Consider the following 57671-nt stretch of genomic DNA (forward strand, 5'->3'; position numbering starts at 1 on the left):
TCCGACCCTCGCTAGTAGTAACGATGACTTGGGTTTCTATCGAAGCACGTCTGTGATGCGGGGATTGCGTGCCCTGGATCTGCATGTGCGTGCCACATACATAGAGTTTCCCATATTCTGCGGAATCGCTTTTTCCACGCTGCAGGCACGTTTACTTAATGGGGGATTTGCTGGCGCCACCATTGCCGTTCGTCTAAATAGGTGCAGCGCGCTTGAGTCGATCCGTAGGGCGCGGCCCCTGTGTCTTGCTGACCTGAGGCTGATGGATCTGGAGCGCAAAGCACTACGCGACTGTGACCTTGCGGTTTGCCTTAACTCTTCGATCTCGAGTGATTTTTGTGGTGCGCTCGGCTTGGAAGCGGATGACCTGCAGGAGCGCTTGGCGTGCGCGGTGGTGCAGGCTCCCTGTGCCATAGACATGGCTGGGAGCGTGGCTGTCAATGATTTCGTTTGCGTTTCCGACGAGCCTCAGTCATTGCGCACCGTGATTAGAGGCTTTGTCGGGCTGTGTAGACAAAATCCCCGATGGCGCGGCGGTATTCGTCTGGATATGGCGGCCGCTGGAGCGGACCTTGCATTGGTGCCCGCGGATCTTCGTGGTCGCGTTAGACAGTTACCCTCGGATTGGAGTAAATCCGCAAATTCGACGACAGTTGCAATTTTTGCTAATCGCTGGGCGCCTGCCGCGATGCAAGTCATCGAGACTGCGTCAAACGGAGTGCGTTGCGTTGTCAATGCTGCCAATCCAGCCTTGCGCGAGGAGTCGGGTTGGAAGGTTGGACATAATGTCCTTGCGTACAATGGCGAAGTGACGCAACTGCTTGATGCGTTGGCTCAGTCTTTAACTTGGCGCCCGTCTCTGGGGCCGCCGGCGCTTCCGGTATGGCCGTTGCGTGACGGTAGTGATTCGCGTGAGGAGGCAACTTTTGAAGCTCCGCGTGTCACTGTTGTGGTTACCCACTTCAATTTGGGCGAATACATAGGTAGTACGTTGGCGAGCGTGTGGTCTTCAAGCTACCCAAATCTCGATGTTCTGGTCGTGGATGACGCATCCACGGACGAGGCGTCCCGGAGCACGCTTCGACGTCTCGAGCAGGAACAGAGCGGCCGCCTGAGAGTGGTATGGTTGCCTTACAACATAGGACTTTCTGCTGCCCGCAACGTGGGAGTGCTGGCGGCTAGTGGGGATTATGTGCTTGCACTTGACGCCGACGACATCATTAGCCCTGCGTTTATTGAGCTCGCGGTTGCGGCACTGCAACGAAATCGCGAGTTCGATTTCGTCGTCCCCAAGGCCGCTTATTTCACCTCAATGTCTCGCGAGCAGGATTTTAATTCATTAGAAATGAAATATGTTATTCCCTTGTTGGGGGAGGGGTTTTGGTCCGGTCGATATATGAACTCGTTTTCCACCGCTACATGCCTTGCCAGGCGTGCGGTAGTGGCAGGACTTCGCTATCGCGAAGATCTAAGAGCGTACGAGGATTGGGAGTTCTATCGCCGAGCTCTCTCGGACGGTCACCGGTTCATCGTGACGCCAGACGTACATTTTCTATATCGACAGCGGCCAGGATCAATGATCCATTCTGCTGACATGCGGCGACGCCATGCTTGTCTCGTCATGGAAATGGTGCCTATCAATGGGGCTGAAGGCGGCCTCGCCAGCCTCCAACCCATCATTGCGCCAGAACAGATCCCGGGTAGTGCCTTTTCTGGATTGTTGCTCTCGGAGCTGGAGCAGTCGTTGAGCCAACTCAATGTGCTTCGTCGTCTTCCTGGCTTCAGCCTTCTGATCAGGGTGCTCTATCGCCTTGCTAGGCGGGTACCGGGCCACTCGGGCAGAAGTTGAGCCTCGTTCGGGCGCAGTGCTAAGTGCCAGCGACCGGCTTTTGCAATGTCTGCTGCCAGCGCCAAGCGTCCTTGCACATCGCCATGAGATCACGCTTGGCTTTCCAGCCCATTCTTTCCTCTGCTAAAGACGGGTCAGCCCAGCTTTCCGGTATGTCGCCGGGGCGCCTGTCCACAAGATCGAAGGGGATCGATTGGCCTGATGCCGTTTCAAATGCTCGAATGATTTCCAGGACCGAGTACCCGCGGCCAGTGCCAAGGTTAATAGCGTCGAGGTCCGTGATGGCGTCAATATGCTCGAGCGCCTGCACATGGGCTTCGGCTAGGTCACAGACATGTATGAAGTCTCTTACGCCAGTGCCGTCGGGCGTAGGGTAGTCGTGGCCGAAGACCTTCACGGAAGAATGCCACCCGTGTGCCACCTGTGCCACGAAGGGGACGAGGTTACTGGGTTTGCCAACGGGTCGCTCCCCAATGAGCGCTGACGGGTGGGCGCCCGCAGGATTGAAGTAGCGCAAGTTGATTGCCTTGAGGTTCGGATCCGCGGCACGTGCGTCCAGAATGATGTGTTCGCCGAAGAGTTTGGTGCGTCCGTAAGGCGTGGAAGTGGAGAGGGCAGCATCTTCCTTGACTGGGCACCTTTCGGGTACGCCGTAAACATTCGCCGACGAGCTGAAGACAAGCTTCTTGCAGCCCAGTTGCGCCATGCACTGCAGGAGATTTACCGTGCCGCCGATGTTGCTGGCGTAATAGCTGAGAGGATGCTCCAGACTCTCGCCCACGGACTTCAATGCAGCAAAATGGATGACTGCCTCCGGGACGAACTGACGCATACATTCCAGTAGGGCGCCGCTATCGCGAACATCGCCTACCACGAGCGGCGCGGGCTTATGGGTGATGGCCGTTATCGCTTCCGTGACATCGCTACGCGAATTGCAAAGATTGTCGTAGATCAATAGCTCATGCCCGCGCTGCAACAGTTCCACGCAAACGTGGCTGCCGATGTAGCCAGCTCCACCTGTTACCAGAATGCGCATTTAGACCCCATTGCATCGAATGACCGCTGATTTTCGCAGAAAGAGCGTTGGAATTCCAGGCCGTGATGGCTAAAAGATCTTTGCTTGCAATCCACTGGTTGCCGCGCTCGCCCCGACAAACCATCGACGCTACGCGCGATGCCGTCGCTAGCCGCCGAGGGTGGCCGGACGCAGAAATTATGGTACGCAGCCTCCGCCCCGCGTGTCCCCCGCCGGCTTGGTTGCTGTGATCATTGGGCACCAAAATGCGCACGAAGGTGCATGGTATGATGTACGGTCGTGATGAAGCTCGCTCAAGTCGCGTGTGGCATGGCCGGCGGAAAGGTCCAGCTCTTAGGCGATTTCCTCAAACGTAACCGATGGGTGTAAGTGTGCGCATGCTTGGACGTGATATGGGTTGGAAAGGTTTAACAAAAGATCTCACCATCGAGAGGTGCTTGAATATACTGATCGCTTCTTTGGCGATCTTGATAGCGTTAGCGCCCTCTGCTCAATTGGTTTATGCATTGCGTCACGTCGGGATGCAAGAGGATGCGATGATTGGTCTGAGGCACCTTCGCAATATGCTGGAGGGGCATGGTCTTGTCTACAATGTGGGCTACTCAGCGCTCGGGGTCACAGATCCATTGTTTTGGCTCGCTTCCAGCGTCATAGTCAAGCCGCTGATGGTGTTGACTGGAAGTCGGGATGTTCTGGCACTTCACTACTTGGCATGTGTAATCTTCAATGTAGCCGCAATGGTGATCCTGGTGTATCGGGCGCCAAGGGGTACGCGCACATTGACGGCTGTCGTTCTCGCCGTGTGTTCGGTCTTTTTCTTTTGGCCATTACGCTTTCTGTACCTCGGGCTAGAAGGTTCTTTCTTGCTGCTTTCTGTTGCGGTTCTAGCCTGGATGGCTGGCACCTTGGGTCAGGCAAGGTCCTACTTGATGGCGGGTATCGCCGCAGTTCTTGCCTGGAACCGACCTGAGATCGCCATTGTCGCGTTCTTGAGCGTTGTACCCTATCTCCTGTTACAGCGCGGCCGGCGGCAGGTGCTGCGCGACACCTCCGCGTATGCGGTTGGCGTGGTGACGGTGCCGATTGTGTTTTGGATGATTTCAGGACGATGGGTGCCTGGAACAGTTGCTGCCAAGGCCTACTTCGGGGCTCCTTCTAACCCCCTCACCTTTGATGCAATCCTGAATCGGTTCGACTATCTGGATGCCTTTATCGGGATGGGTGCAGGGGTCAGCTTGGCGCTGCTCAGTCTTGTTGGCATAATCGCGCTTGCCGATGCGTTCATCTTTTTCAAGCAAGGGCGGAACAGCGTGCCTTGGCGCAAGGGCGTCTATTCGCTGTTCGTGGCCGGTTATAGCTGCTTTATTCTCTTGATCCCATCTTTGTGGGAATGGTACGTTAGTTTCTGGCTGGCATTCGTACTTGTGTTGCTTTCTCGTCTTGTGGTGACGGCGATACTTTGGATGCGCGCAGAGGACGTCGGCGCGGCTCGCCGAACTACGGTATTTGGATTCTGCGTACTGGCGCTGTGCTGGCTAGCTGTTCCGCGGACCGAGGCAAAACGTGTCGAGATTATTTCCTGGATCCAGCAGGACGCGGGTTTCCGTGGGCGACTGTCGCATGAGCTGAATGATCGCTGGCATGCAAAGTCCGTCTGGATGGAAGCCGCTGGCTGGCAGGGTTACTTCAATGATGCACACGTCTTTGATGAGGTGGGGCTGGTGGATGAAAGCGCTCTGGCCCGAGCGCGCGATTATGGCTGCCGATATTTCGTGCGTTCTTTGCAGGATCTAAAGCCGCAGTTTGTAATCAAGAGACGCTTCGAGGTGGAGAGAAATACGATGGTGACTCCCCCCAAGAGTTGCCTTGGCGCGCCGTTGTTCTCAACGCAGGAGGATAGGGCGTGGTTCTTCGATAACTACGACCGCGTAGAGACGTACGAGACTCCATCGCCGGGTTACTTTGGAGAATACTCTGTGCTTGACCTTTATCGTCTCAAGCGCTGATCGCGCACTGTTTTTATGACCCCGCTTGCGGCGAAGACAATCTCTTCGCCGTCGGCGTGGGTCAGTTAAGAGTGGGATCTTTTGTTGAATACGAACTTCTTGTCCAGCCAGTATTTCAGTGTGTAGCCCAAGCAAAGGCCGATCACGCCGCCGACGTATCGCATTGCGTCAGACCTGAATATGACTTGGAAGAGCGCTTCTGTGCCCCAGAATATAAGGGTGGTGATCAGGCCCATAGCGACATAGAGCCCGAACGTGGCCGCTTCTTTGCCAAGATCTTCGCTTTTGTGGGAGAAAATGAAGTGCTTGTCCAGTAGGTACTTACTGATGAGCCCGGCGGCAGTGCCTGCACACATGGAAAGAGGCAGATAGTAGGGCCCTTGATACAGGTAGACACAGAGCGCTTGCGTGCCAATGTTTGCGAGTATCGATATGGCGGCAAATCCGGCATACATGCCGACTAACTTGAAGTGCCTCACAGTTTGATTCTGCGAAAAACGGATTCCGGGATGTGGGTGATGACGGCCATGATGAGACGCCAGAAACCCGGGAGGTAAGCGACGGAGCGTTTCCTGTCTATGCTGCGTAGGATGCCGCGGGCTACGCTATCCGGTGTCGCCCAGAGCGCGCCCTTTTTGAACTGAGCTGTCATTGGCGTGTCGACAAAGCCGGGTTTTATTGTCAGCACATTAATGCCCTTGCTGCGAAGTTGTTGACCTAGGCCACTCAGGAAGGTGGTAACGGCTGCCTTTGCGCTGCCGTATAGATAGTTGCTGGAACGGCCTCGATCACCGGCCACTGAAGAAATGACTGCTAGCGTCGATCCCGATTCCAGCTTTTGTGCCAATCGGATGGATAACGCAATAGCGGATGTTCCGTTCGTTGCGAATTCGTGAAGCGCGTAATCCACTGAAGCGGTGCAATCTGCCTGATCCGGCAGCGTTCCATGCGCTATGAGGGCCATATCGATGGCGCCCCCCAGTGCCTGGCTTGCTGCATCCAGGCAAGTGGCGTGGTCTTCTAAGCGATTGACATCGAGGACATGCACGGTCACGGCTGCCGCTCCTCGCGTCCTTAGATCCCGCGAAGTTGCTTCCAGTCGTTGAACGTTGCGTCCAACTAGAGCAAGCATGGCGCCACGCTGCGCATAGCGCCTGGCGACAGCCTCGGCGATCGCGGATGTGGCGCCGATGATTAGAATCCGTTGCATGAAACCTCCGTTACGCGACGCCAGAAGCCAGAAGAAAGTTGCGGATCGACATATCGCTGAAACTGCTGCCACGCCGGGAAGCCGCTTTTGAACATCTCTGCCGACATGCGCGCGTCCTTCGCTGGATAGATTGCTCCTCCGGCATGTGCCACGATTCTGTCCAGTCGATCGAGCAAGCGGAATACGTCTTGTCCAGTATTAGGGAAATCGAGCGCAAGTGTCGTTCCTGGGCGCGGAAAAGACAGCAGCCCTAGAGACGGTATGTTTCCAAACTCCTTGAGAACAGCGAGGAAGGAACCGCTACCGCTATGTGAGATTTCGGTCAGTAGCGCAGAAACAGCATCGCGTGCGGTTTCCGCGGGTAGCACGCACTGGTGCTGTAGAAATCCCTTGGGGCCATACATGCGATTCCAATTCGCGATGCCGTCCAGTGGATAGAAATAGCTGCGATAGTGCGCAGAGTATCGCTTTCTAATGGAGGGTTGGCGCCAATAGTAGGCCGTATTAAAGGCGCCCAAGGTCAAGCTATTGACCATGGAAAAGGGGGGCGTGAGCGGCATGTTGCGTTGGCCTTGCCTTGGCTCTGAACGCCCGTCGCCAGGTGCGTGATCGCTGCGCAGAAAGTGCCCTCGACCCGTCTGCTTGCCCTTGGCGAGACAGTCGATCCAGGCAACGGTGTATTCGTATCCGCTGGAAGAAGCCTGCGACAATTCGAAGAACTCATCCAGGTTCCGGAAGCGAATGCACTCGGTTTCCAGCCATGGACCCTGCACTCGGCGCAGTTGCAGTTCAGCCCATAGAATGATGCCTGTCAGACCGAGCCCTCCCACGGATGCCTCAAACAGCCCGCTGGGGTGACCGGCTTGCAATAGATGGCGACTTCCGTCGGTTCGCAAAAGCTCCATTTCAAGGATGTGATGGCCAAAGCTACCTGCGCGATGATGATTCTTCCCGTGTACATCGTTAGCGATAGCGCCCCCAACCGTCGCATATCGCGTCCCTGGAGTGACCGGCAGAAACCATCCTTGAGGTAACACAAGACGAATGACCTCATCCAGCGTCACCCCGGCCTCGCAACGAAGAACGCCCGTCGCAGGGTCGAATGCGATGAAGCGATCTAGGCCGCGAGTCAGATACAGCGCCCCCCCCGGATTGAGGCAGCTATCTCCATAGCTGCGGCCATTGCCATGTGGAAGCGCGGCCTCGCGCAGCGCCGGCAGCGGCGTGCTTCTGTCATAAAGGCGGTGCAGACGCTGCTCTACCCGCGGGTAACGCCCCCAGGATTGACCCGTGGTATCCGTCATATCGCTAGGAGCGCTACGAGTCCGGCCACAGCGATCACCACTTGGCTAACGCGATCGGTCGCGGCGAATACCACTGGGTCGTCATGCATCTCGCCGCGATGCGCCACAATCCATGTCCTGCTCGTCCAGTAAAGGAGGACCGGGCACAACAACCAGAGCACCTGCGGATGCCGGTAGAGGGCTAAGCTTTGTGGGCTATTGATGTAGAGGGCAAGCACCAAGACTGCGCAGTAACCCGACGCAGCGCCCAGCGACTGGACCAATGAGAGATCGGTGACTGAATAGCCGCGCCCCGCGGCTTGCAACTTGCCGTTGGAGAGGGCTGTGGCCAATTCCGTATAGCGTTTGAGCAGGGCCAGGCTGAGGAAAATGAACATTGAAAAGGCTAGGAGCCAGAACGACATGACGGCATCGATCGCTGCCGTACCTCCGATGATGCGAACCGTGTAAAGGGCTGCCAGGAGTACAACATCAATCATCACTATCCGCTTGAGCTTGAACGAGTAGGCCAGCGTCATGACGTAATAGCACACGAGAACCACAAGAAAGTCAGGGCTACACCACAGCGCCAACCCAAGACCGGCCATTGTCAATGCTGGGGCGGCCAGCAATCCATGCAGTAGAGGAAGTGAGCCTGCCGCAAAAGGGCGCTTGCGCTTGCGCTCGTGCAAGCGATCAGGAGTCAGGTCCAACAAGTCATTCAGCAGATAGACGCCGGATGCGCACAAGCTGAATGCCAGAAATGCGAGGCCAGCATCGACTAGCGCCTTCCCGTTAAGGAATTGATGCGCTGTCAGTAACGGCACAAAGACCAGCAGGTTCTTCAACCATTGATGCAAACGGAAGGCTTTGATCCAGGCGCTGAGCCCGCCATTTTGAGCCGGCAGATGTGCTTCGACATGGGTGACGCGCGCAGCCTTGTCTGCCAGCGAAGAACCGGCATTGACAACGATCGCTCGAGCGGAATGCTTCCAGACATCCAGATCAACGTGTCCGTTTGCAACATAGTCGAACCCTTTCTCGCCGTAGCGAGCGACCAGGGCTTCCGCTTTACGCTGTCCGGCTAGGTTGATGTCGCCGTCACTTGCAATGACGTCTTCAAACAGTCCTAGATGATCGGCAATAGGTGCCACCAACAACCGGTCGGATGCGGAGCACAGCACACGCGGCCGCTGCTGCGTGGTTCGCAGCATTTCTATCACGCGCTCGTCGTAGGGAAGAGTTTCAGGCACTAGGCTGACCCGCGACGCGAGTTCGCGCTTCAATGTTGCCTTGCCGCGGAGGAGCCAGAATGGAACTAGCAGCGCGTATAAGGGGTTGCGCACCAGCAGCGCCAAAAGGGATTCGTAAAGAACATCAGAACGAAGCAGCGTGCCATCGAGGTCTACGCAGAGGGCCCGCTTTTCTTGTGTCACGAGTTGGCTATCCTGATTGTTTGCCGTCAGTGCTGACGGTGGGCGCAAGGCAGGACGCATTATAGAACGCTAGCGGCAGAGCCGCCGCCCAATGCTGGGCAGCGGTTGCAGTCGAGCGTGATCAGAGTGCCTTTTCCAGTTCCGGCAGTACCGTGAACAGGTCGCCAACCAGGCCGATGTCGGCGATCTCGAAGATCGGCGATTCCGGGTCCTTGTTGATCGCGACGATGGTGCCGGCGTCCTTGATGCCGGTCAGGTGCTGGATGGCGCCGGAAATGCCGATCGCCACGTACAGCTCCGGCGCGATGATCTTGCCGGTCTGGCCCACCTGCAGTTCGTTGGGCACGTAGCCGGCGTCGACCGCCGCGCGCGAGGCGCCGACCGCCGCACCGAGCTTGTCGGCGAGTTGGTAGACGATCTGGAAGTTCTCCGCCGAGCCGACACCGCGGCCGCCGGAGACCACGCGCTTGGCGCTCTGCAGGTCGGGACGGTCGGACTTGCCGGCGGCCAGGCCGACGAAGCGGGTGTGGCTCGGCAGTGTCGCGTCCACGCTGGCCGCCTCGACCGCCCCGTTGCCGCCCTGCGCCGCTTCCGGCCACGAGGCGCTACGTACGGTGGCCACCACGATCTGGTCGGCCGGGGCCTGCACGCTGATGATGGCGTTGCCGGCGTAGATCGGGCGCTTGAACGCGTACTCGCCGTCCACCGCCATCAGGTCGGAGATCTGGTTGACGCCGAGCAGGGCGGCCACCACCGGCATCAGGTCCTTGCCGAAGGTGGTGGAGGGGCCGAACACGTGGGTGTAGCCGGTCGCCAGGGCGGCGATCTGCGGGCCCAGCACCTGCGCGATGGCGTGTTCGTTGGCGGGATTGGCGACGGTGAGGACGCGGGCGACGCCGGCGATCTGCGCGGCCTGGGCGGCCACCGCGGCCGGATCGGCGGCCAGCACGACGATGTCGATGGCGTCCGGCGACAGTGCCTGCGCGGCGCTGACGCACTTGGCGGTGGCAGCGTTGAGCTGCCCGTTGAGATGTTCGGCGACGATGAGGATCTTGGCCATTACAGCAACCCCTTCTGCTTGAGTGCGGCCACCAGTTCGGCGGCATCCTTGACCATCACGCCGCGGCTGCGCTTGGCCGGCGGGGCGTAGTGGGTGGTGGTGAGGCTGTCGTTGGCGTCCACGCCCAGGTCGGCGAAGGCCAGGGTCTGTAGCGGCTTGCTCTTGGCCTTCATGATGTCCGGCAGCTTGATGAAGCGCGGCTCGTTCAGGCGCAGGTCGGTGGTGACCACCGCCGGCAGGTCCACTTCCAGGGTCTCCAGGCCGGCGTCGACTTCGCGGGTCACCGTCGCCTTGCCGTCGGCCACCACCAGCTTGCCGGCGAAGGTCGCCTGCGGCCGGCCCCACAGCGTGGCCAGCATCTGCCCGGTCTGGTTGGCGTCGTCGTCGATCGCCTGCTTGCCCAGGATCACCAGGTCCGGCTGCTCCTGCTCGACCAGCTTGAGCAGGGTGCGCGCGGCGGTCAGCGGCTGGATCGCCGCGTCGGCGACCACGTGGATGGCGCGGTTGGCACCCATCGCCAGGCCGTTGCGCAGGTGCGCGGCGGCGTCGGCCGGGGCGATGGTGGCGACCACCACCTCGCTGGCGATGCCGGCGTCGCGCAGGCGCAGCGCCTCTTCCAGGGCGATTTCGTCGAACGGGTTGGCGGAGAGCTTGACGCCCTCGGTGATCACGCCGGAGCCGTCCGGCTTGACCTGGATGCGGACGTTGTAGTCCACCACGCGCTTGTAGGCGACGAGGATTTTCATCGTGTACGAGATCCTTCAGCAGTGCGGGAAGGCCCGGCCGCGGCGGCTGGCACGGGGCAGTCGGAGGATTCTAACCGGGCGCGGGGGACCATGCGAGGGCGTATGGTCGGGCGCAAACGGTGGACTGAACAGGCCTGGTCGCGTGAGCGCGTCGGGCCACCTCCAGAGCGCTATGCTTGCCGGTTACGCTCCAGCGATTCTGTCTGGTGCCCAGGCCAAGACACAGGAGAAAGGCATTGGCGACTTGGCTCGTAACCGGCGGTGCCGGTTTCATCGGCGGTAATTTCGTGCTCGAGGCGGTGGCGCGCGGCATCCGTGTGATCAACCTGGACGCACTGACCTACGCCGGAAACCTGAACACACTGGCGTCGCTGGAAGGCAATCCCGACCACGTGTTCGTGCACGGGGACATCGGCGACCGCGATCTGGTGAGCCGTCTGCTTGCCGAGCACCAGCCCGACGCGGTGGTCAATTTCGCCGCCGAGAGCCACGTGGACCGCTCGATCGACGGCCCCGGCGCCTTCATCCAGACCAACGTGGTCGGCACTCTGGGCCTGCTGGAGTCGGTGCGCGATCACTGGAAGGCGCTGCCGGACGGCCGCCGCGACGCGTTCCGTTTCCTGCACGTGTCCACCGACGAGGTCTACGGCACGCTGGGCGAGACCGGCAAGTTCAGCGAAACCACCTCGTATGCGCCGAATTCCCCGTACTCGGCGTCCAAGGCCGCCTCCGACCATCTGGTGCGCGCGTTCCACCACACCTACGGCCTGCCGGTGCTGACCACCAACTGCTCCAACAACTACGGCCCCTACCACTTTCCGGAGAAGCTCATTCCGCTGGTGATCGCCAAGGCGCTGGCCGGCGAGCCGCTGCCGGTGTACGGCGACGGCAAGCAGGTGCGCGACTGGCTGTTCGTCGGCGACCACTGCGAAGCGATCCGCACCGTGCTGGTCAAGGGCAAGGTGGGCGAGACCTACAACGTCGGCGGCAATTCCGAGAAGCAGAACATCGAAGTGGTGCAGGCGATCTGCGCGCTGCTGGACGCACGGCGTCCGCGCGAAGACGGCAAGCCGCGCGCCAGCCAGATCACCTACGTCGCCGACCGGCCCGGCCACGACCGCCGCTACGCCATCGACGCCTCCAAGCTGAAGAACGAACTGGGCTGGGAGCCGAAGTACACCTTCGAACAGGGCATTGCGCTCACCGTGGACTGGTACCTGAGCCATCAGGACTGGGTGCAGGGCGTGCTCGATGGCAGCTATCGGCTGGAACGCATGGGCGCGCTGCAATGATGCGGTGGCCGTTCGATCCTCATGTCCGCTGCACGAAGCAGCGTTTCGACAGAATCTGATCATGACGCAGCGTAAAGGCATCATCCTCGCCGGAGGATCCGGCACCAGGCTGTATCCGATCACCCAGGCGGTCAGCAAGCAATTGCTGCCTGTCTACGATAAGCCGATGATCTACTACCCGCTCAGCGTGCTGATGCTCGCGGGCATTCGCCAAGTGCTGGTGATCAACACGCCCCACGAGCAGGCGCTGTTCCGCAGGCTGCTGGGAGACGGGGCGCAGTGGGGCATGGAGATCCAATACGCGGTGCAGCCCAGCCCCGATGGATTGGCGCAGGCTTATCTGATCGGGCGCGATTTCGTCGACGAAAAGCCGAGCTGTCTGGTGTTGGGCGACAACATCTTCCACGGCCATGGTTTGACCGAGACCTTGCGTCGCGCCGATGCCCGCACGCACGGCGCGACCGTGTTCGGCTACTGGGTGAACGATCCGCAGCGCTATGGCGTGGCCGAGTTCGACGCGTCCGGCAAGGTGATCGACATCGAGGAAAAGCCGGCGTCGCCGCGTTCCAACTATGCGGTGACGGGCCTGTATTTTTACGACGGCGATGCCAGTCGCCATGCCGCAGCGCTGAAGCCTTCCGCGCGTGGCGAGTTGGAAATCACCGATCTCAATCGGCGCTATCTCCAGGAAGGGCGACTGCACTTGGAAGCCTTGGGGCGCGGCTACGCGTGGCTGGATACGGGTACGCATCAATCGTTGCACGAAGCCTCCAATTTCATCGAAACCATCCAGGCGCGCCAAGGCCTGCAAGTCTGCTGCCCGGAGGAGATCGCGTTCCTGCAGGGGTGGATCGATGCCGAACAATTGCAACGTTTGGCGCTTCCAATGGTCAAGAACAGCTATGGCCTGTATCTGCAGGCGCTGGCGAAACGAGGAAAGCTTCTTTGAATCTGATCGAGACCGCGATACCCGGCTGTGCCGTCATCGAACCCAAGGTGTTCGGCGACGCGCGCGGCCATTTCTTCGAAAGCTGGAACGCCGAGCGGTTCGCGCAAGCCGGTTTGCCGGCAGCGTTCTTGCAGAGCAACGTGTCAGTCTCTTCCAAGGGCGTACTGCGCGGCTTGCACTATCAGTGGCCGCGGCCGCAAGGCAAGCTGGTCAGCGTTCTGGAGGGCGAGGTCTATGACGTTGCCGTGGACATACGCCGCGGTTCGCCCTACTTCGGGCGATGGGTTGCCGCTATCTTGAGCGCGGAGAACCACAAGCAGTTCTGGATCCCGGAAGGCTTCGCCCATGGGTTCGCGGTGCTGTCGGAGCGCGCGGTATTCAGCTATCTCTGCACCGATGTCTACGTCCAGGAAGCGGATGCTTCGGTGCGCTGGGATGACGCCGATATTGCGGTGGACTGGCCGCTCAATGCGCCGTTGCTGTCGGCCAAGGACGAAAAGGCGCCATTTTTGAAGGACATCGCAGAGGATCGCCTGCCGGTCTACCAGCCATGAGCATTCTGGTCTTCGGCGGCAATGGCCAGGTCGGGCAGGAACTGCTGCGCGCGCTGGCGGCGCAGGGGCCGGTGTTCGCGACCACGCGCAGCGGCCAGTTGCCCGACGGCAGCGCCTGCGAGCGCGCCGATTTCGACCAGCCGCAGACGCTGGGCGAACTGCTGGACCGGCTGCGGCCGACGGCGGTGGTCAACGCCGCGGCCTACACCGCGGTCGATCGCGCCGAACAGGACGCAGAGGCCGCCCACCGTGCCAATGCCGAATCGCCGGCGGCGATCGCCACCTGGTGTGCGGCGCATGGCGTGCCGCTGGTGCATTACTCCACCGACTACGTGTTCGACGGCCAGGGCACGCAGCCTTATCCCGAGGATGCACCGACCGCGCCGCTGGGCGTGTACGGTGCCACCAAGCTGGCCGGTGAGGAGGCGATCCGCGCTTCCGGTGCGCAGCACCTGATCTTCCGCACCGCCTGGGTGTATGCCGTGCACGGGAACAATTTCCTGCGCACCATGCTGCGCGTCGGCGCCGACCGCGACGAACTGCGGGTGGTCGCCGACCAGGTCGGCACGCCGACCCCGGCGGCGCTGATCGCCGATGTCACCGCGCGCGTGCTGGCGCAGCGCGCGACGCTGCCGTCCGGGACCTGGCATATGACCGCGGTCGGCGAGACCACCTGGCACGGCTTCGCCGAGGCGATCTTCGCCGAGGCGGTGGCGGCCGGCCTGCTGCCGCGCGCGCCGCGGGTGCTGCCGATCACCACCGCGGAGTATCCGACCCCGGCCAAGCGCCCGGCCTACTCGCGCCTGGACGTGTCGCGCCTGCAGCGCGATTTCGCGCTGGAACTGCCGCAGTGGCGCGATGGCCTGCGCCAGGTGATCGGCGAACTCGCCACGGCAGCACCGGCCGCCTGACCTGCCGTACGCGGCAGAAAAAGCGCAGCCGAAAAACAAAGAGCCGGGCAGTGCCCGGCTCTTTGGGTTGTGGCGTGCCGGACTCAGGTGCGCCCGTAGGTGTCCTCGAAGCGCACGATGTCGTCCTCGCCCAGGTAGCTACCCGACTGCACCTCGATCAACTCCAGCGGCAGCTTGCCGGGGTTCTTCAGGCGGTGGGTCACGCCGAGCGGGATGTAGGTGCTCTGGTTTTCGGTGAGCAGCAGTACTTCCTCGCCACGGGTGACTTCGGCGGTACCGCTCACCACGATCCAGTGCTCGGCGCGGTGGTGATGCATCTGCAGGCTCAGCGTGGCGCCGGGCTTGACCGTGATGCGCTTGACCTGGAAACGCTGGCCGTTGTCGATCGAGTCGTAGGCGCCCCACGGGCGGTACACCTTGCGGTGCCAGGTAGCTTCCGAGCGGCCGTTGGCCTTGATCCTGGCGACGATGTCCTTCACTTCCTGGATGCGCTCGCGGTGGCCGACCAGCACCGCGTCGTCGGTCTCCACCACCACCACGTCCTGCAGGCCGACCATCGCGATCAGGCGCGAGCCGTAGGCGTAGGTGTTGCGGCAATCGATCTCGATCACGTCGCCGTGGTGGGCATTGCCGTTGGCATCCTGCGGCGATACGTCCAGCAGCGCTGACCAGGAGCCGACGTCGCTCCACTTGGCGTCCAGCGGCACCACCACCGCGTCGGCGGTCTTTTCCATCACCGCGTAGTCGATGGAGTCGGAGGGGCTGGCGGCGAAGGCGTCCTTGTCCAGACGGGTGAAGTCGGCGTCGCGCTTTGCCGACTGCCACGCCTTGGTGCAGGCATCGGCGATGGCGGGCTGGAACTTGCGCAGTTCTTCCAGGTAGCGCGAGGCGCGGAACAGGAACATGCCGCTGTTCCAGTAATACTCGCCCGACGCCAGATAACTTTTCGCGGTGGCCAAGTCGGGTTTTTCGACGAAGCGCTCGACCGCGCGCGCGCCATCGCCGGCGGCCGCCTTGATGTAGCCGTAGCCGGTTTCCGGTGCGGTCGGCTTGATCCCGAACGTCACCAGCTTGCCTTGCTCGGCCGCGATGGCGGCCACGCGCACCGCTGCCTGGAAGGCCGCCTCGTCGCCGATCACATGATCGGAAGGCAGGACCAGCAACAGCGGATCGGCGCCGTCGCGTGAGGCCTCCAGCGCCGCCACGGCGATCGCCGGCGCGGTGTTGCGGCCCTTGGGTTCGAGCAGGATCGCATGCGGCTTCACGCCGATCTGTTGCAACTGCTCGGCCGCGACGAAGCGGTGTTCTTCGTTGGCGACCACGATGGGCGCATGCGCGGCGACCGGCGCCGCGCGCTGCCAGGTGGCCTGCAGCATGCTCTGCTCGCCGACCAGTGGCAGGAATTGCTTGGGATACGACTCGCGCGACAACGGCCACAGGCGCGTGCCGGAACCGCCGGACAGGATGATGGGAAGGACGTCGCTCATGGGCGGGGGAACTCCATAGTGCGTCTGTGGGTGGGGGAGGGTGTCGGGATCAGCCGCGCAGCAGCTCGGAGATCTCCTGGGTACGCTGTTCCAGCAACGCCGCATCGCCGCGGGTTTCCACGTTCAGGCGCAGCAGCGGCTCGGTGTTGGAACTGCGCAGGTTGAAGCGCCAGTCGGCGAATTCGGCGCTGACGCCGTCGGTGTAGTCCAGCGTCGGCGCATGCGAGGCGAAGTGTTCCATCACCCGCGCCACCGCCGCCTTGGCGTCGGCGACCTTGAAGTTGATCTCGCCGCTGCACGGGAACTTCTGCATGCGCGCCTCGACCAGATCGGCCAGCGAGCGGCCGGACTGCGACACCAGTTCGGCGATCAGCAGCCACGGGATCATCCCCGAGTCGGCGTAGGCGAATTCGCGGAAGTAGTGGTGCGCGCTCATCTCGCCGCCGTACACGGCGTTTTCGCTGCGCATCTTCTCCTTGATGAAGGCATGCCCGCTCTTGCACAGCACCGGAATGCCGCCGGCCTCCTCGACCTGTTCGATCGTGTTCCAGGTCAGGCGCGGGTCGTGCACGACCTTGCCGCCCGGCTGCTTGGCCAGGATCGCCTGCGCCAGCAGGCCCACCAGGTAGTAGCCCTCGATGAAGCGGCCGTCGGCGTCGAAGAAGAAGCAGCGGTCGAAGTCGCCGTCCCAGGCGATGCCGAAGTCGGCGCCGTGCTGCTTGACCGCATTGGCCGTGGCAGCGCGATTCTCCGGCAGCAGCGGGTTGGGAATGCCGTTGGGGAAGTGGCCGTCCGGCTCGTGGAAGACGCGCACGAACTCGAACGGCAGGTGCGGCGCCAGCAGGTCGATGATGGCACCGGCGCCGCCGTTGCCGGCGTTGACCACCAGCTTCAGCGGCTTGAGCGTGGCGCGGTCCACGTAGCTGAGCAGGTGCTCGATGTAGGCGCTCTTGTCCGGGCGGTGATGCTCGGCGGCGGTCGGCGTGGCGGCCGGCGCGGTGTCGGCGGCGACGGTGTCGCGGATCGCGAACAGGCCGGTATCGGAGCTGATCGGGCGCGCGTTCTCGCGCACCAGCTTCATGCCGTTGTAGTCCATCGGGTTGTGGCTGGCGGTGACCATCACGCCGCCGGCGGCCTGCAGGTGGTCGGTCTGGAAATACACTTCCTCGGTGCCGCACAGGCCGATGTCGATGACCTCGCGGCCGCTGGCGCGCAGGCCCGCCGACAGTGCCGCCTGCAGCGCCGGGCTGGCCAGGCGCACGTCATGGCCGACCACCACCGGGCCGCTCTGCAACTGCCCCGCCAGCGCCACGCCGATGCGGCGCGCCAAGTCCTCGTTCAGTTCGTCGGGAACGCGACCGCGGATGTCGTAGGCCTTGAATGCGGGAAGCGACATAGGAAGAGGGTCCTAGTTGGGGGAAACCGGAGTGTAACGTTCCGCCGCTTAATCGGTCGTTGCGGCGGTGCGGCGGGGGTCCGGCGCGGCGAGCGGCTAGACTACGCGCCTATTTCCAACGCGGAGCTGGCGAATGGGCGACACCACTACCCCTGCGGGCGGGCGGCGCGGCAAGCTTTACCCTGATGCGGCCACGGCGCTGGCCGACGTGGTGGCGGACGGGCAGACCCTGGCGGTCGGCGGCTTCGGCCTGTGCGGCATCCCGGAGGCCTTGATCGCAGCCTTGCGCGACAGCGGCGTCGGCGGCCTCACGGTGATCTCCAACAATGCCGGCGTCGATGGCTTCGGCCTGGGCCAACTGCTGGCGACGCGGCAGATCCGCAAGATGATTTCGTCCTACGTCGGCGAGAACAAGGAGTTCGAACGCCAGTACCTGGCCGGCGAACTGGAACTGGAATTCAATCCGCAGGGCACCCTGGCCGAACGCCTGCGCGCCGGCGGCGCGGGCATCCCCGCGTTCTTCACCGCCACCGGCTACGGCACGGTGGTGGCCGAGGGCAAGGAGACCCGCGAATTCGACGGCAAGCATTACGTGCTGGAGACCGCCCTGCGCGCCGACGTGGCCCTGGTCAAGGCGTGGAAGGCCGATGCCGCCGGCAACCTGGTGTTCCGCAAGACCGCGCGCAATTTCAACCCGGCCTGCGCGATGGCCGGCAAGGTCTGCATCGCCGAGGTCGAAGAAGTGGTGGAGACCGGCAGCCTGGATCCGGACCAGGTGCACCTGCCCGGCATCTACGTCGACCGCATCGTGCACAACCCGCACCCCGAAAAACGCATCGAACAGCGCACCCTGCGCCAGAAGGACGCCTGACATGGCCTGGACCCGCGACGACATGGCGCAGCGCGCCGCCCGCGAACTCACCGACGGCGCCTACGTGAATCTGGGTATCGGCCTGCCGACCCTGGTCGCCAACCACATTCCCGAGGGCGTGGACGTGTGGCTGCAATCGGAGAACGGCCTGCTCGGCATCGGCCCGTTCCCCAGCGAGGACGAGGTCGACGCCGACCTGATCAACGCCGGCAAGCAGACCGTCACCGCCCGCGCCGGCGCCAGCTACTTCGGTAGCCACGATTCCTTCGCGATGATCCGCGGCGGCCATATCGACCTGGCCATCCTCGGCGCGATGCAGGTCAGCGAGAAGGGCGACCTGGCCAACTGGATGGTGCCGGGCAAGATGGTCAAGGGCATGGGCGGCGCGATGGACCTGGTGGCCGGGGTCAAGCGCGTGGTCGTGCTGATGGAACACGTGGCCAAGGACGGCAGCCACAAGATCCTGCCGGCCTGCGATCTGCCGCTGACCGGTGTCGGCGTGGTCGATCGCATCATCACCGACCTGGCCGTGTTCGACGTCACCGACAGCGGCCTGGTGCTGGTGGAAACCGCCGAGGGCGTGGACGAGGCCGAACTGGTCGCCAAGACCGGCGTGCCGTTCCGGCGCGGGTAAGGGTGCGCTGCGCCGCTCAGGCGCTGCGCTGCGCGTAGGCGTAGTCGGTGGTGGATACCGGCGGTGGCTGGCCGAGCAGGTCGGCCACGGTGGCCACCCGGTAGCCGGCGCGCTCGGCCAGCGGCGCCGCCAGCCGTTCCACCGCATGCGCCAGGGTGGCGTCGAGCTGCCCGTGCTCGGCCTCGAATTCGGACGGGCACAGGCCGCTGTCCAGCAGCGGCCGCAGCGCGTCCAGGCGTGCCCAGAACATGCTGCCCGAGATGAACTGCGCCTGCTCCAGGCGCGCGTCGCTGTGGCCGGTCCGGCGCAGCAGGTAGTCGGCGGCCGCGCGGTTGCCGCCCCAGAATTCGGCCAACGGCAGCAGATGGCCTTCGGGCGCGACCAGGCCGAGCGCAGGCTCCTGCGCGAAGGCCTGCAGCACGCGCGCGGCACGGTCGGCGCTGGCCAGGCGTTGCAGCAGTTCGGTGCGCCAGGCATCGCCGTTGTGCAGATGGGTGCTGCGCTTGGTATGCAGTTTCAGCACCACGTCCACGCCATCGCGCAGCAGCCGCTCGGCGGCGTGCAGGAACGGCAGGATGTCGCGGCCGCGGTTCTCCAGCACCATCACCTCGGACGGCAGCGCGCACGCACGCAGGTGCGCGCGCACCGCATCGGCCTGGTCGGGCGAGGTGGTGACCAGCAGACGCCACGGCACGGCGCTCGCGGCCAGTTGCGCCAGCAGTTCCGGCAGCACGTCCGGATACCACGCGTGGATGATCGCGTGCGGCGTCGCGTCGCGCGCCGGCAGTGGCGCCAGCGCGCGGCGGGTTGCATCGAGATAGGCATGGCCCAGCCGCGCATCCGGTTCCAGCACGGCGCCTTCGGCCCACTCGTTCCAGGCGTTGACGAACACCAGGCGCTGCTCGGCGCGGCGACCCTGCAGCCGGGTATGGATGGTGGTGCGCAGCCAGTCCTCGTAGCCGCGCGGCGAGGCGTGCAGATAGACGCGGCCGGCGCCGGGACGGCGCGCTTCGTTGTCCCAGCCCGGGTTGACGCCCGGATACAGCAGATAGTCGGGCAGCGGGCGCGCGGCGATCTCCGCGGCCAGGGCGCGCCAATCCAGCACGGCGCCGCTGTAGTCGGGATTGAGCAGGTGCTGCTCGGCGGCCAGCGAGCGGGGATTGCTCATGTTCGGCGGGAACTCGACCGCCGCGTCGAAACCGATGTCGCGCGGGTCCGGCCGCTCGAAGCCCTGCACGTAGGCCAGGTGCAATTCGCCGATGCCGTGTTCTCGGCACCAGTCGCGCCAGCGCGTGGCGGTGGCCTGTGGATCCGGCAGCAGATGCGGGCGGTACACCAGCAGCATCGGTCGGCCATCCACGCGCAGGCAGCGCGGGTCGCGCAGGTAGTCGGCGACGTGCGCGATGAAGTCCAGATCGTCCTGCGCGCTGTGCGCCTGCGCCATCAGCACATCGTCGCCGCGGCCGTCCCAGCGCCGCGACCATTGCTCGTTGGCCCAGCACAGGCAGAACGGCAGCTCCAGCGTGGGATCGTCCAGCCACTGTCGCAGCGGCGTCTCCAGCAGGGTCTTGCCGCCGAACCAGTAGAAGTAGAAGCAGAACGCGCCGATGCCGTACTGCTTCGCCAGCGCCACCTGCTGCCGCATGCTCTGCGGGTTGCGCAGGTCGTAGAACCCCAGGTCCGCCGGCAGCCGCGGCTGCACATGTCCCTCGAACTGCGGCAGCGCGCGGGTGACGTTGCGCCATTCGGTGAAGCCGGTGCCCCACCAGGCGTCGTTCTCCGGGATCGGATGGAACTGCGGCAGGTAGAACGCCACCACGGTCGCCGGCAGTGGCGTGGGCAATGGCGCTTCCTGCGAGGACACGTGGCCGATCGCGCGTTCGTCGGCGCGCGCGCGCGGCCGGCGTTCGCCATGCCCGTCGGTGGCGCGCCCGCGCGGCGGCGGCGGCACCAGATCCGCATGGCGCTCCAGGAAGCGCGCGCGCAGGCGATCGCGCTGCGCCGGCGCCAGCGGCAGGACGCGGAAGCCCGCGCGCAGCGTGAGGTACAGCGCCGCCTTCAGGCGCGCGGGCAGGCCTGCGCTCACAGGTTCTGGTAGTTCGGCCCGGAGCCGCCTTCCGGCGTCACCCAGTCGATGATCGCGTACGGATCCTTGATGTCGCAGGTCTTGCAATGCACGCAATTGGCAGCGTTGATCTGCAGGCGCTTGCCGGCCGCGTCGTCGACGATCTCGTACACCGCCGCCGGGCAGAAGCGCGTGCACGGGTTGCCGTACTCCTCGGTGCAGCGGGTCACGCAGATCTGCGGATCGAGCACGTGCAGGTGCACCGGCTGGTCCTCGTCGTGCTCGGTGGCGGCGAAGTACACGCCCTGCAGGCGGTCGCGCGGGGCCAGCTCGCGCTGCACGTAGTCGCGCTTGGGCTGCTCGTGCTCGCCCAGCCGGTCCAGGCTCTTCCAGTCGGCGCCGACCTTGAGCGTCCACGGCGAGGCGCCCTTGACCAGGGTTTCCCACGCGCCATTGAGCAGGCCGAACCACAGCCCCTTCTTGAAACCGGGCTTGATGTTGCGTACCTGGCGCAACTCGGCCATCACCTCCGAGCCGCGCAGGCGCGCGTCGAAGCCGGCCGGGTCGAGCGCGGCGCCGGCGGCGAGGTGTTCGGCGGCGAGCATGCCGCTGCGGATCGCCTGATGGGTGCCCTTGATCTTGGGCACGTTGAGCAGGCCGGCGGTGTCGCCGATCAGCAGCGCGCCGGGCATCTCCACCTTCGGCAGCGACTGCCAGCCGCCGCTGGCGATGGCGCGCGCGCCGGCCGAGAGGATGCTGCCGCCTTCCAGCAGCGACTTCATCATCGGGTGGTTCTTCCACTGCTGGAAGGCTTCCCACGGCCGGTATTCGGGGTCGTGGTAGTCCAGGCCGCTGACGTAGCCCAGCGCCACCTGGTTGTTCTCCAGGTGGTACAGGAAGCTGCCGCCGTAGGTCTTGCTGTCGGCCGGCCAACCCAGGGTGTGCACGATCTTGCCGGGGCTGACGCGGCCCTCGGGCAACTGCCACAGCTCCTTGATGCCGATCGAGAACGCCTGCGGATCGTGGCCGGCGTCGAGCGCGAAACGCGCGATCAGGCGCTTGGTCAGGTGTCCGCGCGCGCCTTCGGCCAGCACCGTGACCTTGGCGCGGATGTCGATGCCGGCGGTGTAGCCCGGCTTGTGCGATCCGTCCTTGGCCACGCCCATGTCGCCGATGCGCACGCCCAGCACCGTGCCGTCCTCGGCGTGCAGGGTCTCGGCGGCGGCGAAGCCGGGGTAGATCTCCACGCCCAGCGCCTCGGCCTGGGGTGCGAGCCAGGCGCACATGGCGCCGAGGCTGACGATGAAATTGCCGTGGTTGCGCATGCCCGGCGGCACCATCGGGAACTTGTGCCCGCCGTCCTTGCTCAGGTACCAGAACTCGTCCTCGGCCGCCGGCACGCAGATCGGCGGCGGGTTGTCGCGCCAGCCGGGCAGCAGCGCATCCAGCGGCGCCGGTTCGATCACCGCGCCGGACAGGATGTGCGCCCCGATGGTGCTGGCCTTCTCGATCACGCAGACCGAGATGTCGGGGTTGAGCTGCTTGAGCCGGATTGCGAACGCCAACCCGGCCGGGCCCGCGCCGACGGTGACGACGTCGTACTCCATGACGTCGCGCTCCACTGGCTGCGGCGCGTTGGCGCCGCCCTCGGTTCCCGTCATCTGTTCCGCTCCCGTTGGCTCGTTCTGGCTGCCTGCATTTTCAGGGTTTGCGCGTGAAGGGGCAAATTCCGCACGCCGGCGTATGGTGGGGGCGGGCGTGCTAGCGTGGCGCGATGGAACTGGACCTGCCCGGCGCCGATCTGCGCTGGTATCCCGAGTGGCTGGACCCGACCGCGGCGGCGGCGCTGTGCGCGCAGTTGTTGCGCGAGGTGCCGTGGGAAGTGCACCGGATCCGCCTGTTCGGCAAGCTGGTCGATTCGCCGCGGCTGAGCTGCTGGATCGGCGATGCCGACGCCAGCTACCGCTATTCCGGTACCCGCTTCGCGCCGCATCCGTGGCCGCCGGCGCTGCTGCCGCTGCGTGCGCGGCTGGCGGCCGAGACCGGGGTGGCGTTCAACAGCGTGCTCGCCAACCGCTACCGCGACGGCCGCGACGCCATGGGCTGGCACAGCGACGACGAGCGCGAACTCGGCCCGGCGCCGGTGATCGCCTCGCTGAGCCTGGGGGCGTCGCGTCGCTTCCTGTTGCGCCATCGCCAGCAGCCGGCGCTGCGCCAGGCGTTGGAACTGAGCTCCGGCGGATTGCTGCTGATGGCGGGCGACACCCAGCGCCTGTACCGGCACGCCCTGCCGCGCACCGCCAAGCCGGTCGGCGAGCGGATCAACCTGACGTTCCGCCGCATTGCGCCTTCCTTGCCCTGATCCCTTCTCCCTCCGGGAGAAGGTGCCCCGAAGGGGCGGATGAGGGTCGGGAGCGCTAGGGAGGCATCTGGGGAAGAAGACTCCCTGGCCGCCGCACCCTCACCCCCAGCCCCTCTCCCGGTGGGAGAGGGGAGTACAGCGCTCATGCGGTGGCACGGATGGGCTGTCCCTTCTCCCACCGGGAGAAGGTGCCCCGAAGGGGCGGATGAGGGTTCGGGCGCTAGGGAGGTTTCTGGGGAGATGACTCCGCAGCCGCCGTACCCTCACCCCCGACCCCTCTCCCGGTGGGAGAGGGGAGTTATCAGCGCCGCGGCGGCTTCGGGCTGGCCGGCGGCGGAACGCTCGGCGCCATCGCCGTGGCCGCGTCGGCCTGGCCCTGCTGCAGGGTCCAGCCGACCACATCGTGGCCGAGTTGCGACATGGCCTGGCCGAAGGCGTCGACCACCTGCGATTCGGCGGTGCCGGCGGCCGGCTGGGTCACCAGGAAGGTGCGCGAGGCGACCACGCGCTGGTCGGCGCTGTACAGCAGTTTGGCATTGAGTTCGATGGTGGCCGACGGCACCGCGCGCCCGGCGTAGTCCGCTTCGAAGCGGCGCAGGTCCAGCAGCAGCTTGTAGTCGGCGCGAATGCCGGTGCCGAGCCGGGCCACGCCGGGGATGCGCCCGGAATCCTCGAACCCGCGCAGCAGCATGTCCTCGAGCATGTCGGTGGCCGGCTGCGCCCAGCTGACGCCGCCGTACACCTGCAGTTCGTCGGGCGTCGGCCGCACCGCGATGCGCGAACTGTCGACCACGCGCGCGGCGCTGGGCTTGGTCAGTGCCAGTTGCCAGCTCACCTGCGGCCAGGTTGGGTCGGCGGTCACCCGCACGTCCGGCGCGTAGATCGTCACCGGCTCCTTGTTGCCGCCGGGCAGCGAGCAGCCGGCCAGCAGCAGGGCCGGCACGGCGAGCAGGAGGAAGGCGCGCATCGGCTTCATTTGGGTTTGAACTCCTTCGGGGCGTCGCGGCCGAGCAGGTAGCGCGCGGGGTTGTTGTCCAGGCGGTCGCTGACCCGGCGCAGGTCGCGGATCAGGCCGCGCAGTTCGGTCAGGGTCGGGCCGAGCTGGCCGAGGCCGTCGTTGGCGAAGCTGTTGATCGCCGAGCGGTTCTCGCCAAGGATCTTGTCGGCATTGCCCGCGGCAGAATCCAGCTTGCTCAGCGTGTCCTCCAGCTTGTCCAGGATCGGCGGCAGCTGCTGCACCAGATTCTGGTCCAGGCGCTGGATGGTGCCGTTGGTGGTCTTGAGCGTGGTGTCCAGGTTGCGCGCGGCGTCGCGCGCACTGACGATCAGCGACTGCATGCCCTGGTCGCGGTCGGCCAGGCCGCCGCTGATGGTCTCCAGGTTGTGCAGGGTGGCGGTGATGCTGGCGACGTTGCGGTCGCTGAGCACTTCGTCCAGGCGTTCGACGATGCGGTTGGCGGTGTCGGTGATGTTCTGCAGCGCCGAGGGCGTGGTCTGGATGATCGGCGCATCGCTGTTGTCGATCGAGGTCAGCGACGGCGCTTCCGGGGTGCCGCCGGAGAGCTGGATGATCGACGGGCCGGTCAGGCTGGTGATGCCCAGCTTGGCGCGGGTATCGCTCTTGATCGGCGTGGTCGAGTTGACCCGGATCCGCGCCACCACCTGGCGCGGGTCGTTCGGCGCCAGGGTCAGCTCGGTGATCGAGCCCACCGCGATGCCGTTGTACTGCACCGGGCTGCCGACCGACAGGCCGGTCACCGCCTCGCGGAACACCACGCGGTATTCCTGCCAGGTGCGGTCGGAGGAGTACTTGGCGGCCCAGAGTCCGAACAGCAGCAGCGCGATCCCCACCACGATGGTGAAGGCGCCGATCAGCACGTAATTGGCTTTGGTTTCCATGGGCTCAGGGGGTCTCGGTCCAGGCGGTCTTGGCATCGCGCGCGGCGCGCGCGCGCGGGCCGTGGAAATACTCTTGGATCCACGGGTGGTCCACTTGCTCGATCTCGGCCAACGGCGCGTTGGCGATGACCTTGCGGTCGGCCAGCACCGCCACGCGGTCGCAGATAGCGTACAAGGTGTCCAGGTCGTGGGTGATGAGGAACACGGTCAGCCCCAGGGCTTCCTGCAGGGTACGGATCAGCCGGTCGAAGGCGGCCGCGCCGATCGGGTCCAGGCCGGCGGTGGGCTCGTCCAGGAACAGCAGCGGCGGGTCCAGCGCCAACGCACGCGCCAGCCCGGCGCGCTTGCGCATGCCGCCGGACAGTTGCGAGGGCAGCTTGTTCAGCGCATCCGCGGGCAGGCCGGCCAGCTTCACCTTCAGCAGCGCCAGCTCGTAATGCCAGCTGTCGGGCAGTTCGCCGAAATGCTCCTTCAGCGGTACCTGCACGTTCTCGCCGACGGTCAGCGAGGAAAACAGCGCGCCGTCCTGGAACAGCACGCCGGTATTGCGCTCCACGTGCAGGCGATCGGCGCGGCGACCGGAGTCGGTATCGACGCCGAGCACCTGGATCTTGCCGGCATCGGGGTCGCGCAGGCCGAGGATGGTGCGCATCAGCACCGACTTGCCGGTGCCCGAGCCACCGACCACGCCGAGGATCTCGCCGCGGCGCACGTCCAGGTCCAGGTCCTCGTGCACGGTCTGGGTGCCGAAGCGGTTGACCAGGCCGCGGACGGAGATGGCCAATTCGGGATTCGGGATTTGGGATTCGGGATTGGTCAACGCAACCGCTCCCGCCCAGGCGCGTAGCGCCCGGCTTCAACGAATCCCCAATACCCACTCTCCAATCCCGGCTCCATCACCACCCCATGTTCATGAACCACAGCGCGGCGATCGCGTCGATGATGATCACCAGCGAGATCGTCTGCACCACGCTGGAGGTGGTGCGCTCGCCGACGGATTGTGCGGTGCCTTCCACCCGCAGCCCTTCCAGGCAGCCGATCAGGCCGATCACGATGGCGAAGATCGGGGCCTTGGACAGCCCGACCAGCATGTGCCGGATATCGATGGTGTCGTGCATGCGCGCCAGGTACATCTGCGGCGGGATGCCGAGGTCGAAGGCGCCGACGGTGACGCCGCCGGCCAGGCCGGCGATCATCGCCACGAAGGTCAGCAGCGGCAGCATCAGCATCAGCGCCACCAGCCGTGGGATCACCAGCAGGTCCATCGGGTCCAGGCCCAGGGTCTGGATCGCGTCGACCTCTTCGCGTGCCTTCATCGCGCCGATCTGCGCGGTGAACGCACTGGCGGTGCGCCCGGCGAGCACGATCGCGGTGAGCAGCACCGCGAACTCGCGCAGGAAGGCGATGCTGACCAGCTCCACCACATAGATCTCGGCGCCGAAGTCGCGCAGGATGGTCGAGCCGAGGAAGGCGATCACCGCGCCGACCAGATACGACAGCAGCGCCACCAGCGGCACCGCGTCCAGGCCGACCTGCTCCATGTGGTGCACGGTGGAGGTCAGGCGAAAGCGCCGCGGCTCATGCACCAGGCGCATCATCTTGACCAGGGTCTCGCCGAGGAAGCCGACCAGGGCGACGATTTCCTTGCCGTTGCGGTGCACCGCGTAGCCCAGGCGTTCCAGCGCCGCGGCGAAACCGTAGTCGCGCTTGCGCTTGGGGCGGTCGTCGGCAACATCCTCGATGGTCGAGACCAGCGCGCGATGGTCCTGGCGGAAATCCAGCGCCTCGTGGGCGATGCCGTTGCGGGTGGCGTAGCGCATCAGCTGCAGCACCCCGGCCGAATCCAGCTGGCCGATGCCGCTGGCGTCGATGCCGGTGGTGCCGGCCGGCATGCCGCGCAGCACTTCCGAGGAGGCCAGGGCCGTGGCCAGGGTCCAACTGCCGGTCAGCCGCACCCGCGAGGGGTCTCGGTCGTCCTGGCTGAGTTTGGGCGGTTGCGGTTCGATCATGGGGGCGTCCGGTGCGCGAGCATACCTGTTTCGCCCGTGTTGCAGATGTGGTGATCGCGACGGGGTGGCCGGGCGCGGCGTTCGCGCCATACTAGCCGACATGCCCGCCGCTCCCACCGTCAGTCCCTCCGCCAACGCGACCTACGCGCAGCGCATCGCCTTCGTCTCGGACATCGCCGGGCGACTGCACACCTATGGCACCACCGCGCAGCGGCTGGAGGCGGCGGTGGTGGCGCTGGCGCAGCAACTGGACCTGGATTGCGAACCCTGGTCCAACCCGACCGGGCTGATCCTCAGCTTCAGCGACCCGACCAAGGCGATCGGCTCCAGCGACATCACCCGCGTGGTGCGGCTGGCGCCGGGCGACAACGACCTGCACAAGCTCAGCGTCGCCGACCGCATCGCCGACGACGTGGCCAGTGGGCGCATGAGCGTGGCCCAGGGCCACACCGCGCTGCGCCAGCTGGACCAGCCGCCGGGGCGGCGCTGGGTGGCGATGCAGGTGCTCGGCTTCGGCCTGGCCGCGGCCGGCGTGGCCGGGCTGTGGCGCCTGCCGTGGCTGGACATCGCCACCGCCACGGTGATCGGCCTGCTGATCGGCGTGCTGACCCAGCTCACCGACAAGCGCCCGGCGACCAAGGAAGCCAACGACGCGCTGGCGGCGCTGCTGGCCGGTTTCGTCGCGACCCTGGTGGCCAGTTTCGTGGCGCCGCTCAATCTCAATACGGTGATCATCGCCTCGCTGGTGGTGCTGCTGCCGGGGATGGCGCTGACCAATGCGGTCAACGAACTGACCAGCCAGCACTGGGTCTCGGGCACGGCGCGCTTCGCCGGCGCGGTCACCACCGTCCTCAAGCTGACCGTCGGCGCGGTGATCGCGGTGACCCTGGCGCAACTGCTCGGCCTGGAGCCGATGGTGCGGGCGTCGCGGCCGCAGCACGGCTGGGTGGAATGGGCCTCGCTGCTGGTCGCCGCCTATGCGTTCGCGCTGCTGTTCAAGGCCAGCGGCCGCGATTATCCGTTCGTGATGGCCGCATCGGTAGCCGGTTATGCGATCGCGCGCTTCGCCGGCGACGCCTGGGGCAGCCCGGTCGGCATCTTCCTGTCGGCGATGGTGTTGACCGCGGCCGGCAATCTGTTCGGCCGCATCGTGCACCGGCCAGGGGCCCTGGTCCGGTTGCCGGGCATCATCATGCTGGTGCCCGGCAGCGCCAGTCTGCGCGGACTGTTGACCCTGGTGCAGCAGCAGGACGTGCTCGTCGGGCAATCGGCACTGCTGACGGTGACCAATATCGTGATGGCGCTGGTCGCCGGCCTGCTGTTCGGCAATCTGCTGGTACCGGCGCGCAAGAATCTTTGAATCCGGTAATAAAAAACGCCGGCATGCGCCGGCGTTTTTCACTGCGGTCACCGCGGCGGATCAGGCCTTCGGCGCGGCGCTCTTGCTGGCCTTCTTGGCCACGCGCTTGACCGCCTTCTTGGCGGTTTTCTTGGCCGGCGCGGCGGATTTGGCAGCGCCGCCGGCGATCAGGAAATCGTCGACCTTCTTGCCCTTGGCGACCAGATCGGCCAGCCAGCGCGGCTGCTTGCCGCGGCCGGTCCAGGTTTCGGCGGCATTGGCGGGATTGCGGTATTTCGGCGGAACCTTGCCCAGTTTGCGGCCCGGCTTCGGACCCGGCTTGCCGGCCTTGCGGCCGCGTGCGGCGGGGGCGGCGCCACCGAAGACTTCCTCGATGCTGTAGCCGTGGCTCTTGGCCAGGCGGGTCAGCTGGGTGCGGACCTTGGCGATGGGGGGGCGCTTGGCGACGATGGACTGCTGCTTCTTGGCGGTCTTGATGAGCGCGCCCAATTGCTTGGCCGACAGGCCGCTGAGATCGATGGTCATCTTTACTCCGGAAAATGGGTGGTGGCCGTCCGCCATTCCCTGGCCAGCGAAGAATGATAATGATGTGTTATCGGTTTGACAAATATTCGGCTTATTCCCGGCAGGCATCTGCAAGCGGGATACCGCTGCACCATTTCCCGATCCGCTTATACGGGATGTATTCAATTGCAGCGATATCCGGAGAATTCGCTTGCGAGCGTGATGAGCGTGTAAAGAAAAAGGGCCGGGATAATCTCCCGGCCCCAGACATTACCCCTGCAATCGCGCCAGCAAGGCGGCGCGGTCCAGGTGTTCGGCATCGCCGCCGCTGCGCGCGCGATATTCGAACGTACCGGCGGCCAAACCCCGTTCCGAGACCACCACCCGGTGCGGAACGCCGATCAATTCGATATCCGCGAACATCGCGCCGGGGCGCAGGCCGCGGTCGTCCAGCACCGCATCGAGCCCGGCCTGCTGCAGTTCCGCCAGCAACGCCTCGCCGGCGGCGTCGACCGCCGGGTCGCGCTTGGGATTGATCACGCACACCGCCACCGTCCACGGCGCCATCGGCTGCGGCCAGCGGATGCCGGCGTCGTCGTGGTTCTGCTCGATCGCCGCGGCGACGATGCGGGAAATGCCGATGCCGTAGCAGCCCATCGCCAGCGTCACGGTCTTGCCGTGCTCGTCCACCACGGTGGCATCCAGCGCCTGCGCGTACTGGCGGCCGAGCTGGAATACATGGCCGACCTCGATGCCGCGGGCCAGGCGGATCTCGCCACCGTCGTGGGCGCGTTCGCCCTCGACCACGTTGCGCAGGTCGGCCACGGCGTCCGGTTCCGGCAGGTCGCGGCCCCAGTTGACCCCGGCCAGGTGGAAGCCGCGTTCGTTGGCCCCGACCACGAAGTCGGCCAGCGCCGCGACGTCGCGGTCGGCGACCACGCGGATCGGCTGGCGCGGACCCAGCGGGCCGAGGAAGCCCGGCTCGCTGCCCAGGTGCGCGAGGATCTCGGCCTCGTTGGCCATGCGGTAGCCGGCCAGGCCGGCGACCTTGCCCAGCTTGATCTCGTTGACCGTGTGGTCGCCGCGCACCAGCGCCAGCACGAAGCGCTCGCCGGCCATCACCGCCACCGACTTGACCGTGCGCTGCAGCGGGATGCCGAGCAGCTCGGCCACTGCCTCGCAGGTCTTCTGGGTGGGCGTGGCGACCTTGCGCAGCTCCTCGCTTGCCGCCGCGCGCGGCGCCGGTGCCGCGGCGACCGCGGCTTCGACGTTGGCCGCGTAGTCCGAGCCGGTGGAGAACGCCAGCGAATCCTCGCCGGACTCGGCCAGCACGTGGAATTCCTGCGAGGCGTCGCCGCCGATGTCGCCGGAATCGGCCTGCACCGCGCGGAACTGCAGCCCCAGGCGGGTGAAGATGCGGATGTAGGCCGCCTTCATGTTCTCGTATTCGCGCGCCAGGTCCTCATCGCTCAGGTGGAACGAGTAGGCGTCCTTCATCAGGAACTCGCGCGCGCGCATCACCCCGAAGCGCGGCCGGATCTCGTCGCGGAACTTGGTCTGGATCTGGTAGAAGTTGACCGGCAGCTGCTTGTAGCTGTTGAGTTCCTGGCGCGCGAAATCGGCGGCGGCCTCTTCGGCGGTCGGGCTGTAGCAGTAGTCCTGCTCCTTGCGGTCCTGCATGCGCAGCATCAGCCCGCCGAACTTGCTCCAGCGCCCGGTGGCATCCCACAGCTCGCGCGGCTGGATGGTCGGGAACAGCACTTCCACCGCGCCGGCGCGGTTCATTTCCTCGCGCACCACCGCTTCCACCTTGCGCAGCACGCGCAGGCCCAGCGGCGACCAGGTGTACAGGCCGGAGGCGAGCTTGCGGATCATGCCCGCGCGCAGCATCAGCTGGTGGCTGACCAGTTCGGCGTCGGCCGGGGTTTCCTTGGTGGTGTGCAGGTGGAACTGGGAAAGGCGCATCGAGGGGCTTCGCAGACGGCGGGTCGCCCATTTTGCCAGTCATTGCCGGCGCTGCGGGCATTGCCCGCGGCCGGCGCCGCGCGTTCGGTTACTTGGCGGGTGCGGCCGCCGGCGAGCAGTAGGCCTTGATCGCGGCCTCGGCCAGGGCCTTCTGCGCGCCGCGCTGGGATTCGTCCAGTTCCCCGTCCGGCTTGCCGTCGCCATCGCTGTCGGTGGTGATCTTGCCGGGCTTGTTGAGGATGTCCAGGTTCTTGCGCGCGGTCAGGCACTGGCCGTTCTCGGCCGGGGCCGCCTCGGGCGTCTCGGCCGGGGCGTCGCCGCGGGTGTCGACCTTGCGGACCTGGTACTTGCCGCCGGGCGGCGGGGTCTCGGCATAGTGGGTGACGCCCTGCGCGTCCTTCCATTGGTACAGGGTGGTGGCGCCGAGCATGCCGCTGACGGCGAGCAGGGGCAGGCAGCAAAACCGGGGCAGGGCGCGCATCGCGGTCTCCAGGGGCGCGGCGGGAGCGCCGATTGCAGCACCCGCCGACGGGCCTGGCAAGTCGATTAGACTGACGGGATGGACTCATCCCGACCGCCCCCCCGTTCGCGCACCATCTACCTGCTGCCGAACCTGTTCACCACCGCCGGCCTGTTCTCCGGTTTCTACGCCATCATCGCCGCCGCCAACGGCCAGTTCGTGCACGCCAGCGTGGCGGTGTTCGTGGCTGCGGTGATGGACGGGCTGGACGGGCGTGTGGCGCGGCTGACCGGCACCAGCAGCGAATTCGGCGTGCAGTACGACTCGCTGGCCGACCTGGTCAGCTTCGGCATGGCGCCGGCGCTGGTGATGTACCACTGGTCGCTGTCGGCGCTGAAGTTCGACGGCAGCATGCTGGGCCGGGTCGGCTGGTCGGCGGCGTTCCTGTACGCGGCCTGCGCCGCGCTGCGCCTGGCCCGCTTCAATACCCAGGTCGGCACGGTCGACAAGCGCTGGTTCGTGGGCCTGGCCAGCCCGGCCGCGGCCGGGCTGATGATGGCCTTCGTCTGGTCCTTCGCCGACGGCTCGCTGGGCTGGGACGGCGAACAGCTGCGTTACGTGGCGCTGGGCCTGACCGTGACCGCGGCGCTGCTGATGGTCAGCCGCATCCGCTTCTGGAGCTTCAAGGGCAGCGGCGAGAAGGGCCCGCGCACCGACCGGGTGCCGTTCCTGATGCTGGTGCTGGCGCCGATCGTGCTGGCGGTGCTGGTGATCGACCTGGCGCGGGCGCTGCTGGCGATCGGCGTGCTGTACGCGCTGTCCGGGCCCTGCCTGTGGCTGTGGCGGCGCTGGCGCAAGGTGCCGGACGCCACATGAGCGAGCACGCGTCCATGGATGCGCCGTTGTGGTCGGCCGAGCAGGTCGGCTGGCTGCAGGCGCTCGGCCACACCGTGTACGTGGATGCCGCGGCGGTGATCGAAGCGGCGCCGCCGCCGGAGGTGGAGCCCGTCGCGCCGGTACAGCGGTCGGCGCCCGGATCGGCGCCACCGCGGGGAGGCCGCGCCGCCGAGCTGCCGGCCGCCGAGCTACCGGAACGGCGCCGCGCGTCGGCGCCGCCGCCGCCACCGGCGGAAGCGCCGGACGCGGTGCGCGCGGCACCTGTGGCAGCGGCGCGTCGGGTCGGCCTGCGCCTGCCCGATCGCCTGCAGATCGCCTTGCTGCGCGCTTCCGGCCTCAATCCCAACGATCCGGCCACGCAGGCGCTGATGGCGACCTGGCCGCTGGACGAACTGCGCGGCAATGCCGCGGCCAAGCGCGCGCTGTGGCCGCAGCTGCGCGCGCTGCGCAAGCGGACGCCGCGATGAGCGCGCTCGGGTCGGCGCCTGCGCCAGCGGCCACGCTGCGCGCCTTGCGCGAAACCGATCTGGATGCGGTGATGGAGATCGAGCGCCGCGCCTATCCCTTCCCCTGGACCCGCGGCATCTTCCGCGACTGCCTGCAGGCCGGTTACCCGGGCTGGGTGCTGGTGGAGGAGGGCACGATCGTCGGCTACGGGGTGATCAGCGTCGCTGCCGACGAGGCGCACATCCTCAACGTCTGCGTGGCGCCGGAGCGGCAGTCGCGCGGCTATGGCCGACTGCTGCTGCGCGCGCTGATCAAGTACGGCGTCGACCTCGGTGCGCGCCGGGTATTCCTGGAAGTGCGGCCATCCAATCCCAATGCGATCGCGCTCTATCACAGCGAAGGCTTCAACGAGATCGGCCGGCGCCCGCGCTACTACCCGGCTGCAAACGGCCGCGAGGACGCGCTGGTGATGGCGATCGAGCTGTTCTTCGACGGCATGTCCTGAGGCCTCTGCGCGTCCGCCACGGGCGACGTGCGGTTTCATTCGAGCGGTGCTGCCGCGTGTGTGCGGAAGGCATCGGCGCAAGCGGCCGGTGTGGGTGATTGCTGGCCTGCGTCTGGCCGGTGCGATGTACTGCGCTGCGTGCGCGTCGCAACCTGATCTAGGCGATCGCGCTGCAGGCGCTTGGCGATGTCGGCGTCGTGTTCGCTGCGACCAGTGCACCTGCGTGCTGCGTGCCGCGCGTCGATCGGCGATGACCGACGTGTGCCGTTACCCGCCTGTTGTGGTTTTCCCGGCGTTTTTGCGCCGTCGCAGGCGCCCCCCGCAATGTCGCCTTCTGTCGGTGGGACAGCGTTGTTGTCCCGCAGCGATGGCACTGCGGCGCCCTGTTGCGCGCAGGCAATTCGTGCGACGCGGCTCCCATATCGTGCGGCTGGATCGTGGGTGTCTACATCGTCCCTTTACACACGCCGCGCGGTCCCTACAGTGCGCGCCTCTTCGGCGCCTGCCTCCCACGAAGGCATGACCCGCAGTTGTCCGAGGGGACAGCGACCGCGCAGGCGTCGCCGTGCATTCCGCTGCTGCGGAGCGCGCGCGCCTGCGTCCAAACCACGCATGCTCACGAGGTTTCCAGGATGACCACGCAGTCCCGCATCGCTCCATCGCCGCGCTCGCCGCTGCGCACCTTCGGCCTGGCCCTGTGCCTGGCCGGCATCGCCGGCGCCGCCCATGCCGACGCCAGCCTGGAGGTCGCCAGCACCGGCTGGGCGACGCAGAACGGCGGCACCAAGGGCGGCTCCAAGGCCGCCGCCGCCGATGTCTACAGCGTCAGCACCGCGGCGCAGCTGAAGGCCGCGCTGAAGGCCAGCGCCGGCAGCAACGGCCGCATCATCAAGGTCAACGGCATCATCGACATCAGCGAAGGCACGCCGTACAGCACCACCGCGGACATGAAGAGCCGCGCGCGCCTGGACGTGCCCACCAAGACCACGCTGATCGGCGTCGGCAGCAACGCCGAGATCCGCGAGGGCTATTTCTACATCAAGGCCAACGACGTGATCGTGCGCAACCTGACCATCGAGAATCCGTGGGATCCGCAACCGGTGTGGGATCCGAACGACGGCAGCGCCGGCAACTGGAATTCCGAATACGACGGCATGACCATCGAGGGCGCCAGCAACGTGTGGGTGGACCATGTGACCTTCACCGACGGCCGCCGCACCGACGACCAGAACGGCACCGCCAACGGCCGACCCAAACAGCACCACGACGGCGCGCTGGACATCAAGAAGGGCGCCAACTACGTCACCGTGTCCTACTCGGCGTTCAAGTCGCACGAGAAGAACAACCTGATCGGCTCCAGCGACAGCGCCTCCAGCACCGACAGCGGCAAGCTCAAGGTGACCATCCACAACACCCTGTTCGAGAACATCTCCGCGCGCGCGCCGCGGGTGCGCTTCGGCCAGGTGCACCTCTACAACAATTACCACGTGGGCAGCACCAGCAACGCGGTGTATCCGTTCTCCTACGCGCACGGCGTGGGCAAGGAGTCGAAGATCTTCTCCGAGAACAACGTCTTCGACATCAGCGGCGTGAGCAGCTGCGACAAGATCGCGGCCGACTACGGCGGCAGCGTCTACCGCGACTTCGGCTCGCTGCTCAACGGCCAGGCGCTGACCTGTTCCTGGAACAACAACATCGGCTGGACCCCGCCGTACACCTATTCGCTGCTGCCGGCGAACAAGGTGGCGGCGGACGTCAAGGCCAAGGCCGGCGCCGGCAAACTCTGAGGGCGTCGCTGCGCCGCCGCCCGCAAGGCCGGGCGGCGGCGTGGAGAGGGGTGGGGGCATCGTGCCCGGCGGGCAGTGCGTGTTCTACAGCCAGCGACGCACGCGTCGGCAGTAATCGACATACGCGGCGCCGAAGCGCGCTTGCAACGCCGCTTCCTCGCGCGGAATCTGCACGCGATCGACGTACAGCAGGTAACTGGCCAGGGCCACGCCGGCGGCGGGATGGCCGAGCCACAGCAGCCACCCCAGCAACATCAGCGCGTGACCCACGTACATCGGGTTGCGCGAATGCCGATGCAGCCCGGACTGCACCAGCGCGCTGGCGCGGTGCGGCTGCAGCGGGTTCACCGTGGTGCCGGCGCGGCGGAAATGCCGTTTCGGTGCCACGTTGGCGATCACGCCAGCCACGATCAGCACCACGCCCAGCGCGCGTTGACCCGGCAGTAGCAAGGTCGGCGCGGGCCATGCCCGGGCCGCGACCCAGGCGCCTGCCGCACCGACCAGCACGAGTAACGGTGGCGGCACGCGCCAGCGCATGCGCATGCCGCCCTGCCTGGCTACAGCTTGGCGCGCTGCTCGCGCAGGCCGTCCAACTGCGCGCTCCAGTCGGCCAGGCGCTGGCGTTCCTGCTCGATCACCGCGGCCGGCACCTTGTCGGTGAACTTGCCCAGCTTGGCTTCGCTCTTGTCCTTCTCGGACGCGACGCGGGCGATCTCCTTGTCCAGGCGCAGGCGTTCGGCATCCAGGTCGACCAGGCCTTCCAGCGGCACCAGCAGTTTCAGTTCGCCGACGATCGCGGTGGCTGCGGCCGGCGCGGTCGCGCCGTCATCCAGCCACTGGATGGCCTCGAGCTTGAGCAGGAAGCGCAGTTGCGCGGCAAAGCGTTCGACCCGCGCGCGGTCCTGCGCCTGGCCGCCCTGCAGCAGCAGCGGCACCTGCCGCGACGGCGCCACCTGCAATTCGCTGCGCACGCGGCGCAGCGCCGACACCATCGCCTTCAGCCATTCCACGTCGGCCGCGGCGCCGTCGTAGCCGGTCACGTCCATCGCCGCCGCGTCCGGGTACGGCTGCAGCGAGATGGTCGGCGCGGCGATGCCCAGGCGCGGCGCCACCTGCTGCCACAGTTCCTCGGTGACGAACGGGGTCAGTGGATGCAGCAGGCGCAGCAGGGTTTCCAGCACATGCAGCAGGGTATGGCGGGTACTGTTGGCGGCCGCCGCGTCGTCGCCGTTCAGCGCCGGCTTGGTCAGTTCCAGGAACCAGTCGCAGAACTCGTTCCAGGCGAATTCGTACAGGCACTGCGCGAGCAGGTCGAAGCGGTATGCGGCGAACTGCGCCTGTGCCTCGGCAGTGACCGCCTGCAGGCGCAGCAGGATCCACTTCTCGGCATCGGTCACCGGCTGTTGCGTGGCTGAACCGGCATTCAAAGCGGTGTCCGCGTGGTTCGCCATCTGGGCGCGTGGCGACGCGTTCGTGATTGTCGCCGCGTCCGCATCTTCCTGGCGCGTGTTCATCAGCACGAAGCGGCTGGCATTCCACAGCTTGTTGCAGAAATTCTTGTAGCCCTCGGCGCGGCCCAGGTCGAACTTGATGTCGCGGCCGTGGCCGGCCAGCGCGGCGATGGTGAAGCGCAGCGCATCGGCGCCGTGGGCGATGATGCCCTCGGGGAATTCCTTGCGCGTGGCCTTCTCGATCTTCTCGGCCATGCGCGGCTGCATCAGCCCGGTGGTGCGCTTGGCGACCAGGTCCTCGATGCTGATGCCGTCGATGATGTCCAGCGGATCGAGCACGTTGCCCTTGGACTTGGACATCTTCTGCCCGTCCTTGTCGCGGATCAGGCCGGTGATGTAGACGTCGCGGAACGGCACCTTCCCGGTGAAGCTGTCGGTGGCCATGATCATGCGCGCCACCCAGAAGAAGATGATGTCGAAGCCGGTGACCAGCACGCTCGACGGCAGGTAGCGGTCGAAGCCGCGCTCGGCCATCGCCTGCGGCTCCGGCCAGCCCATGGTCGCGAACGGCCACAGCTGCGAGGAGAACCAGGTCTCCAGCACGTCGCTGTCCTGGTGCAGGGCGACGTCGGCGCCGAGGCCAGCCTTGGCGCGCGCATCGGCCTCGTCGCGGCCGACGTAGCAGTTGCCGGCGTCGTCGAACCAGGCCGGAATGCGATGGCCCCACCACAGCTGGCGGCTGATGCACCAGTCCTGGATGTTCTCCATCCAGTGGCGATAGGTGTTGATCCAGTTCGGCGGCACGAACTGGATCTGCCCGGACTCGACCAGCTCCAGGCCGCGCTTGGCCAGCGCGTCCATCTTCACGAACCACTGGTCGGTCAGGTACGGCTCGATCACCTGGCCGGTACGGTCGCCGCGCGGCACCTGCAGCTTGTGCGGCTTGGTCTCGACCAGGATGCCGAGGTCTTCGAGGTCGGCCAGCACCGCCTTGCGCGCATCGTAGCGGTCCAGGCCGCGGTACGGCTCCGGCACGCTGTCGTTGAGCGCGGCGGTCGGGGTGAACAGGTTGATCATCGGCAACCCATGCCGCACGCCGACCTGGTAGTCGTTGAAGTCGTGCGCCGGGGTCACCTTGACCACGCCGGTGCCGAACGCGCGGTCGACGTAGTCGTCGCCGATCACCGGCACGCGGCGGCCGGTCAGCGGCAGTGTCACCGTCTTGCCGATCAGGTGCGCGTAGCGCGCATCCTCCGGGTGCACCATCACCGCGGTATCGCCGAGCAGGGTCTCCGGGCGGGTGGTGGCGACCACCAGGTAGTCGCGGGTCTCGCGCAGGGTCTCGTTGCCGTCGGCGTCGTGCTCGACGTGCTCGTAGCTGGCGCCATCTTCCAGTTTGTAGGCGATCGACCACAGGAAGCCGTCTTCCTCCACGTTCTCCACTTCCAGGTCGGAGATCGCGGTCTTCAGCACCGGGTCCCAGTTGACCAGGCGCTGGCCGCGGTAGATCAGGCCCTGTTCGTGCCAGCGCACGAAGGCCTCGACCACCGCCGCCGACGGCTGCGGATCCATGGTGAAGGTGCTGCGCGACCAGTCGGCCGAGGTGCCGAGGCGGCGCATCTGCCGCTCGATGGTGTCGCCGGAGTGCTGCTTCCACTCCCAGACCTTGGCGATGAAGCCGTCGCGGCCCAGCGAATCGCGGGTTTCGCCCTTGCCTTCCAGGGTCAGGTTGCGCGACACCACCATCTCGGTGGCGATGCCGGCGTGGTCGCTGCCGACCTGCCACAGCGTGTCGAAGCCGCGCATGCGGTGGTAGCGCACCAGCGCATCCATCAGCGTCTGCTGGAAGGCGTGGCCCATGTGCAGCGTGCCGGTCACGTTCGGCGGCGGCAGCAGCACGGTATACGGTTCGCCCTTCCCGGACGGCGCGAAGTAACCGGACGCTTCCCATTGCGCGTACAGGCGCGATTCGAAGGACTTGGGATCGTAGCTGGAGGCGAGGGTGGTCATGGGGGAGCCGGGATTGGGGAGTCGTGATTCGGGATTCGTTGCCGTGCGGTGCCGATGATGGGGCGGGGCAGGGACCCATCCCGAATCCCCAATCCCCAATCCCGGCTCCTCACATATCGTGCTTGCTGACCGCGTAGCCCTGGGCCTTGTACTGCTTCCAGCGCTCGCGCAGCGGTTCGCGCGCGGACGGGTCGGCCGGGACCACTTCCAGTACGCGCTCGCAGGCGCCCAGGTAGGGCGCATCGCGCAGGTTGATCACCAGCGGGCGTTCCGGCGCGTCGACACCGGGCGGGACGATCAGCACCTGCGCCTCTTCTTCGTCGGCATCGGCGTCGGCGATCTGGTGCGGGATGTAGGCGTCGGCATCGAACGCCCACAACAACTCGTCCAGTTCCTCGGCCTGGGCCATGTCGCGTGCCAGCACCAGCGTCCACAGGTTGGCGTCGTTGGCCTTGCGCGCCAGCTCGCACACCAGTCGCAACGGTTCGTTGAGGAACCGCGGCTTGGCGATCAGATAGAAGTCGGCGCGCATCAGGGCAGGGATTCGTTGTTCGGGATTGGGGATTGGCAACCGCGGATCACGGTCGCCTGCCGGAGCAAGAGGCGCGGAAAGGGAACGCGGAGGCGCCTTTCACGAATCCCCAATCCCGACTCCCCAATCACGCCGCGCCGCCTGCGGCGCGGTCGAGCAACCACTGCGACAGCAGGCCCACCGGGCGGCCGGTGGCCATGCCGCGCTTGCCTTCGTCGCTGGCCACGCCGGCGATGTCCAGGTGCGCCCAGCGCTGGCCTTCGGTGAAGCGCGACAGGAAGCAGCCGGCGGTAATCGCGCCGGCCCAGCGGCCGCCGATGTTGTAGACGTCGGCGAAGCTGGAATCCAGCAGGCCCTGGTACTCGTCCCACAGCGGCAGGCGCCAGGCGCGGTCGAACACGTGCTCGCCGGCGGCCAGCAGTTCGGCGGCCAGGTCGTCGTGCTTGCTCATCAGGCCGGCGGTCTGGTGGCCGAGGGCGACCATACAGGCGCCGGTGAGGGTGGCCACGTCGATCAGCGCCGCAGGCTTGAAGCGTTCGGCGTAGGTCAGCGCGTCGCACAGGATCAGGCGGCCTTCGGCGTCGGTGTTGCCGACTTCGATGGTCTTGCCGGACATGCTGGTGATCACGTCCGACGGGCGGTAGGCGTTGCCGTCGATCGCGTTCTCCACCGCCGGCACCACCACCACCAGGTTCAGCGGTAGGCGTGCGGTGGCCGCGGCGACGAAGGTGCCGATGACGTTGGCACCGCCGCACATGTCGTACTTCATCTCCTCGATGCCGCCCTGGGTCTTCAGGTTGACGCCGCCGGTGTCGAAGGTGATGCCCTTGCCGACCAGCACGTAGGGCTGGGCGTCGCCACCACCATTCCACTTCAGCACCAGCAGCCGCGGGCGGTTGGCCGAGCCGCGCGCCACCGCCAGCAGCGAGCCCATGCCCAGTTCCTGCATCTGCGTCTCGTCGAGGATCTCGGCCTCGGCGCCCTCCACGCCCTGGGCGAAGGCGGCCGCGGTCTCGGCCAGGTAGGCCGGGGTGCACAGGTTCGGCGGCAGGTTGCCGAGTTCGCGGGCGAACGTCACGCCGGCGGCGATCGCTTCGCCCTGCGCCAGCGCGGTGGCGTCGTCGCCGTGCACGGCCAGGCGGGCGAGGCCGCTGTCGTCGGGCTTCTTCTTGCCGAGGGTGGCGGTGTAGCGGTAGCAGGCGTGGTCGCTGGCGATCACCGCCTGGCGGATCGCCCAGGCCTGGTCGCGGCCCTTCACCTCCAGCTCGCTCAGGGTCAGCAGCGCATTGGTCGCCGGCCCGCTCTTGAGGGCGCGCGCGGCGTCGCCGATCGCCTTCAGGTACTGCGGCACGCCGAACTTGGCGGCGTCGCCCAGGCCCACGGCCAGCACCCGCGGCGCCTTCACGCCGGGCAGGTCGTGGAGCAGGGCGGTAGCGCCGGTCTTGCCGCTGACGTCGCCGCGCTCGGCCAGGGCGGTCAGGCGTCCGCCGCTGGCCGCGTCCAGAGCCTGGGCGGCCGGGGACAGGCGCTTGTCGGCGAACACGCCGACGACGATGCAGTCGAACGCCGCGGTGGCCGGGGCGTCGTGGTTCAGGGTGAATTCCAGGGCCATTGATCAGATTCCGTTGGCAAATCCGTACAATCGCGGACTCTTTACCCCCAGTCGGATAGGCTGGGGCAGCCGCGAACGAATCCGAGAGTTTAAATCAACCCACCCCCATGCCGAAGCTCGATCGATACCTGCTGCGCGATTTCGTCCAGAGCTTCTCTGCCACCCTGATCGTGCTGCTGGTGGTCAGCGTCGGTGGTGTGCTGGTGGACATCCTGGGCAACATCGCCGATGGCCGCATCCCGGCCAAGTTGTTGTTTTCACAGCTGGGCCTGCAGTTCGTGGTGTACCTGCCGCTGATCCTGCCGCTGGCGCTGATGCTGGGCCTGCTGCTGGCGCTCGCGCGCCTGTACCGCGACTCGGAAATGGCCGTGATCACCGCCATCGGCGTCGGTCCGCGGCGCCTGCTGCGGCCGATCCTGATGCTGGTGATCCCGGTGGTGACCCTGGTCGGCATGTGCTCGCTGTGGCTGGGCCCCTGGGCCGACCGCACCTCCGACCGGCTGATCGACGAGGCCAACCACAGCCTGCTGATGGCCGGGCTGGAGGCCGGGCGCTTCACCCCGCTGTCCGATGGCGGCATCGTCTACATCAGCACCCTGTCCGGGGATGGCACCAAGCTCAGCAAGGTGTTCATGCAGCGCCAGAAGGACGGCCGCCTGGACGTGGTCACCGCGCAGCGTGGCGCCATGTTCTTCGAGGGCAAGGCCGACCGCTACCTGCGGCTGGAGGATGGTTACCGGGTCGAGGGGCCGCTGGCCGGCGACGGGCTGGACTACCGGATGATGCGGTTCGTCAGCAACGACGTGGCGTTGCCCGACCGCAACGCCGCGCGCAAGGACGATGACCCCGAACTGCTGCCCACCGGCAAGCTGATCGGCGATCCGCGCCCGCAGGCCAATGCGCAGCTGCACGCGCGCCTGGCGCCGCCGTTGCTGGCGCTGGCTTTCGCCCTGCTGACCCTGCCGCTGTCGCGCAGTTCGCCGCGGCAGCAGCGCTACGGCCGGATCATGCTGGCGTTCCTGGCCTACCTGGTCGGCACCAACCTGATGTTCCTCGGCACCCAGTGGCTGAGCACCGAGAAGCTGCCGCGTGCGCTCGGCCTGTGGTGGCTGACCCTGCCATTGCTGGCACTGGCGGTGTGGATGTACCTGCGCGATGGCCGGCTGTCGCGGCCGCGGAGGCAGCCGGCATGAGGCTGCGTCCGAACCTGCACGATGTGTACGTGGGCCGCGCCGTGCTCGGCACGGTGCTGCTGACCTGGGCCGTGCTGCTGGGCCTGGACGTGATCATGGCCCTGTCCAACGAGTTCAAGGTCATCGGCACCGGCAGCTACAGCCTGGGCCATGCCGCCGCGTTCGTGGCCTACACGGTGCCGCGCCGCGCCTACACCCTGTTCCCGACCGGCGCGGTGATCGGCGTGCTGATGGGCCTGGGCCAGCTCGCCGCCACCTCCGAACTGACCGCGCTGCGCGCGCTGGGCCTGTCGCGGCGCCGGCTGAGCCTGGCCGCGGCCTCGACCATGGCGGTGCTGACCGTGGCCATGGTGTTCAACGGCGAGACCCTGGCGCCGTGGGCGCAGAACCAGGCCGACGCGATCAAGGCCAACGCCAAGTACAACGGCGACATGAGCATGGCCCGCTATTCCGGGCTGTGGGCGCGCGAGGGCAACACCTTCCTCAATGCCCAGGCCGGCGAAGAGCACCTGGAGGACGACGGCGGCACCTGGCTGGAGCTGCGCGACGTGCGCCTGTACACGCTGGACGAGAGCGGCCGGCTGGCCTCGCTGACCCACGCCGCCATCGCCGAGCACCGTCACAGCAGTTGGACCCTCAAGCAGGCCTACCGCGACACCTTCGCCGAGCGCTCGGTGCAGCGCGAGAAGTTCGACAGCCTGCCGTGGCAATCGCGCCTGGATGCGGCGGCACTGGCCTCGGGCCTGGCCAAGCCGCGCAACCTGTCGGCGCGCGACCTGCACACCAGCATCGAATACCGCCGCCGCAACGGCCTGGACGCGCGCGACTACGAGGATCAGTACTGGAGCCGTTGGTTCTATCCGCTCAACGTGCTGGCGCTGTGCTTCGCCGCGATCCCGTTCGCGTTCGGCGCGCTGCGCAGCGGCGGCATGGGCAAGCGCCTGTTCCTGGGCATCCTGTTCGCGCTGGTGTTCTGGCTCCTGCAGCTGTTCTTCGGACGCATGGCCGGCGCCCTGAAGTTCGACTACCGCATCGCCTACGCCTTGCCGCCCTTGGTGATGTTGACCGTGTCCTGGTTGCTGTTCCGCAAACGCAGCAGTTAGTGATGCTCCGGTGCAGCCTGCTCGGCTTCGGTCTGTGCATGCTGTACGCCGCGCTGGTGGCGTCATGCGTGTGGATGGCGCTTGGCACCTGAAAAAGGGCGCTTCGTGTGCCATGCGCGGTTCGGCGGCGAAGCAATCCTGAGGTCGCTTGCCGCCATGATCCGATAAGGCAAGAGCGGTTGGCGCCGCCGTCCGCCCATGCGCTGCGTCAGGGCTTGGCTTTCGGTGATCGGGTCAGATAGGTGCCGCTTGCGCGGTCATGCCACGTCAATCGCTCCCGATCGACCAGCGCCCACCAGAACCCCATGCCGCCCAGCAGCAACGACACGGTGCCGACCAGATAGCGGCGCCACAGCGCGCCCCAGCTCGGTGTGTGGCCTTCGGCGCCGTGCAGGCGCAGCCGCCACGGGCGCATGCCCAGGGTCTGGCCGCCGCGACGCCAGCTCAGCGTCGCGTACAGGCCGGCCACCACCCAGCAGCACAGCCACAGCAGCCACTGCAGGGCGCTGAACGGCGCGATGTTCTCGCGCGGCGCATGGCCCTCCAGCGTGTAGCCGAGCGTAAACAGCGCCGAGATCACGAACCACAGCGCCAGCACCGGCCAGGCGTCGTAGAACAGTGCCAGCAGCCGCCACAGCAGCAGCGCGCGTGGATGGGGGGCGGAAGCGGGAGGCGATGCGCTCATCGGCACAGCTTAGAGCCAGTCGCGCGCGTTGCGGTGGACCGTGCGCATCGCAGTGGTGCTACTGGCGCACGCCATCCCGGTGCGCTGCCCGGCCACGTCGACCTTGCACACCCAGGCAAAGTGGCTAGGCTTTTCCCAGTCCCAGTCCCAGTCCCAGTCCCAGTCCCAGTCCCAGTCCCAGTCCCAGTCCCCAGTCCCCAATCCCCAATCCCCAATCCCCAATCCCGCCCGCATGCCCTCCCTGCATTCCCCCGCCGAACGCCGTCAGCAGACGCAACGGCTCGCGCCGCTGCGCGAGGCCGATGCGGTGGCGATCCAGCAGTTCCTGGATGCGGCCTGGGCCGAGCAGGGGCTGGCGCGGCAGAGCCTGGACAGCTACCGCCGCGACCTGGAGGGCTTCGCGCGCTGGCGCGACGGCGCCGGTGGCGGCCTGGCCGGTGCCGATCGGCAGGCGCTGTTCGACTATCTGGCCTGGCGCACCGAGTTGGGTTATTCGCCGCGCAGCAATGCGCGCTGGCTGTCGTCGCTGCGCGCGTTCTTCGCGCTGCGCGTGCGCCGCGGCGAGCGCGGCGACGATCCGACCGCGCTGCTGGAGCCGCCGCGGCTGCCGCGTTCGCTGCCCAAGGCGCTGGCCGAGAGCCAGATCGATGCGCTGCTGGCGGCGCCGGACGCGACCGCGCCGGCCGGGCTGCGCGACCGCGCCATGCTCGAGCTGATGTACGCCGCCGGCCTGCGCGTCAGCGAGTTGGTGAACCTGCCGGCCAATGCGGTGAACCTGCGCCAGGGCGTGCTGCGGGTCACCGGAAAGGGCAGCAAGGAGCGGCTGGTGCCGCTGGGCGAGGAATCGCAGCACTGGCTGCAGCGCTACCTGGACAGCGCGCGCCCGGCGCTGGCGGCCGGGCAGCCGGTGCCGGCCAGCGACGGCGTGGTGCCACTGTTCATCGACGCCGCGCGGCGCGCGCTGACCCGCCAGCAGTTCTGGGTGCTGGTCAAGCGTTATGCCGCGGTGGCCGGGATCGATCCGGCGCGGATCAGCCCGCACGGCCTGCGCCACAGCTTCGCCACGCATCTGCTCAACCGCGGCGCCGACCTGCGCGCGCTGCAGATGCTGCTCGGCCACAGTTCGCTGTCCACCACCCAGATCTACACCCTGGTTGCGCGCGAACATCTGCAGAGCCTGCACCGCAAGCATCATCCGCGCGGTTGAGCGCCGCCGCAGCGCCTGCGCTGGCCGCTCAGCCTGTCTACATGGACCGTGCCGGGGGGTGTGCGACAATCGGGCGATTCGCAGCCCTCATGGATCGCCAATGCTCCGTTTTGCTTTTTGCGCGCTGTTGGGCGCGGCTTCGCTCTCCGCCTGCGCACAGTCCACCACGCCTCCGGCCGGTGCGGCCGCCTCGGCCAAGTCCGCACCCGCCGCCAGCGGTGCGCCGGGAGAGCAGCGCGTGCGTTCGGCGCTGTTGCAGCTGGATCCCAACTTCAAGCCCGACTACATCGGCGCAGCGCCGTTCCCGGGCTTCCGCGAAGTGGTGGTCGGTGGGCAGGTGCTGTACGTGTCCGACGACGGCCGCTATCTGTTCCAGGCGCAGCCGTTCGACATCCAGGAAAAGCAGCTCACCTCCAGCGAAGGCCTGCTGAGCTATCGCCGCAAGCTGCTGGAGTCGGCGCCGCGTGCCGATCGCATCGTCTTCGCCCCGGCCAATCCCAAGTACACCATCAGCGTGTTCACCGACATCGAATGCGGCTACTGCCGCAAGCTGCACAGCGAAATCGGCGAGCTCAACAAGCAGGGCATCGCCGTGGAATACCTGGCGTTCCCGCGCATGGGCCTGGGCAGCCAGGACTACAAGGACATGGTCGCGGTGTGGTGCGCGGCGGACAAGAAGCAGGCGCTGACCGAAGCCAAGAGCAGCGGCAAGGTGCCGGGCGCGACCAACTGCAAGAACCCGGTGACCATGCAGTACAACCTGGGCCAGCGCCTGGGCGTCAACGGCACCCCGGCGATCTTCGCCCCGGACGGCACCCAGATCGGCGGCTACCTGCCCCCGGCCAAGATGCGCGAAGCGCTGGACAAGCGCGCGGCGGAAGCGGCGAAGGCTGGCGGAAGCCGTTAAGGGCCGCGCGCGGGGATTCGGCATTCGGGATTGGGGATTCGCTGGAGCGCTGCTGCGGCGAATTCCAACGCGTGGTCGTCCCGCATCCCGAGCCGGGAGCCTGAATCTCTAAGCCCGTTGCGATCAGGACGCCGTCGGTGCGTCCCTAGCGAGCGTGCCCGCGCGGGGCGCTGCCATTGACGCTCCCGTGCCGCAACCCCGCCACGGACACGCCATCTTCATGGCGTTGCCTGATGAGCGTCCGCGCGCGAAACGCCGCTTTTACCAATCCCAAATCCCGAATCCCCAATCCCGGCTTACAATAGCCAGCCCGTTTCCTCACACGGTTCCCCGGACATGATCGTCCTCGAGGGCGCTTCCGCCCTTTCGCCGTTCCGTCGCGCTCGGCTCGAAACCCGCCTGCAGTCCATCGTCCCCGGCGTGCGCATCGCCGGCGCCTGGCACGTCTACTTTCTCGACAGCGAACCCGACGCAGCGCTCGACCTGGTCGCGGCCCGCCGCATCCTGCAGGCGCAGGACGCGCCGGCGCCGGTCGAAGCGGGCACCTGCTCGCGCTACGTGGTGCCGCGGCTGGGCACGCGCTCGCCGTGGTCGAGCAAGGCCACCGAACTGGTCCGCGGTGCCGGCCTGGCGATCCGCCGGGTCGAGCGCGGTACCCGCCTGGACCTGGCCGGCTGGCCCGCGGCGCCGGCCGACCAGGCCGCGCTGGCCAGGTTGCTGCACGATCCGATGACCCAGTCGCTGCTGGACGGCGCCGCGCAGGCGCAGGCGCTGTTCCAGGCGCCTGCGCGTGGCGAGGTCGAGCGTATCCCGCTGGACCAGTTGGAGGCGGCCAACGCGCGGCTGGGCCTGGCCCTGGCCCAGGACGAGATCGACTACCTGCGCCAGCGCTTCGGCGAGCTCGGCCGCGACCCGGCCGACGTGGAACTGATGATGTTCGCGCAGGCCAATTCCGAGCACTGCCGGCACAAGATCTTCAACGCCAGCTGGACCATCGACGGCAAGGAGCAGGACCGCTCGCTGTTCCGGATGATCAAGCACACCCACCAGCAGACCCCGCAGCACACGCTCAGCGCGTACAGCGACAACGCGGCGGTGGTGGAAGGGCATCCGGCCGCGCGCTACCGCCCGGATCCGGCCAGCGGCGAGTACCGCAGCGAGGCGGTGACGCCGTCGGCGTTCTGCATCAAGGTCGAGACCCACAACCACCCGACCGCGATCGCGCCGTTCCCGGGCGCCTCCACCGGCGCCGGTGGCGAGATCCGCGACGAGGGCGCCACCGGCCGCGGCGGCAAGCCCAAGGCCGGCCTGACCGGCTTCAGCGTCTCGCACCTGCGCATTCCCAGCCTGCCGCAGCCGTGGGAGGGCGCGCGTCCGCTGAACCCGCGCATGGCGCCGGCGCTGGAAATCATGCTGGATGGCCCGCTCGGCGGCGCCGCGTTCAACAACGAATTCGGCCGGCCCAACCTGCTCGGCTATTTCCGCAGCTTCGAGCTGCCGGAGACGCGGGACCTGACCCGCGCCTACGACAAGCCGATCATGCTGGCCGGCGGCCTGGGCGCGATCGACCGCGTGCAGGTGGAGAAGATCCCGCTGCAGCCCGGCGATGCGGTGATCGTGCTCGGCGGCCCGGCGATGCTGATCGGCCTGGGCGGCGGCGCGGCCAGTTCGGTGGCCTCCGGCGACAGCGCCGAGGACCTGGATTTCGCCAGCGTGCAGCGCGACAACCCGGAGATGGAGCGGCGCGTGCAGGAGGTCATCGACCGCTGCGTGGCGCTGGGCACGGACAACCCGATCCGCTGGTTCCACGACGTCGGCGCCGGCGGCCTGTCCAACGCCATTCCCGAACTGCTGCACGACTCCGGCGTGGGCGGCCTCATCGACCTCGACCGCGTGCCCAGCGACGACCCGTCGCTGTCGCCGATGCAGCTGTGGTGCAACGAATCGCAGGAGCGCTACGTGCTGGGCGTGCCGCAGGCGCGCCTGGCCGAATTCGCCGCGATCTGCGAACGCGAGCGCTGCCCGTTTGCCGCTGTCGGTGTGGCGACCGCCGAGGAGCGGCTCGTCGTGGGCTATGGCGTCCTCGGCGGCGGGATTGGGGAATCGGGATTGGGGATTGGTAACGGCACGACGTCGGCCGGCTCCCCCGCTTCTCACGAATCCCGCATCTCCAATCCCCAATCCCCGCACCCCATCGACCTTCCCATGGACGTCCTCTTCGGCAAGCCGCCGAAGATGCACCGCGACGCCCGGCAGCCGCCGGCGCCGCGCTGGCCGGAGCTGGACACCGATGCGCTGGACCTGCGCGAGGCGGGTTTGCGCGTGCTGGCCCATCCGACCGTGGCGGCGAAGAGCTTCCTGGTCACCATCGGCGACCGCAGCGTCGGCGGCCTGACCGCGCGCGAGCAGATGATCGGCCCGTGGCAGCTGCCGCTGGCCGATTGCGCGATTACCCTGGCCGGGTTCGATACCCACGCCGGCGAAGCGATGGCGATCGGCGAGCGCACCCCGCTGGCCCTGCTCGATGCCGCCGCAGCGGCGCGCATGGCGGTGGGCGAAGCGATCACCAACCTGTGCGCGGCGCCGGTGCAGGCGCTGGACCAGGTCAAGCTGTCGGCGAACTGGATGGCCGCGGCCAACCACGACGGCGAGGATGCGCGCCTGTACGCCGCGGTCAAGGCGGTGGGCATGGAACTGTGCCCGCAGCTGGACCTGAGCATCCCGGTGGGCAAGGACTCGCTGTCGATGCAGGCGCAGTGGGCGGTGACCGCCGTGAATCGGGAATCGGGAATCGGGAATGGGGAAAAGCGCGACGCGTCCGCCACCGATGCCGCCGCTTCTCCGATTCCCAATTCCCCATTCTCCAGTCCCGGCGAAACGCACAAAAGCGTCTCCCCCGTCTCCCTCATCGTCTCTGCCTTCGCACCCGTCGCCGATGCGCGGGCGCAGCTGACGCCGTTGCTGGCGCGCGAGGCCGAGAGTGAGCTGTGGCTGATCGGGCTAGGCGGCGGCAAGCAGCGCCTGGGCGGTTCGGTGCTGGCGCAGGTGCATGGCGACGGCGCGCTGCCGGCCTTCGGCGGCGCGGTGCCGGACCTGGACGATCCGCAGCGGCTGCGCGCGTTCTTCGAGCTGATCCGCGATGCGCGCGAGGCCGGCATGCTGTTGGCCTATCACGACCGCAGCGACGGTGGCGCGTTCGCCGCGCTGTGCGAGATGGCGTTCGCGTCGCGGCAAGGCCTGGACATCACCCTCGATGCCTGGGGCGACGATCCCTTCCGCAGCCTGTTCAACGAGGAACTGGGCGCGGTGGTGCAGGTCGCCAAGGAAGACCGCGCCGCGTTCGCCGACCTGGTCGAGCGCCACGCGCTGACCGAGTGCGCGCAGCGCATCGCCCGACCCAGCACCGCCGCGGCGGTGCGCGTGGGCCTGGGCGGCAAGACCCTGGCCGAATGGCGTTGGGACGAGCTGTTCGATGCCTGGTGGTCGGTCACCCACGCCATGCAGACGTTGCGCGACAACCCCGACAGTGCCGCCGAGGAACGCGCGCTGGCGCGCGACTTCGCCGCGCCCGGGCTGAAGCCGAAGCTGGCCTTCGACCCGGCCGAGGACATCGCCGCGCCGTTCATCGCCAGCGGCCAGCGGCCGAAGGTGGCGATCCTGCGCGAGCAGGGCGTCAACGGCCAGATCGAGATGGCCAATGCGTTCGAGCGCGCCGGCTTCCGTGCTTTCGACGTGCACATGAGCGACCTGATCGCCGGCCGCGTGAACCTGGCCGACTTCGTCGGCCTGGCCGCCTGCGGTGGCTTCAGCTACGGCGACGTGCTTGGTGCCGGCCGCGGCTGGGCCACCTCGATCCTGGAACGGCCGGCGCTGCGCGATGCCTTCGCCGCGTTCTTCGCGCGCAGCGACAGCTTCGCCCTGGGCGTGTGCAACGGCTGCCAGATGCTCAGCCAGCTCAAGGACATCATCCCCGGTGCCGAGCACTGGCCGCGCTTCCTGCGCAACCGCAGCGAGCAGTTCGAGGCGCGCACCAGCCTGCTGGAAGTGGTGGAGTCGCCGTCGATCTTCCTGCGCGGCATGGCCGGTTCGCGGATCCCGGTGGCGGTGGCGCACGGCGAAGGCCGCGCCGAATTCGACAGTGCGGTGGACCAGGCGGCCGCGCGCGTGGCGCTGCGCTTCGTCGACGGCCATGGCGCCGTCGTCACGCAGTACCCGCTGAACCCGAACGGCTCGCCCGACGGCATCACCGGCCTGACCAGCGACGACGGCCGGGTGACCATCCTGATGCCGCATCCGGAGCGGACTCTGCGCTCGCTCAACCTCAGCTGGCATCCGGCCGAGTGGCCGGACGAGGCGCCGTGGCTGCGCATGTTCCGCAATGCACGGGTGTGGGTGGGCTGAGCGCCCCTGCGCCACGTCCGCCCCTGGCGGGCGTGGCGGGCGTGGCGGGTCGGGGGCGGTCGCGGCAGCCATCCGCCGCAGGGGTGCTTGCACCCTGCGACGGCGACGCTGCAGCGCGCTGGAGACATCAGGCCTTGTTCGAGGGACGCGGTGCCGATCGGGGCGCCGCCTCTGTGCCTTCAGCACCCAGGTGCGACGCGACGCGATGCGGGCAGGCGATGGCGCATCGCGCGCGCTGCGTCCGCCTGGCCGACAGGCCGGCCGCGTAGTGCCTGGCCAGGCCAGGCACTGTTGGACCATGCGGGCGCCGACCGCGCGCCGCGCCTGTTTCAGAACTCCTTCCAACTGCTGTCGCTGTCGGGCGTGGTCACGACAGCGCGCAACCGGGACGCGGCAGGGCGGCCGGCCGTCGGACGCTTGGCTGGCGGTGCCGTCGGGCCTGGAACCGCCTGCCGCGCGGCCGCATGCGCGGCATCGAGCTTGAACACCGCCACCGCTTCGGTGAGCTGCACCGCCTGGTCCTCGAGCGAGCGCGCGGCGGCGGTGGCTTCTTCCACCAGCGCGGCGTTCTGCTGGGTGGTCTCGTCCATGTTGGTGATGGTCTGGTTGACCTGGGCGATGCCGGCCGACTGTTCCTGCGACGCTGCGGAAATCTCGCCCATGATGTCGGTGACCCGCTGCACGCTGGCCACCACCTCGCTCATGGTCGCGCCGGCGCTGTGCACCAGGGTGGAGCCTTCGGCCACGCGCTGCACCGAGTCTTCGATCAGGTCCTTGATCTCCTTGGCCGCGCCGGAGGAGCGCTGCGCGAGCATGCGCACTTCCGAGGCCACGACCGCGAAGCCGCGGCCCTGTTCGCCGGCACGCGCCGCTTCCACCGCCGCGTTCAAGGCCAGGATGTTGGTCTGGAACGCGATGCCGTCGATCACGGAGATGATGTCGGCGATCTTCCTGGACGAGGCTTCGATGCCGCGCATGGTCTCCACGACCTGGTCCACCACCTGCCCACCCTGCGCGGCCACGCCGGCCGCGCCGATGGCGAGCTGATTGGCCTGACGCGCGCCGTCCGCATTCTGCTTGACGGTGGAGGTGAGTTCTTCCATCGAGGCGGCGGTTTCTTCCAGGTTGGCGGCCTGCTGCTCGGTGCGCTGCGACAGGTCCTGGTTGCCGGCGGCGATCTCGCTGGCGGCACCCTTGATCGATGCGGCCGAGGTCTGGATGCTGCCGACGATCTGCGCCAGCTGGCTGGCCGTGGCATTGGCGTCGTCGCGCATCTGCGCGAACACGCCGCGGAACTCGCCGTTCATGCGCACGGTGAGGTCGCCGGTGGCGATCGCCTGCAGCAACCGCGACACCTCCGCCAGGTTGGTGTCGGTGGTCTGCATCAGGTTGTTCAACCCTTCCACCATCCCGCGGAAATCGTGGTCGAACGCCTGCGCATCGCCGCGGGTGGCGAAGTTGCCGGCCGCGGCGGCCTGCGCCAGGGCGAGGATCTGCCGGTTGATCGCCTGCAGATTGCGCTTGGTCGCCGCCATCGCATCGCTGAGCGCCGCCTTCTCGCCGGGCAAGGCGCGCATGTCGGGCTGCATATCGCCCACGGCGTAGCGCGACATGACCGCCACCAACTCGCGCTGCACCTGCACATGCGCATCGACCAGGTCGTTGGTGCCGGCCACCATGCGGCCGTACTCGCCGGGGAAGCGCGCCGCATCCATGCGATAGCTCATCTCGCCGGCGTCGTGCCGGCTGGCCATGTCGTCCTGCGCTTCGATCACCGCGCGCAGCTGCGCCTGCATGCTGCCCATCGACTGCAGCAGCTGCCCCATTTCGTCCATGCGGCGCGGTTCGATGCGGCTGTTCAGTTCGCCCGAGGACACTGCCGCGGAGACCTTGACCGCCTCGGCAAGCGGCGCCAGCACCTGCCGCCGCAGCAGCAGGTACAGCGACACGCCCAGCAACGCGGCCGAGAACAGCCCCACCGCCAGGATGACCCACAGCAAGGTGCGGGCCTGCGCCATCACGTGGTGCTTGGGCACCATGATGCCGAGCGCGAATACCTGCGGCGCCTGGCCCAGGCGCATCGGCACGAACACGCGCAACCAGTCCTCTCCGGCCACCATGGCCTCGTCGCTGCTGATCTGTCCCGCGCGCACGTTTGCCAGCATGGCCTGGGTGCCGGCGTCGGACAGCGTCTTGCCCACCTGCTTGGCATCGGCGCTGGCCATCACCGCGCCGGTCGGCGACAGCAGCATCGCCTGGCCCACGTCCAGCGGATGCAGCGACGCCACGCGTTTCTGCAGCGCATCCAGCGACATGGTGATGTTGACCGTGCCCAGGAACTTGTCGCCGTCCATCACCGGCGTGCTCAAGGTGGTCATCAGCGTGTCGACGCCGGCCACCGGGTAGTAGTAGGGCTCGATCACCACCGGCGCGTGGCTGTTGCGCGCCGCGAGGTACCAGTCGCCCTCGCCGGGCTTGTCGTAGCTGTGCAGCGCCTCGCGCACTAGCTCGCCCTTCTGGTACGACCAGTACACCATGAAGCGCCCGGTCGCATCGTGGAAGGGCGCGTCGACATTGGCGGCATCGTGTCCATCGAATGCGTTCGGCTCCCATAGCGTGCTGATGCCCAGCCAGCGCTTGTGAAGACGCAGTTGCTCATGCAGCACGGCGGCGGCCGAGTCCCGGCTCACGCCGTTGGCGCCGCGCTGGATGCGAAAGGTGTTGGCCAGGGTCGCGCCGGCGTCGAAGGCCGAACCGATGTCCGAGGAGATCTCGCTCGCCTCGTGGCGCGCCGCTTCGCGCAGCATGGCATGCGACGCGTCGAGCAAGGCATGGCTGCTGCGCCAATAGGTGATGGCGGCGGTCATGCCGAAACACAGCAGGGCGATGATGCCGGTGCCGATCATCAAACGACTGGCGACGCTGTGACGGCGGACGAGGGTCCTGCTCATTGCTGCTCCCGTTGTGGATGATGGGCGACCCTGCTGGGCACACCGCTGCGCTGAGGTATCGACGTCCCCGCGCCAAACTTGATCTCCGTTTTCATGCTCATGCTGGGCCTGCCGTGGCCGATACTGGTCTGGCGACAACCACCAGGGAGGCGGTCACGCTCATGTCCTTTCGTTCCGGGCTTTTATTCGTGCTGGCCGCTGCCTTAAGCGGTCATGTATGCGCACAGGACACTCAGAACACCGAGACCTACTTCAAGCTCGGCGGAGCGGTCCGTTTCAACTACGGCTGGCTGGATTACGGCCCCACGCATGGCCTCGATCTGGAACTGCTGCGGGTCGACCTGAATGCGGGAGACGGTCCGTTCTTCGTCTCTGCGCAACAGCGTTGGTACGACGGATTCAATGCGGTGCATCATGCGTTCGTGGGCTGGAACGTCGACGATCGCACGGTGCTGAAGGCCGGCATCCAGCAGGTGCCGTTCGGCCTGTTGCCGACTGCCTCCAACAGTTTCTGGTTCGGGTCCGGCTACTACCTCGGCATCGAAGACGATTACGACCCGGGCGTGGTACTCATGCGCACCAACGGCAACGACACCGTGCACGTCGGCTGGTTCTCGGGCGACGAATACGGTGACGGTGCGCGCACGGCGCGCTATTCGTTCGATGTCGCCGAGACGGCGCGCTATCCCTATCGCGAATACCATCGGCTGAATGTGCGCTACGAACACCGCGTCGACCTGGCACACGGCAGCCTCCTGCTTGGCGCGTCGGCGTTTTCCGGGCAGATACTCGATGTCGAGGATCGCCGCCGCTACGGGCATCGCGCCGCGGCGCTGCACGCGCAGTGGAGCAGCGGCGGCTGGACCAGCCAGGTGCAGTGGGCGCGCTATCGCTACGCGGTCCCGAGCGATCGCATCGCGATGTCGGCGTTCCTTGCGCCGTTCGAGATCGCCGCCGAAGCCGATGTCCCCACCGCCAACATCGCGTATTCGTTCGGCAAGGGGCGCTGGCTGGACGACGTGACCTGCTACAACAACTTCAGCATGACCCTGCCCACCCACGATCGGCCCGACCTGCGTTCGTCCTCGCAGAACGTCACCGGGTGCAGCATCAAGAAGGGCGTCATGCTGACCTATCTGGACTGGATCGCCGGCAGGAACATGTGGTTCGCAGGCGGCGACGGTATCGCGATCGACGACGGCGACCGGTCCAGGTGGCACTCGCGGTTCAACCTCAACATCGGGTTCTACTTCTAGCGGGTGCTGTGTTGCGTTCTTGGGAGAGAAGAAGACCTTCCGGCTTCGATCCACGTCGTTGATGTGGCACGTGCCATCTGATGGCGGAGCAGCGAGCCTGGTGTCTTGCGCGGAATTTTCGCCACGCTTGCCACACATGGACGATGCCCGACCCGAGCTGCGGCGAACGACGTCGCGGCTGCCGAGCGCAAACAAGGCCGGCCGCTGGGCACGCGCTGCGACGCGTGTGCTGTCCCGTCCGCATGTGTCGGAGCGGGCGGCACCGCAGCTGCCGACGCGGGAATTGCCCAGGCTGGCCACTGCGCCTGAGGGACCGCATGCAGTCGTTTTGTGCGCGAGGAGATTCCTCGATGCAGCCTGCCCGCCTGTGCTGAGGGGGTCTGGTCGCGGCTGAGGCCGCTCCTGCAAAAGCGTTGCGCGTCTGACCATCTCTCTCGGCTGATCGCCGTGGCGACGCCCCTGCATGCCTGCGCCGTGCGCAAACCAACACCGTCCTGCCGAACGATCCGCGGCTCCCGAGCTGGGACCGAATCACGGCCATGCGTCCAGGTCCCCCTCGCGCGCTCTCGGGGGCCGCATTTCGCGCAATCGACTCCATCCGCGTCCGTCTGGTGCGGCCTTCGGCATGCGTCGGCGGTCCGAGGGCGCACTTACCACCTTTTTGCGTCAAGTCCTTGACAGAAAAAGAAATCGCCGGAAAGGCGGCATGTCAAGAATGGCAAGGTGCGTGCCGAAAAATTGACGTGACCTGATTGTTTTCATTGATATTTGTCGAAAAATTAACGAAACCAGGCTGAATTCGCGGCTTTTGTCACGACCTGTGTCTCATCAAGTCAAAAACTTGACGTAATTCCGAAGCCGAGTTAACACTCGAGTCAGTTCCGCATTCCACCTCGGTTCATCTACAGCTCCGAGCAGCGACAGGCGTGAGCCTCTCGCGTCCCGGTAAGGGACGTGCGGCACCAAAAAACCGACAGGGGGTCGGCCGGCCGGAACGCCGGGCGAGGGTGGCTTTTTGACCAAAACCAGCCGAATTGAGGAGCAGTCGTCGATGAATCGGATTTATCGCAAGGTCTGGAACAACGCACTGGGGATGTGGGTCGTGGCATCGGAACTGGCCAGCGGCGATGCGCGCGGCGCCGTCGTCCGCGACCGCCGCGCCGCACGCGCACACGGCCTGGCCCTGGCCGGCGCGATCGCCCTGGCGCTGGGCGCGGGCGCCCTTCCCACCAGCGCCCAGGCGCAGGCCCTGCAGATCGGCGACAACGCCAGCGCCAGCGGCGACTACGCCACCGCGGTCGGTGCAGAGAGCAACGCCAGCGGCGCGCAGAGCACCGCGACCGGCGCGGCCAGCAATGCCAGCGGCGACGGCAGCGTGGCCAGCGGCACGCTCAGCGAAGCCAGCGGCGTGGAGGCCAGCGCGCTCGGCTACTACAGCACCGCCAGCGGCGATGGCGCGACCGCGCTCGGCGCCGAGAGCATCGCCTCCGGCGCCGCCAGCGCCGCGGTCGGCGTGGCGGCCGACGCGACGGGCGAGTACGCCACCGCGGTCGGCGGCTTCTCCAGCGCCAGCGGCTTCAACAGCACCGCGCTGGGCAACAGCGCGGTCGCGCAAGGCCGCAACAGCGTGGCGCTGGGCGCCGATGCGGTGGCCGACCGCGACGACAGCGTCTCGGTCGGCAAGGCCGGCAACGAACGCCAGATCACCCACGTGGCCGCCGGCACCGAGGCCACCGACGCGGTCAACGTGGCGCAGCTGGACGCGGTCAAGCAGACCGCCGACACCACCGCCAAGTACTTCCAGTCCAGCGGCAGCGACGCCAGCGATGCTGGCGCCTACGTCGAGGGCGCCAATGCGATCGCCGCCGGCGAAGGCGCCAACGCCATCGGCAACGGCGCCAGCGCGCTCGGCAGCGGCGCCACCACCCTGGGCGGCAATGCCACCGCGGTCGGCAGCAACGCCACCGCCGTCGGCGCCTCGGCGACCGCGGTCGGCGGTGCGCTGTCGATCGTCGACGAGAACGGCCAGGTGCAGCTGGAAGGCACCACCACCGCGGCCGAGCAGGGCGCCAGCGCGTTCGGCGCTGGCGCGCAGGCCAATGGTGCGTTCTCCACCGCACTGGGCACGGCGGCGCGCGCCGACGGCCTGCAGAGCACCGCCACCGGCTTTTCCGCCGCGGCCACCGGGCTGGCCGCGACCGCCAACGGTGGCTTCAGCCAGGCCGGTGGCGACTTCGCTTCCGCGGTCGGCTACGGCGCCAACGCCAGCGGCGGCAACGCCGTGGCGCTGGGCTATTCGAGCCTGGCCAGCGGCGCGTCCAGTACCGCTGTCGGTGGCAGCGTGCTCGGCCTGTTCACCACCGAGGCGCAGGGCGAGGGCGGCAGCGCATTCGGCGCCGGTGCCTGGGCCAACGGCGCGTTCTCCACCTCGGTCGGCTGGCTGAGTTCGGCCGACGGCGCCTCCAGCGCCGCGTTCGGCGCCGCGTCCTGGGCGCAGGCCGACGATTCCACCGCGCTGGGCTACGGCGCCAAGGCCGCCGCCAGCGGCAGCGTCGCGCTTGGCCAGGGCACGGTCGCCGATCGCGCCAATACCGTCTCGGTCGGCACTGCCGGCAAGGAGCGGCAGATCGCCAACGTCGCCGCCGGCACCGAGGGCACCGATGCGGTCAACGTGGCGCAACTGGACGCGGTGAAGCAGGCCGCGGCCACCACCGGCAAGTACTTCCAGGCCAGCGGCAGTGCCAGCAGCGATGCCGGCGCCTACGTCGAAGGCGACGACGCGCTGGCCGCTGGCGAGGCCGCCAATGCCATCGGCAACGGCAGCACCGCGCTCGGCGCCGGCGCCGATGCGCTCAACAACGGGGCGACCGCAGTGGGCAGCGGCGCGGTCGCGGCCGGGCAGAACAGCGCCGCCTTCGGCACCAATGCGCAGGCCACCGGGCCGGCGGCGGTGGCGGTCGGAGGCGTGGCGGTGGACGCCAACGGCGAGCCGCTGATCACCAAGAGCGGGGTGGCGGTGGACACCGGCGCCACCAGCGCCGGGGTCGGCGGCACCGCGCTTGGCGCCAGCGCCGACGCCAGCGGTTTCGCCGCTTCGGCGGTGGGCGTGGGCGCCTACGCCGGCGGTGCGCAGGCGGCGGCCTTCGGCGCAGTGGCCAATGCCACCGGCGATTACGCCACGGCGGTCGGCACGCAGAGCGCGGCCACCGGCACCAGCAGCGTCGCGGTCGGCGGTCCGGCCGACCTGATCCCGGGTCTGGGCCTGTTCGTGCAGACCCAGGCCAGCGGCACCAATGCGGCCGCGTTCGGCGCCGGTGCCATCGCTTCGGGCAACTACGCCACCGCCAACGGCAGCATGACCGAAGCCTCGGGCCTGCAGAGCA

The 57671-nt window shown here is 67.1% G+C and carries 46 protein-coding genes (2 of these 46 cut by a window edge); 21 read left to right on the forward strand and 25 right to left on the reverse strand.

Annotated elements, in window-relative coordinates; genetic code table 11:
- On the forward strand, positions 1-1849 hold the 3' portion of the coding sequence (locus FHR66_RS01045; protein ID WP_160968875.1) for a glycosyltransferase family 2 protein. Its footprint begins 200 nt before the window's first position; the window shows 1849 of its 2049 coding nt (coding positions 201-2049); its start codon lies off the left edge, out of view; its stop codon occupies positions 1847-1849.
- A 19-nt stretch (positions 1850-1868) separates the two neighbouring features.
- On the opposite strand, the gene galE is transcribed toward FHR66_RS01045, so the two are convergent.
- Positions 1869-2885 carry a UDP-glucose 4-epimerase GalE gene (gene galE / locus FHR66_RS01050; RefSeq protein ID WP_160968877.1) on the reverse strand — a complete coding sequence of 339 codons (1017 nt, stop codon included), beginning with the start codon at positions 2883-2885 and terminating at the stop codon, positions 1869-1871.
- A gap of 377 nt (positions 2886-3262) precedes the next feature.
- Here galE and FHR66_RS01055 point away from each other — a divergent pair, with 377 nt between their 5' ends.
- Positions 3263-4891 carry a hypothetical protein gene (locus tag FHR66_RS01055; protein ID WP_160968879.1) on the forward strand — a complete coding sequence of 543 codons (1629 nt, stop codon included), beginning with the start codon at positions 3263-3265 and terminating at the stop codon, positions 4889-4891.
- A gap of 65 nt (positions 4892-4956) precedes the next feature.
- On the opposite strand, the gene FHR66_RS01060 is transcribed toward FHR66_RS01055, so the two are convergent.
- The 6 genes from FHR66_RS01060 to FHR66_RS01085 all read right to left on the reverse strand — a co-directional run bounded on the left by FHR66_RS01060 (position 4957) and on the right by FHR66_RS01085 (position 10626).
- Positions 4957-5370 carry a GtrA family protein gene (locus tag FHR66_RS01060; protein WP_160968881.1) on the reverse strand — a complete coding sequence of 138 codons (414 nt, stop codon included), beginning with the start codon at positions 5368-5370 and terminating at the stop codon, positions 4957-4959.
- Positions 5367-6101, reverse strand: a complete 735-nt coding sequence (locus tag FHR66_RS01065) for an SDR family oxidoreductase (protein WP_160968883.1) — start codon at positions 6099-6101, stop codon at positions 5367-5369. The genes FHR66_RS01060 and FHR66_RS01065 overlap by 4 nt, the downstream gene beginning before the upstream one ends.
- Complete coding sequence (locus FHR66_RS01070; protein ID WP_160968885.1) at positions 6086-7405, reverse strand: FAD-binding oxidoreductase; 1320 nt, start codon at positions 7403-7405, stop codon at positions 6086-6088. The genes FHR66_RS01065 and FHR66_RS01070 overlap by 16 nt, the downstream gene beginning before the upstream one ends.
- The gene (locus FHR66_RS01075) at positions 7402-8820 is read right to left on the reverse strand and encodes a UbiA family prenyltransferase (protein ID WP_456361718.1); all 1419 of its coding nucleotides are present in this window, start codon (positions 8818-8820) and stop codon (positions 7402-7404) included. Before FHR66_RS01075 ends, FHR66_RS01070 begins: the two co-directional genes overlap by 4 nt.
- Before the next feature lie 121 nt (positions 8821-8941).
- On the reverse strand, positions 8942-9880 hold the full coding sequence (locus FHR66_RS01080) for an electron transfer flavoprotein subunit alpha/FixB family protein (RefSeq protein ID WP_160968889.1): 939 nt from the start codon (positions 9878-9880) through the stop codon (positions 8942-8944).
- Positions 9880-10626 (reverse strand): electron transfer flavoprotein subunit beta/FixA family protein, encoded by a 747-nt coding sequence (locus FHR66_RS01085; protein ID WP_160968891.1) that lies wholly within the window; start codon positions 10624-10626, stop codon positions 9880-9882. Before FHR66_RS01085 ends, FHR66_RS01080 begins: the two co-directional genes overlap by 1 nt.
- A gap of 236 nt (positions 10627-10862) precedes the next feature.
- Between FHR66_RS01085 and rfbB the strand changes: the two genes are divergently transcribed.
- From rfbB to rfbD, 4 genes are all read left to right on the forward strand, one after another.
- Positions 10863-11918, forward strand: coding sequence for a dTDP-glucose 4,6-dehydratase (gene rfbB, locus FHR66_RS01090; protein WP_160968893.1), 1056 nt, complete (start codon positions 10863-10865; stop codon positions 11916-11918).
- Positions 11919-11979: 61 nt separating this feature from the next.
- Positions 11980-12867 (forward strand): glucose-1-phosphate thymidylyltransferase RfbA, encoded by an 888-nt coding sequence (gene rfbA, locus FHR66_RS01095; RefSeq protein ID WP_160968895.1) that lies wholly within the window; start codon positions 11980-11982, stop codon positions 12865-12867.
- Positions 12864-13421 (forward strand): dTDP-4-dehydrorhamnose 3,5-epimerase, encoded by a 558-nt coding sequence (gene rfbC / locus FHR66_RS01100; protein ID WP_160957524.1) that lies wholly within the window; start codon positions 12864-12866, stop codon positions 13419-13421. Before rfbA ends, rfbC begins: the two co-directional genes overlap by 4 nt.
- Positions 13418-14332, forward strand: coding sequence for a dTDP-4-dehydrorhamnose reductase (gene rfbD, locus FHR66_RS01105; RefSeq protein WP_160968897.1), 915 nt, complete (start codon positions 13418-13420; stop codon positions 14330-14332). Before rfbC ends, rfbD begins: the two co-directional genes overlap by 4 nt.
- A gap of 83 nt (positions 14333-14415) precedes the next feature.
- Here the strand turns inward: rfbD and FHR66_RS01110 are convergent, their stop codons facing one another.
- Together FHR66_RS01110 and FHR66_RS01115 are read right to left on the reverse strand one after the other, a co-directional pair.
- Positions 14416-15819: a mannose-1-phosphate guanylyltransferase/mannose-6-phosphate isomerase gene (locus FHR66_RS01110; protein WP_160968899.1), complete on the reverse strand. Its 1404-nt coding sequence runs from the start codon at positions 15817-15819 to the stop codon at positions 14416-14418.
- Positions 15820-15868: 49 nt separating this feature from the next.
- Positions 15869-17215, reverse strand: a complete 1347-nt coding sequence (locus tag FHR66_RS01115; RefSeq protein ID WP_160968901.1) for a phosphohexomutase domain-containing protein — start codon at positions 17213-17215, stop codon at positions 15869-15871.
- 133 nt (positions 17216-17348) lie between these two features.
- Between FHR66_RS01115 and FHR66_RS01120 the strand changes: the two genes are divergently transcribed.
- Positions 17349-18086 carry a CoA transferase subunit A gene (locus FHR66_RS01120; protein ID WP_160968903.1) on the forward strand — a complete coding sequence of 246 codons (738 nt, stop codon included), beginning with the start codon at positions 17349-17351 and terminating at the stop codon, positions 18084-18086.
- A gap of 1 nt (position 18087) precedes the next feature.
- Positions 18088-18720 (forward strand): CoA transferase subunit B, encoded by a 633-nt coding sequence (locus FHR66_RS01125; RefSeq protein ID WP_160957519.1) that lies wholly within the window; start codon positions 18088-18090, stop codon positions 18718-18720.
- 16 nt (positions 18721-18736) lie between these two features.
- Here the strand turns inward: FHR66_RS01125 and FHR66_RS01130 are convergent, their stop codons facing one another.
- Together FHR66_RS01130 and FHR66_RS01135 are read right to left on the reverse strand one after the other, a co-directional pair.
- On the reverse strand, positions 18737-20806 hold the full coding sequence (locus FHR66_RS01130; protein ID WP_160968905.1) for a glycoside hydrolase family 99-like domain-containing protein: 2070 nt from the start codon (positions 20804-20806) through the stop codon (positions 18737-18739).
- Positions 20803-22446, reverse strand: coding sequence for an electron transfer flavoprotein-ubiquinone oxidoreductase (locus FHR66_RS01135; protein ID WP_160968907.1), 1644 nt, complete (start codon positions 22444-22446; stop codon positions 20803-20805). Before FHR66_RS01135 ends, FHR66_RS01130 begins: the two co-directional genes overlap by 4 nt.
- Before the next feature lie 113 nt (positions 22447-22559).
- Here FHR66_RS01135 and FHR66_RS01140 point away from each other — a divergent pair, with 113 nt between their 5' ends.
- Positions 22560-23147: an alpha-ketoglutarate-dependent dioxygenase AlkB family protein gene (locus tag FHR66_RS01140; protein ID WP_160968909.1), complete on the forward strand. Its 588-nt coding sequence runs from the start codon at positions 22560-22562 to the stop codon at positions 23145-23147.
- A 301-nt stretch (positions 23148-23448) separates the two neighbouring features.
- Here the strand turns inward: FHR66_RS01140 and FHR66_RS01145 are convergent, their stop codons facing one another.
- From FHR66_RS01145 to FHR66_RS01160, 4 genes are all read right to left on the reverse strand, one after another.
- Positions 23449-24123 (reverse strand): ABC-type transport auxiliary lipoprotein family protein, encoded by a 675-nt coding sequence (locus FHR66_RS01145; protein WP_160968911.1) that lies wholly within the window; start codon positions 24121-24123, stop codon positions 23449-23451.
- Positions 24120-25046 carry an MlaD family protein gene (locus FHR66_RS01150; protein WP_043093283.1) on the reverse strand — a complete coding sequence of 309 codons (927 nt, stop codon included), beginning with the start codon at positions 25044-25046 and terminating at the stop codon, positions 24120-24122. The genes FHR66_RS01145 and FHR66_RS01150 overlap by 4 nt, the downstream gene beginning before the upstream one ends.
- Before the next feature lie 4 nt (positions 25047-25050).
- A complete protein-coding gene (locus tag FHR66_RS01155) occupies positions 25051-25866 on the reverse strand; it encodes an ABC transporter ATP-binding protein (RefSeq protein WP_160968913.1) in 816 nt (271 codons plus the stop codon).
- Between the two features lie 76 nt (positions 25867-25942).
- On the reverse strand, positions 25943-27055 hold the full coding sequence (locus tag FHR66_RS01160; RefSeq protein WP_160968915.1) for an ABC transporter permease: 1113 nt from the start codon (positions 27053-27055) through the stop codon (positions 25943-25945).
- 100 nt (positions 27056-27155) lie between these two features.
- Here FHR66_RS01160 and FHR66_RS01165 point away from each other — a divergent pair, with 100 nt between their 5' ends.
- Positions 27156-28415: a threonine/serine exporter family protein gene (locus FHR66_RS01165; protein WP_160968917.1), complete on the forward strand. Its 1260-nt coding sequence runs from the start codon at positions 27156-27158 to the stop codon at positions 28413-28415.
- Between the two features lie 60 nt (positions 28416-28475).
- On the opposite strand, the gene FHR66_RS01170 is transcribed toward FHR66_RS01165, so the two are convergent.
- From FHR66_RS01170 to FHR66_RS01180, 3 genes are all read right to left on the reverse strand, one after another.
- The gene (locus FHR66_RS01170; protein WP_160968919.1) at positions 28476-28940 is read right to left on the reverse strand and encodes an H-NS histone family protein; all 465 of its coding nucleotides are present in this window, start codon (positions 28938-28940) and stop codon (positions 28476-28478) included.
- A 249-nt stretch (positions 28941-29189) separates the two neighbouring features.
- Entirely contained in the window at positions 29190-30884 is a 1695-nt protein-coding gene (locus FHR66_RS01175) for a proline--tRNA ligase (protein ID WP_160968921.1), read from the reverse strand.
- 88 nt (positions 30885-30972) lie between these two features.
- The gene (locus FHR66_RS01180) at positions 30973-31365 is read right to left on the reverse strand and encodes a DUF4124 domain-containing protein (RefSeq protein WP_160968923.1); all 393 of its coding nucleotides are present in this window, start codon (positions 31363-31365) and stop codon (positions 30973-30975) included.
- 78 nt (positions 31366-31443) lie between these two features.
- On the opposite strand from FHR66_RS01180, the gene pssA reads away from it, so the two are divergent.
- The 4 genes from pssA (at position 31444) to FHR66_RS01200 (ending at position 34980) form a co-directional block, all read left to right on the forward strand.
- On the forward strand, positions 31444-32220 hold the full coding sequence (pssA, locus tag FHR66_RS01185) for a CDP-diacylglycerol--serine O-phosphatidyltransferase (protein ID WP_048491588.1): 777 nt from the start codon (positions 31444-31446) through the stop codon (positions 32218-32220).
- Between the two features lie 14 nt (positions 32221-32234).
- A complete protein-coding gene (locus tag FHR66_RS01190) occupies positions 32235-32708 on the forward strand; it encodes an alanine acetyltransferase (RefSeq protein ID WP_202394884.1) in 474 nt (157 codons plus the stop codon).
- On the forward strand, positions 32705-33193 hold the full coding sequence (gene rimI / locus FHR66_RS01195; protein WP_160968927.1) for a ribosomal protein S18-alanine N-acetyltransferase: 489 nt from the start codon (positions 32705-32707) through the stop codon (positions 33191-33193). The genes FHR66_RS01190 and rimI overlap by 4 nt, the downstream gene beginning before the upstream one ends.
- A 632-nt stretch (positions 33194-33825) precedes the next feature.
- A complete protein-coding gene (locus tag FHR66_RS01200) occupies positions 33826-34980 on the forward strand; it encodes a pectate lyase family protein (RefSeq protein WP_160968929.1) in 1155 nt (384 codons plus the stop codon).
- An 84-nt stretch (positions 34981-35064) separates the two neighbouring features.
- Here FHR66_RS01200 and FHR66_RS01205 read toward each other — a convergent pair whose 3' ends face one another.
- From FHR66_RS01205 to FHR66_RS01220, 4 genes are all read right to left on the reverse strand, one after another.
- Positions 35065-35523: a methyltransferase family protein gene (locus FHR66_RS01205; protein WP_237475394.1), complete on the reverse strand. Its 459-nt coding sequence runs from the start codon at positions 35521-35523 to the stop codon at positions 35065-35067.
- Positions 35524-35537: 14 nt separating this feature from the next.
- Entirely contained in the window at positions 35538-38441 is a 2904-nt protein-coding gene (locus FHR66_RS01210) for a valine--tRNA ligase (protein ID WP_160968931.1), read from the reverse strand.
- A gap of 109 nt (positions 38442-38550) precedes the next feature.
- Entirely contained in the window at positions 38551-38976 is a 426-nt protein-coding gene (locus tag FHR66_RS01215) for a DNA polymerase III subunit chi (protein ID WP_160968945.1), read from the reverse strand.
- Between the two features lie 124 nt (positions 38977-39100).
- The gene (locus tag FHR66_RS01220; protein WP_160968933.1) at positions 39101-40585 is read right to left on the reverse strand and encodes a leucyl aminopeptidase; all 1485 of its coding nucleotides are present in this window, start codon (positions 40583-40585) and stop codon (positions 39101-39103) included.
- Between the two features lie 107 nt (positions 40586-40692).
- Here FHR66_RS01220 and lptF point away from each other — a divergent pair, with 107 nt between their 5' ends.
- Together lptF and lptG are read left to right on the forward strand one after the other, a co-directional pair.
- On the forward strand, positions 40693-41778 hold the full coding sequence (lptF, locus tag FHR66_RS01225; protein WP_160968935.1) for an LPS export ABC transporter permease LptF: 1086 nt from the start codon (positions 40693-40695) through the stop codon (positions 41776-41778).
- Positions 41775-42881, forward strand: a complete 1107-nt coding sequence (gene lptG, locus FHR66_RS01230) for an LPS export ABC transporter permease LptG (protein ID WP_160968937.1) — start codon at positions 41775-41777, stop codon at positions 42879-42881. Before lptF ends, lptG begins: the two co-directional genes overlap by 4 nt.
- A gap of 208 nt (positions 42882-43089) precedes the next feature.
- On the opposite strand, the gene FHR66_RS01235 is transcribed toward lptG, so the two are convergent.
- Positions 43090-43566: an RDD family protein gene (locus tag FHR66_RS01235; RefSeq protein WP_160968939.1), complete on the reverse strand. Its 477-nt coding sequence runs from the start codon at positions 43564-43566 to the stop codon at positions 43090-43092.
- Between the two features lie 9 nt (positions 43567-43575).
- Positions 43576-43800 (reverse strand): hypothetical protein, encoded by a 225-nt coding sequence (locus FHR66_RS20860; protein ID WP_208417123.1) that lies wholly within the window; start codon positions 43798-43800, stop codon positions 43576-43578.
- Here FHR66_RS20860 and xerD point away from each other — a divergent pair.
- The 3 genes from xerD (at position 43799) to purL (ending at position 50081) form a co-directional block, all read left to right on the forward strand.
- A complete protein-coding gene (xerD, locus tag FHR66_RS01245) occupies positions 43799-44773 on the forward strand; it encodes a site-specific tyrosine recombinase XerD (protein WP_160970296.1) in 975 nt (324 codons plus the stop codon). The genes FHR66_RS20860 and xerD overlap by 2 nt on opposite strands.
- Positions 44774-44873: 100 nt before the next feature.
- Positions 44874-45680: a DsbC family protein gene (locus FHR66_RS01250; RefSeq protein ID WP_160970262.1), complete on the forward strand. Its 807-nt coding sequence runs from the start codon at positions 44874-44876 to the stop codon at positions 45678-45680.
- 336 nt (positions 45681-46016) lie between these two features.
- Positions 46017-50081, forward strand: coding sequence for a phosphoribosylformylglycinamidine synthase (gene purL, locus FHR66_RS01255; RefSeq protein WP_160970264.1), 4065 nt, complete (start codon positions 46017-46019; stop codon positions 50079-50081).
- A gap of 329 nt (positions 50082-50410) precedes the next feature.
- Here purL and FHR66_RS01260 read toward each other — a convergent pair whose 3' ends face one another.
- Positions 50411-53032 (reverse strand): methyl-accepting chemotaxis protein, encoded by a 2622-nt coding sequence (locus tag FHR66_RS01260; RefSeq protein ID WP_160970266.1) that lies wholly within the window; start codon positions 53030-53032, stop codon positions 50411-50413.
- A 113-nt stretch (positions 53033-53145) separates the two neighbouring features.
- Between FHR66_RS01260 and FHR66_RS01265 the strand changes: the two genes are divergently transcribed.
- Positions 53146-54288, forward strand: a complete 1143-nt coding sequence (locus FHR66_RS01265; RefSeq protein WP_456361719.1) for a hypothetical protein — start codon at positions 53146-53148, stop codon at positions 54286-54288.
- 1051 nt (positions 54289-55339) lie between these two features.
- Positions 55340-57671 carry the beginning of an ESPR-type extended signal peptide-containing protein gene (locus tag FHR66_RS01270; protein ID WP_167087278.1) on the forward strand. Its footprint extends 4655 nt past the window's final position, so 2332 of the gene's 6987 nt are visible here — the first part of the coding sequence; its start codon is at positions 55340-55342; its stop codon lies beyond the right edge, outside the window.

It is taken from the genome of Xanthomonas sp. F4 (assembly GCF_011761895.1).

Bases quoted from the DNA above. Each gene is read 5' to 3' on its own strand.
- galE (WP_160968877.1), bottom strand. From the start codon at position 2,885: ATGCGCATTCTGGTAACAGGTGGAGCTGGCTACATCGGCAGCCACGTT.
- FHR66_RS01055 (WP_160968879.1), top strand. From the start codon at position 3,263: ATGCTTGGACGTGATATGGGTTGGAAAGGTTTAACAAAAGATCTCACC.
- FHR66_RS01065 (WP_160968883.1), bottom strand. From the start codon at position 6,101: ATGCAACGGATTCTAATCATCGGCGCCACATCCGCGATCGCCGAGGCT.
- FHR66_RS01070 (WP_160968885.1), bottom strand. From the start codon at position 7,405: ATGACGGATACCACGGGTCAATCCTGGGGGCGTTACCCGCGGGTAGAG.
- FHR66_RS01080 (WP_160968889.1), bottom strand. From the start codon at position 9,880: ATGGCCAAGATCCTCATCGTCGCCGAACATCTCAACGGGCAGCTCAAC.
- FHR66_RS01085 (WP_160968891.1), bottom strand. From the start codon at position 10,626: ATGAAAATCCTCGTCGCCTACAAGCGCGTGGTGGACTACAACGTCCGC.
- rfbA (WP_160968895.1), top strand. From the start codon at position 11,980: ATGACGCAGCGTAAAGGCATCATCCTCGCCGGAGGATCCGGCACCAGG.
- rfbD (WP_160968897.1), top strand. From the start codon at position 13,418: ATGAGCATTCTGGTCTTCGGCGGCAATGGCCAGGTCGGGCAGGAACTG.
- FHR66_RS01110 (WP_160968899.1), bottom strand. From the start codon at position 15,819: ATGAGCGACGTCCTTCCCATCATCCTGTCCGGCGGTTCCGGCACGCGC.
- FHR66_RS01115 (WP_160968901.1), bottom strand. From the start codon at position 17,215: ATGTCGCTTCCCGCATTCAAGGCCTACGACATCCGCGGTCGCGTTCCC.
- FHR66_RS01120 (WP_160968903.1), top strand. From the start codon at position 17,349: ATGGGCGACACCACTACCCCTGCGGGCGGGCGGCGCGGCAAGCTTTAC.
- FHR66_RS01125 (WP_160957519.1), top strand. From the start codon at position 18,088: ATGGCCTGGACCCGCGACGACATGGCGCAGCGCGCCGCCCGCGAACTC.
- FHR66_RS01135 (WP_160968907.1), bottom strand. From the start codon at position 22,446: ATGACGGGAACCGAGGGCGGCGCCAACGCGCCGCAGCCAGTGGAGCGC.
- FHR66_RS01140 (WP_160968909.1), top strand. From the start codon at position 22,560: ATGGAACTGGACCTGCCCGGCGCCGATCTGCGCTGGTATCCCGAGTGG.
- FHR66_RS01145 (WP_160968911.1), bottom strand. From the start codon at position 24,123: ATGAAGCCGATGCGCGCCTTCCTCCTGCTCGCCGTGCCGGCCCTGCTG.
- FHR66_RS01150 (WP_043093283.1), bottom strand. From the start codon at position 25,046: ATGGAAACCAAAGCCAATTACGTGCTGATCGGCGCCTTCACCATCGTG.
- FHR66_RS01160 (WP_160968915.1), bottom strand. From the start codon at position 27,055: ATGATCGAACCGCAACCGCCCAAACTCAGCCAGGACGACCGAGACCCC.
- FHR66_RS01165 (WP_160968917.1), top strand. From the start codon at position 27,156: ATGCCCGCCGCTCCCACCGTCAGTCCCTCCGCCAACGCGACCTACGCG.
- FHR66_RS01170 (WP_160968919.1), bottom strand. From the start codon at position 28,940: ATGACCATCGATCTCAGCGGCCTGTCGGCCAAGCAATTGGGCGCGCTC.
- FHR66_RS01175 (WP_160968921.1), bottom strand. From the start codon at position 30,884: ATGCGCCTTTCCCAGTTCCACCTGCACACCACCAAGGAAACCCCGGCC.
- FHR66_RS01180 (WP_160968923.1), bottom strand. From the start codon at position 31,365: ATGCGCGCCCTGCCCCGGTTTTGCTGCCTGCCCCTGCTCGCCGTCAGC.
- pssA (WP_048491588.1), top strand. From the start codon at position 31,444: ATGGACTCATCCCGACCGCCCCCCCGTTCGCGCACCATCTACCTGCTG.
- FHR66_RS01190 (WP_202394884.1), top strand. From the start codon at position 32,235: ATGGATGCGCCGTTGTGGTCGGCCGAGCAGGTCGGCTGGCTGCAGGCG.
- rimI (WP_160968927.1), top strand. From the start codon at position 32,705: ATGAGCGCGCTCGGGTCGGCGCCTGCGCCAGCGGCCACGCTGCGCGCC.
- FHR66_RS01200 (WP_160968929.1), top strand. From the start codon at position 33,826: ATGACCACGCAGTCCCGCATCGCTCCATCGCCGCGCTCGCCGCTGCGC.
- FHR66_RS01205 (WP_237475394.1), bottom strand. From the start codon at position 35,523: ATGCGCATGCGCTGGCGCGTGCCGCCACCGTTACTCGTGCTGGTCGGT.
- FHR66_RS01210 (WP_160968931.1), bottom strand. From the start codon at position 38,441: ATGACCACCCTCGCCTCCAGCTACGATCCCAAGTCCTTCGAATCGCGC.
- FHR66_RS01220 (WP_160968933.1), bottom strand. From the start codon at position 40,585: ATGGCCCTGGAATTCACCCTGAACCACGACGCCCCGGCCACCGCGGCG.
- lptF (WP_160968935.1), top strand. From the start codon at position 40,693: ATGCCGAAGCTCGATCGATACCTGCTGCGCGATTTCGTCCAGAGCTTC.
- lptG (WP_160968937.1), top strand. From the start codon at position 41,775: ATGAGGCTGCGTCCGAACCTGCACGATGTGTACGTGGGCCGCGCCGTG.
- FHR66_RS01235 (WP_160968939.1), bottom strand. From the start codon at position 43,566: ATGAGCGCATCGCCTCCCGCTTCCGCCCCCCATCCACGCGCGCTGCTG.
- xerD (WP_160970296.1), top strand. From the start codon at position 43,799: ATGCCCTCCCTGCATTCCCCCGCCGAACGCCGTCAGCAGACGCAACGG.
- FHR66_RS20860 (WP_208417123.1), bottom strand. From the start codon at position 43,800: ATGCGGGCGGGATTGGGGATTGGGGATTGGGGATTGGGGACTGGGGAC.
- FHR66_RS01250 (WP_160970262.1), top strand. From the start codon at position 44,874: ATGCTCCGTTTTGCTTTTTGCGCGCTGTTGGGCGCGGCTTCGCTCTCC.
- purL (WP_160970264.1), top strand. From the start codon at position 46,017: ATGATCGTCCTCGAGGGCGCTTCCGCCCTTTCGCCGTTCCGTCGCGCT.
- FHR66_RS01260 (WP_160970266.1), bottom strand. From the start codon at position 53,032: ATGAGCAGGACCCTCGTCCGCCGTCACAGCGTCGCCAGTCGTTTGATG.